We start from the raw sequence: 53,839 nt of genomic DNA on the forward strand, positions 1-53,839 counted from the left end.
AGCAGGTGCTCGACGCCTACCTTGGTAGCTGAGATGAACAACGACACTTGCATCGAGTTCGACAACGTCCTCGCCGGCTACAAGGATTTCATGATCCTTAACAACCTGTCGTTCAAGGCCAGGCGCGGCAAGATCACCTTGCTGCTGGGCCCCAACGGCGCCGGCAAGTCCACGGTGCTCAAGACACTGTTCGGCCTGCTCAAGGTGCGGCAGGGTTCGATCCGGCTCGATGGCCAGGACATCACAGGCGCCAGCGCCAAGGACCTGCTGGTGAAGCACGGCGTGGCCTTCGTGCCGCAGGGGCGCAATCTCTTCGGCCAGCTGACGGCCTACGAGAACCTCGAACTCGGCGGCATCACGCTGGGCATGAAGACCACCCACGAGCGCATTCCCGAGGTGTTGGAACTCTTCCCACGCGTGAAGGAGCGCATGCACAGCGCCGCCGCATCGCTTTCCGGCGGCGAGCAGAAGCAGCTCGAAGTGGGGCGCGCCTTGCTGTTGCGGCCCAGGGTGATCTTGATCGACGAACCGTCCATTGGCTTGTCGCCCATCCTGGTGCAGGACGTCTTCAGGCTGCTGCGCAAACTGGCTGATGGCGGTACAACGGTGCTGATGGTCGAGCAAAACGTCAAGAGCGCGCTCAAGATGGCTGACGAGGCGATTGCGCTCGAATCAGGCCGCCTCGTGCTGCACAAGCGGGCCGACGAACTGCTGGCCGACCCGAACATCGAACGATTGTTTCTTGGCGGCGCGCATGCGACGGCATCGGCGTCCGTCTGATTTCTCCAAAGGACTCCCCATGATCTCCGGCAAGACTACCCTCATCGCCCATCTCGGCTACCCCACGGAGAGCTTCAAGGCTCCCATGATCTACAACCCCTGGTTCGACCAGCAGGGTATCGACGCGGTGGTGATGCCGATGGGCGTCAAGGCCGAGGTGTATCCGGGCGTGTTCGACGCCTTGTTCAATCTCACCAACATCCGCGGCGCCCTGGTGACCATGCCGCACAAGATCACGACGATGTCATTGGTCGACGAAGTGACGCCCACCGCGAAGATCGCGGGCGCCTGCAATGCGGTGCTCAAGCGCCCCGACGGCACGCTGCTCGGCGACCAGTTCGACGGCGCCGGCTTCGTGCGCGGTGTGCAGCGCAAGGGCCGGTCGCTCGACGGCGCGCGCGTGCTGGTCTCCGGCAGCGGCGGCGTCGGCTCGGCCATCGCGGCGTCGCTGGCCGCAGCAGGCGTCGCGGAAATGGCGCTCTTCGACGCCAGCACGGATTCGGCCGAGGCGCTTGCCGGTCGGCTGCGCGCGCACTATTCGAATCTGAAGGTCACCACCGGCTCCAACGACCCGGCCGGCTTCGACCTGATCGTCAACGCCACGCCGCTGGGCATGAAGGAGGGCGATCCGCTGCCCTTCGACATCAGCCGCATCGCGCCGACGACCTTCGTCGGCGAAGTCGTGATGAAGAGCGAATACACGCCGCTGCTGCGCGCTGCGCGGGACAAGGGCTGCGCGGTGCAGGTAGGCACCGATATGCTGTTCGAGATGATTCCTGCCTATCTCGAATTCTTCGGCTACGGCACCGCCACCCCCGAAGACCTGCGCGCCGTCGCCACGCTGGCCTATTGATCACCGCAGACCACTCCAGCATTCACCATGAGCATTTTCGAGGGCTTCCTCTCCACATCCGAAACGCTGGCCGCATTCAGCGATCGCAACTTCGTCGACGCGATGCTTCGCTTCGAGTCCGCACTCGCGCGCGCGCAGGCGCAACTCGGGCTGATCCCCGAATCGGCCGCCCATTCCATCGTCGGCAGTTGCAAGGTCGAACTGTTCGATGTTGCCAAGATCGTGCGCGACAGCGGCCGGGCCGGCAGCGTCGCAATTCCGCTGGTCAAGAGCCTGAAAGAGGCGGTGGGCCTCTTCAACGCCGACGCCGTGCGTTACGTGCATTTCGGCAGCACCAGCCAGGACGTGATCGATACCGCGATGGCGTTGGTCACGCGTGAGGCGGTCACGCTGATCGAGACCGACCTCGCCAAGGCCGCGCAGGCGCTGCTGCGCCATGCCGAAACGCACGCGACCACGCCCATCCTGGCGCGCACGCTGATGCAACCCGCATCGGTGACGAGCTTCGGTTTCAAGTGCGTCGGCTGGGCGGCGCCGCTGGTGCGCAGCCGCGTACGGATTGCCGCGGCATCGCGAAACGCACTGCACGTGCAACTGGGCGGTGCCGTGGGTACTCTGGCGCAGATGAAGGGGCAGGGGCCGCAGGTGCGCCGCCTCGTCGCCGAGGGACTCGGGCTGGGCGATCCGGGCGCGACCTGGCATACCCAGCGCGACGAATGGATTGCGCTCGGGTGCGAACTGGGCCTCATGGTCGGCAGTCTCGGGAAGATCGCAAAGGACATCGCGCTGATGGGTCAGTACGAGGTTGGCGAGCTGGCGGAGCCCAGCGAGCCGGGGCGGGGCGGCTCGTCGGCGATGCCGCACAAGCGCAATCCGGTGGCATCGATGGTGGCGCTCGCCGCGGCGCAGCGGGCACCCCAGCGCGTGGCGGCGTTGCTGCAAGCCATGCCGCAGGAGCACGAACGCGCACTTGGCGCGTGGCAAGCCGAACTGGCCGAATGGCCGCAATTGCTGATGTCGGCGCACGGCAGTGTTCGTGCACTTGCGGGGGCATTGCCCGGCCTGCAGGTCGACGCGGCGCGGATGCGCTCCAATATCGACCGGCTGCGCGCCGAAGTGTCGCGCGAAGCCGCCGACAATTGGTTCGATCCAGCGCTGGCCGGGCCTGCCGGCGAAATCGCGCTGGCGCAGGTCCTGGTCCTGCAGGCCCAACTCAATACACCCGAATCCTTACCATGACCACCTCTTCCACCCCTGCCGGCGACTACGAATCCGGCCTCGTCAATCGTCGTCGCGTGCTGGGCGACGCCTGGGTCGACAAGTCGCTTGCCAACCGCAATGGCTTCAACAGCGAATTCCAGGAGCTGATCACGCGACACGCCTGGAACGACATCTGGGGCCGGCCCGCGCTGGGCGACAAGACGCGCCGCTACATGGTGCTGTCGATGATGCTCGGCATCCACGCCTACGAGGAGTTCGCAATGCATGTGCGCGCGGCGCTCGACGGGCCGCCCGAGTCGCGCCTCACGCCGGACGACATCAAGGAAGTGATCATGATGGCTGCCATCTACTGCGGCGTGCCCGTGGCCAACCATGCGTTCGGCATCGCTACCGGGATCCTGCGCGAAAAAGGCCTGCTCGCGGACGCACCGAAGTGAACGGGCATGCCGCGCGCAGCGGCATCTCGTTCGCCCTCCTGTTGCCACTGCTGCTGGCGGCCCAGCCGGTCGCGACCGACAGCTACCTGCCGGCGTTGCCGGCCATCGCACAGGATCTTGGCTCTGCAAGTTCGAGCCTGACGGTCTTCGTGCTCGGCTTCGGCCTCGGCCAATTGCCTTGCGGGCTGCTGTCCGACCGCTTCGGGCGCCGTCCCGTTTTGCTGACCGGCCTCGCGCTTTACACCATCGCGGCGCTGGGATGCGCGCTGTCGCCGGGCATCCCGATGCTGGTGACTTGCCGTGCGGTGCAGGGCTTCTCGATGGCGGCCATCCTCGTCTGCGCGCGCGCGGCGGTGCGCGATCTCTATCCGGCACACGAAGGTCCGCACGTGATGGCGCGGGGCCTGACCGGCCTCGGCGTCGTCGGGCTCCTGGCGCCGATCCTGGGCGCGTATGCCGTGCAGGGCCTTGGCTGGCGCTGGGTGCTCGGCGGCATGGCGGTCTACGCGCTGATCCTGTTCGCGATGTGCTTTCACGCTTTCGGCGAAACGCGGGTGAAGGCCGTTGACCCGACCGCGGCGAAGGGCAGTGTGCGCGAAGTCTTCGCGAGCCAGAGTTTTCGCGCTTGGGCCTCGCTCGCCGCGGCGACCTACGGCGGGTTGTTCTGCTTTCTGCTGCTGTCGCCGATGGTCTACATCAGCTACCTCGGGCTCTCGCCCGGCATGTATGGCTGGATTCCGGCGGGCGGTTCGCTCGTCTACATCTTCAGCACCACGCTGTGCCGCCGCCTGCTCACGCGCAGGGGCGCCGTCCGCACGGTGCAACTGGGATCGCGTCTCAGCCTCGCCGGGCCGCTGGTGCAGGCGCTGGGCTGCTGGCTGTTGCCGTTGTCGGCATGGCCGCTGCTGCTGGGCCATGCGATCTATTGCATCGGCCACGGCATTCATCAACCCTGCGGACAGGCCGGCGCCGTCGGCGACTTGCCACACCTGGCCGGCCGCGCCGTCTCGTGGTCGGGTTTTGCGATGATGGCGGTCGCGTTCATCGTCGGCCAGATCGCCGCAAGCTTCGTCAACCCACAATTCAGCAACGGCGCGTGGCCCATGGTGGTGCCCATGGCGCTGGCGGGCGTCGTGCTGGTGCTGATCGCCCACGTGTGGCTGCCACGCTTGCCCACCCACTCACATCGAAAGGAAACACCATGACCCGTTTGAATGTCATCCGCGAGGGCAGTGGCCCCATCGTCGTGCTGAGCCATGCGCTGGGCTGCGACCTGCACATGTGGGACGGTGTCGCCGCGCAACTCGCGCGCTCTCACACGGTGCTGCGTTACGACCATCGCAATCACGGCGCCTCCGAAGTGGTCGCCGGGCCGCACACGGTCGATGACCTGGCCGACGACGCAGCCGAACTGATCGCGCGAGAAGCGGCAGGCGAGCCGGTGCACTTCGTCGGCTTGTCGATGGGCGGCATGACGGCGCAGGCCTTCGCGCCGAAGTATCCGAAGCTGCTCAAGAGCGTGGTGATCGCGAATTCGTCATCGCACTATCCCGATTCCGCGCCGTGGCGTGCGCGTGTCGAGACCGTGCAGGCGCAGGGCGTAGAGGCGATTGCGCCGGGCGCGGTGGCACGCTGGCTCACGCCCGCATTCGTTTCGACGCCGGAAGGCGCAGACGCCGCGCGCGCCTTGACCGAGACGCTGGTCGGAACCGATGCCGCCGGCTACATCGCCAGTTGCAACGCCGTGGCCGCGATCGACTTCCGCGACAGCAACCGCCGCATCGCCGTGCCCACGATGGTGATCGCCGGCACGCGTGACGAAGCCACGCCGCCAGCGATGTCCGAAGCGATGGCTGCGGCCATTCCGGGTTCGCGTCTCACCACCATCGATGCCGCCCACCTGAGCGCCGTCGAGCGGCCCGTCGAGTTCACCCAGCTGCTGGTGGATTTCTGGCGGAGTCTGTGAGGCGCTGCCGCGGGATCAGCTCCCGCGGTAGGTCGAGCAACTCCAGGGCGTGCACAGCATCGGCACGTGGTAGTGCTGCTGCGCATCAAAGATCGCGAAGCGCACCGGCACCGTGTCGAGAAAAGGCGGATCGCTCTCGGCCCCCGGTTGGCGCCGGAAATAGTCGCCGACGTGGAAGACCAGTTCGTATTGCCCGACGCGGGCCGCATCGGGTGCCAGCACCGGCTGGTCGGTGCGGCCGTCGCTGTTGGTGGTGATGCTCTTCACGAGCTTCCAGCCGTCGCCTTCGCGCACCGAGAAATCGATGCGCATGCCGGCGCCCGGGCGCCCGGTGCCGCTGTTGAGTACGTGGGTGGATATGCCGGCCATGATCGTCTCCTTGAATTCGTGCGTGATGTGCGGTGCTGCTCAACTGCCGCGGTAGTACGAGTAGCCCCAGGGCGTGAACAGGATCGCGAGGTGGATGCGCTCCGTCGGATTGGCGATCTGAAAGCGCACCGGCACCTGCGACAGAAAGTTCGGCTTCGGCAACGATGTGCCGCGCGCCGCGAAGTAGTCGTCCAGCTGCAGCAGCAGTTCGTAGCGGCCGGGCTTGTAGCTCTGGTCCACCAGCAGCGGATCGTCGGTGCGCCCGCCACGGTTGGTTTCGAATCGGCGCAGCAAGCGGTAGTCGCTGCCGTCGTACATCGACAACTGCACCTTCATGCCGGCGCCGGGCGAGCCGTTGTGGGTGTCGATCGCATGCATCGTGAGCCGCGGGCTCAGGTTGCTCTGCGAGACGGGCGCGGTCGTGAGGCCGGCCGGCGCGTTCTGCGCGACGGCACTCGTGGCCAGGCTGCCTAGCGCGAGGCCGGCGGGCAGGAAGGCGCGGCGGGTGAGGGCGGGCGAAGTCATGGTGTCTTGTCTCCTTTGTTTCGTGGCTAGGCGACCGCCGTCGCCAGCAGCCTGCCGAGCCGCAGGCGCGTGATGATCGCGATCTGGTCCAGCGCGGCTTCGATTTCGGTGTCGGTGTCGCGCTCGGTGCGCGTGCGCAGCGCCTCGAAGATCTGCGTTCGCGTGTTGGCGAGCACGGCGATGATGAAAGGAAAGCCATGCTTCGCCGCATACGCGGCGTTGAGCGCGCGCAGCGTCTGCAACTGCTCGCGGCTGAGTGCATTCAGGCCGGCCTGCTCAGTCGTGGAGTGGCCCGTCATGGTGCCGGCCTGGGCTTCCTTGCCGGCCAGCTCGGGGTGCATGCGCAGGAAGTCGATGCGCACCTCGCGGGACGTCGCCCGCACCACGCCGATCATCGCGCGGTGCAGATGGTCGATACTCATGAACGGACGCTCGGCCCAGGCTTCGGTTGCCACCCATGGCGAGTGTTCGAACACACCGCCCAGAGCGGCGACGAAGCGCACGCGATCGAGCCTGTTGATGTCGGCCAGCGTCAAATCCGGCGCTTCGGCGGTACGCAGCACGGCACTCATAAGCTAACCTCCGTGCTGCGCATTTCGGTGCGAGCGCCTTCGGGCGGCCGGGCGGCGCTCATCGGGCCACCGCCTTTTTCACGAAGCGCGGGACGAACGCGATGATCAGGATCGCGGCGCAGATCTCGACGGCCGCGACGATGAAGAGGCCCGGCGAGAGCAGCCCGGTCGACGTCTTGATGGCGCCCAGCATGGACGGCGCGCCGAAGCCAGCGAGGTTGGCGATCGAGTTGATCAGCGCCACACCGCCCGCCGCCGCAGCGCCGGCCAGGAAGCGGCCAGGCAGTTGCCAGAACACGGGAATCGCGCTCATCGTGCCGACGATGGCGAGCGTCTGGGCGGCCAGCGCGAGTATCGGGCTCTGCTTCATGAAGAGCGCGGTGAGCGCGAGTCCCACGGCGCCGAGCGCGGCCGCGAATGCGCAATGCAATCGGCTTTCCTGATGACGGTCGGAGTGCAAGCCGTTGTAGACCATGCCGACCGCGCCGCAGAGGTACGAAAAGGCCATGATCCAGCCGACAGTCGCGGGGTTGGTGAAGCCCACTTCCTTTACCACCGACGGGCCGAAGAAGGTCAGCGACGAATTGGCCGCGATGATGCAGAAGAAGATCAGGATCAGCAGCCACATGCGGCGATCCTTCAGCGAAGCGATCAGGCTTTCCTCACGATGACCGAGCGCCTTGCTGTCGCGCGCCATGTCTTCATGCACGAGGCGGCGCTGTTCGGCCGTGAGCCACTTGGCCTGCTCGGGACGGTCGGTCAGGTAGAACCAGGTCACGAAGCCTGCGATCACCGAAGGAATGCCTTCGATCAGGAACACCCATTGCCAACCCGACCAGCCGTTGAGGCCATGCAGGTTGTTCATGATGCTGCCGGCCATCGGACCGCCGATCACGCCCGCAATGGCAGAGGCCGACATGAAGATGCCGAAGGCCTTGGCGCGTCGCTCGCTCGGATACCAGTAGGTCAGGTAGAGAATGATCCCGGGATAGAAGCCGGCCTCGAAAACGCCCATCAGGAAGCGCAGGAAATAGAACATCGCCGGCGTCTTCACGAACATGGTGGCCACGCAGACGATGCCCCAGCCGATAGTGATGCGCATGATCGTCTTCTTGGCGCCGATCTTCTGCAGCAGCAGGTTCGACGGCACCTCGAAGAAGAAGTAGCCGAGGAAGAAGATGCCGGCGCCGAGCCCGTAGATGGCCTCGCTCCAGCCGAGTTCGTCGAGCATGGTCAGCTTGACGAAGCCGACATTGACGCGATCGACCCAGGCCAGCACCCAGAGCGCGAAGATGAAGGGAATGATGCGCCAGGTGATGCGGCTGTATGCCGCATCCAGCGCGCTGGCCGGCGCACTCGGCGCGGCGTGTTGCGGGACTTCCAGGGTGGCCATGAACGAACTCCTTGGCGGATCAATGAGGGACATCGAAGGGGTGTGTGGATTGGGCCAGCCGGCACCCCCGCCTGTCGATACCGGCGCGGCATGCGAATCGCTATAGACTGCATCGGACATATCGATAGACGGGGGCTACGGGAAAACACCATGCAACGCGGCGTCGATCTGCTCGACGGTCATCTGCTGCGCGTGCTCGCCACGGTGGTGGAAGAGCGCAGCGTGTCACGTGCCGCCGCCCGCCTGCGCCAGACGCAACCGGCGGTCAGCGGTTCGCTCAAGCGGCTGCGCGAGATCTTCGGAGACGCCCTCCTGGTGCGCGACGGCACGACGATGGTGCCGACAGCACGCGCCGTGGGCCTCGCCGTCCAGGCGCGGCGCGCACTCGGCGAACTCGAAGCGCTGCTGGTCGAGCCCGAGGTGTTCGTGCCCGCGCACGCCGAGCAGCGCTTCCGGATCGCCTCGCCCGACTACATCGCGCCCTCATGGATCTCCCGGCTCGCGCAGCACCTGAGCGTCGAGGCGCCGCGCTGCCGCATCGAGCTGCGTGCGCTCGGACCGACCTTCGATTTCGAGCGCGCGCTCGGCGACGACGAACTTGACCTGGTCATCGGCAACTGGCCTTCACCGCCCGAGCATCTGCACATTTCGCTGCTGCTGGAGGACGAACTGGTCTGCCTCATGGCACGCGACCATCCGCTGGCGCAAGGCGCCACGCAGGTCAGCGAGGACGACTACCTGGCCGCCGGCCACGTCGTGCCCGTGCCCTATGCCTTGGCGCAGCGCGGCGTGGTCGAGACTTACCTGGGCGAGCGCCGCCTCGGGCGCGATGCGCGCGTGCAGGTGCCGTACTTCGGGTTGGCGCCGTCGATCGCGGCCAGCACGCAGTTGATCTTCACGACCGCGCGCCACTTCGCCGAATACCACGCGCGGCTGCTGCCGCTGGCGCTGCTGAAGGCGCCCGAGGGATTTCCGCGCATGCGCTTCTATCAGCTCTGGCACGACCGCGTTCACCATTCGGCGGCTCACCGCTGGCTGCGCGGCCTGGTGGCGCAATTCGGGCGGGAACTGGCTGCGCCGGCGATGCCGCAATGTCAGCAGGGTGATCCGCCGGCCAGCGGTTGAAAGACGCGCCGGCGGCCCCATCATCGGAGACATGCCTACCCGACTCCATATCGATTTCGTGTCCGACGTCTCGTGCCCGTGGTGCGCCGTCGGACTTGGCGCGCTCGAAGCCGCTCTCAAGAAGGTTGCCCCGGACGTGACCGCCGAACTGCGCTTCCAGCCCTTCGAACTGAACCCGCAGATGCCGCCCGAAGGCCAGGATGCCTTCGAGCACCTCCACGAGAAGTACGGCTCCACGCGCGAGCAGCAGGCGCAGGCGCGCGAAGCGATCCGGGCGCGCGGCGCGGCGGTCGGCTTCGAGTTCCGCCCCGAGGGGCGCGCCCGCGTCTACAACACCTTCGATGCGCATCGACTGCTCCACTGGGCCGAGCGCGAGGATCTGGCGAAGCAGGTGGCGCTGAAGAAGGCGCTGCTCAAGGCCTGCCATACCGATGGCGAGAATCCGTCGGATCCGGAGGTGCTGGTGCGCCTCGCGGGTGAGGCCGGCCTCGATCCGCAGCGTGCGCGCTCGATCCTGCAGGGCGATGAGTTCGCCGCCGAAACCCGCGAACGCGAGCGCCTCTATACCGAAGCCGGCATCCATTCCGTGCCCGCCATCATCATCGACAACAAGCACCTGATCTCCGGCGGCCAACCGGTGGAAGTCTTCGAGCGCGCCCTTCGGCAGATCGCCGGTGCGGCGCCGCCCAGCGTCGCCGTGGCCTGAACGCTGACTGCGGCCTGAACGCCGTGTAAAGACCGTCAACCGGCAACGGCGCCCGCCGGTTGAGTGAGGCAACCCCGCGCCGAAAGGGGCATGGAGCCTCGATGATCCTTCGATCCGCCGTTTCCGCGCTCGTGCTTGCATCCGCCCTGGCGCTGGGTTCCTGCGCCATGCCGAGCGGCCGGGGGCCCTTGCCCAAGGTCGCCGCCCCAGACGAAGCCACGCAACTGCGCTGGCTCGACCGCGTGAGCTGGGGGGCCGATGCCGCCAGCGCGAAGCAACTCGCGCACGAAGGCCTGCCCGCATGGCTGCGCGATCAACTGCACCCTGCGCCGGCCACGCTGCCGCCCGAGGCGCAGGCCCGGATCGATGCGATGACGATCTCCCGCACGCCTGTCGAATCCATCGCCGTCGCGCTCGTCGCGCAGCGACAGGCCGCGAATGCACTGTCCGACGACGACCAGAAGAAGGAGGCCCGGAGGACCTACCAGCAGGATCTCACGCGCCTCACGCGCGAGGCGCAGGAGCGCTTCCTGTTGCGCGCGCTCTATTCGCCCAATCAGCTCGAAGAGCAGATGACGTGGTTCTGGATGAATCACTTCAACGTGAACGCCCGCAAGAACAACCTCCGCGCGCTGGTCGGCGATTATGAGGAAACCGCCATCCGCCCCCATGCGCTCGGCAAGTTCCGCGACCTGCTGGGCGCGACGGTTCATCACCCGGCGATGCTGGGCTACCTGGACAACGCCCAGAACGCCGCCGACCGGATCAACGAAAACTACGCGCGAGAGCTGATGGAGTTGCACACGCTGGGCGTCGGCGGCGGCTACTCGCAGGCCGACGTGCAGGAACTGGCGCGCGTGCTGACCGGCGTCGGCATCCGCCGCCGCGCACCGGACGCGCCGCCGCCCAACATCAGGCCCGCATTGCGCGCCGACTACGTGCAGCAGGGGCTGTTCGAGTTCAACCCGAACCGCCATGACTACGGCCCGAAAGTGCTGCTGGGCCAGCCCATGACGCAGCATGGCCTGGCGGAAGTCGACGAAGCACTCGACCGGCTGGCGCGGGCGCCGGCCACTGCACGATTCATCTCCCGGAAGCTGGCGATCTACTTCGTCTCCGATGACCCATCGCTGGCGCTGGTCGACCGCATGGCCGACACCTTCCGCCGCACCGACGGCGATATTGCCGCCACGCTCCAGACGATGTTCGAGTCGCCCGAGTTCACTGCGTCGCTTGGCCAGAAGTTTCGCGACCCGGTGCACTACGTCATTGCAAGCGTGCGTCTGGCCGACGACGGCCGAATCGTGACCAACGTGAACCCCATCCTGTTTTGGCTCAACCGCATGGGCGAGCCGCTCTACGGCCACGAGACGCCGGACGGCTATCCACTCACGCAGGAAGCCTGGGCCAGCGCCGGGCAGATGTCCACACGCTTCGAGATCGCCCGTGCCATCGGCGCGAACGGTGCGGTGCTGTTCCGTGGCGAAGAGGGCGCACCGGGCGACAAACCGACGCTGGCACGCCTGGCCGATTCGCCCACGGTACAGGCAGCCTTGCCGTCGATGAGCGCCGACACGCGCGAAGCCCTGGCACAAGCGAAGTCGCCGCAGGACTGGAACACCTTCCTGCTTGCGTCACCCGAACTCATGCACCGCTGAAGGGGGCCGATATGCAGCGACGTGATCTCCTGAAACTGCTCGCCGCGGCATCGGCCTCCGGCCCGGTGGGACGGCTGATGGCGGCACCCGCGGCCGGCGGCACGAAGCTGCTGGTCGTGTTCCTGCGCGGCGCCTACGACTGCGCCAATGTGCTGGTGCCGGTGTCGAGCGATTTCTACTATGCCTCGCGCCCCAACATCGCCATCGCGCGGCCGGGCCAGCCTAACGGCGCGGTGACGGTCGATGCCGACTGGGGCCTGCATCCCGCACTCTCGGCGAGTGTGATGCCGCTGTTCCAGAAGAAGCAGGCCGCGTTCGTTGCATTCGCGGGCACCGACGACCTCACGCGCAGCCACTTCGAAACGCAGGATTCGATCGAACTCGGCCAGGCGCTGGACCGGCGCCGGGACTATCGCTCAGGCTTCCTGAATCGCCTTGCGGGTGTGCTGGGGGCGGGTCCGGTCACCGACGTGGCGCCCATCGCCTTCACCAACCAGCTGCCGATCGCCCTGCGCGGCGAGGCCAAGGCAGCCAACATGGCGCTGGCCGGGGTGGGGCGGCAGGGCATCGACGAGCGCCAGAGCAAGGTGATCCAGTCGATGTACCGCAACACGGCGCTGGCGCAGCCTGTCGCCGAGGGATTCCAGGTGCGCGACGAAGTGATGCGTGCCGTCCAGGCGGAGATGGAAGCGGCGAGCCGGGACGCGATGACCGCGAGGGGCTTCGAACTCGTCGCGCGGCGCATGGCGCGGCTGATGCGCGAGCGCTTCGACCTCGGCTTCGTCGACGTGGGCGGCTGGGACACGCATGTGGGGCAGGGCGGTGCCACGGGCTACCTCGCGAACCGCCTTGACGAACTCGGGCGCGGGCTCGCGGGCTTTGAGGCTGAGATGGGCGACAACGCATGGCGCGACACGGTCGTGGTGGTCATCAGCGAATTCGGTCGTACCTTCCGCGAGAACGGCAATCGTGGCACCGATCACGGGCACGGTACGGTGTATTGGGTGATGGGCGGCGGCCTTTCGGCGCAAGGCGGCGGGCGTGTCGTCGGCGAGCAGGTGGCGGTCGCGCAGGATCGGCTTTTCCAGAATCGCGACTACCCGGTGCTCAACGAATACAGGGCCGTGTTCGGCGGGTTGTTTCGCCGGATGTATGGGCTCTCGCCGGCACAGCTCGGGCACGTCTTCGATGGTGTGGCGCCGAAGGACCTGGCGCTTGTCTAGGGGAAGGTCGCCAGTCGAATGCCTCGCTTCGCTGCAAATTGCTTCGAAGGCCTGTTCTACCTCTGCTTCTTTGCAATTCTCGTGCTCTTCTCTGTTCGCACTCTCATATATTCCCAAGCCTGAGGGCCGCGTTCGGCCAAGAGAGAAAGGCACGCTCATGCAACATGACGACGCAAATCACGTTGAGATGTCGACCCAGAAGACAGCGCCCACAACCATCGATGAGTACGTCTCGGGATTTCCGCCGGATGTGCAAGCGATTCTTCAGAAGATTCGGCAGACAGTGCGAAATGCGGCGCCCGCTGCGGAGGAAGTCATAAGCTACCGGATGCCTGCGTTCAAACTGAACGGAATCATTGTGTACTTTGCCGCCTTCAAGAAGCACATCGGCATCTATCCTCCGGTCAAGGGTGACGCGCGCCTGGAAATGGCTGTCTCGCCCTATGCGGGGGCGAAGGGCAATCTCAGGTTTCCGCTGGACGAACCTATCCCTTTCGCGTTGATCAAGCGAATCACGCAACTTCGTCTAAAACAGAATCTAGCGCGCACCGGCGGCAAGGCCCGCCAACGACAGAGGACGCCTTCAACGTCATCCACTGCGGCTGAGTGACGCCGGCCGGCTTCGATGGACTTTAAGAACCTTTCAGCATCGGCTTTCCTTGGGTGAACGAAATGATCTCGGTCATGATGAAGCACCCGGACGTGTACGTGGACACATCGGCCTACAAGTCATCCCGCTTTCCGGCCGAGCTTGTTGCGTTCATGCGGGGACCGGGCAAGCGCAAGGTCGACTGGCGCCGCCAGCCAATCGCATCAAGTTAGTGAGCACGAGGCACAAAGGAAACGTGACCTTGCGCAAGCACCAGCGTGCGCCCGTCAAGTGCACTGACGGTGCCGTCAAGGCCGAGGACGAGCCCCCCCTTCGCCCGTGAGGCGGCCGACGTCACGACCCATTCCAGAAGCACGCTCTCGGTTGCCTTCACCGCGTGCAGAAGTTCGAAGGCGAAGTTCAAGCCGAGCATGCTTCCCCTTGAAGAGAAGTGTGTGGCAATCAACCCCATCAGAAGGGACGTGGTGTGCGTGGCGCTGGCGATCAGGCCGCCGAAGCGGGTGCCCGACGCGTAGTCGGCGTCGATGTGAAGCGGGTTCTCGTCTCCAGCGGCGAGCGAGAAAGATCTGACCTGCTCCTCATCAAATGTGTGGGCGCGCGAAAACCGGTACCCGGTGCCGACGTCAGGGCGATCGGTGTTGTACACCTCAAGCATGGCCGGCCAGACGGGTTATCGCAGCCGTGCTCCCCGCCGCTTCGCGAAGCCTGAACTTCTGAATCTTCCCTGTGGCCGTTTTCGGCAACGTGTGAAAGATGACTCGCCGCGGGCATTTGAAATGCGCGAGCCGCGCCCGGCAGAAGGCGATGACCTCGACTTCCGTTGGCGGCTCGACGCCAGCCCTCAGTTCGATGAACACGCACGGAACCTCACCCCATCGCTCGTCCGGCTGAGCTACCACAGCTGCATGCAGCACGGCCGGATGGCCATGAATGACATCTTCAACTTCGACCGAGGAAATGTTCTCCCCACCGGAAATGATCACGTCCTTGGAGCGGTCGGTGATCTGCACGTAGCAGTTGTCGTGCTGGACTGCTACATCACCCGTCCGGAACCACCCGCCGGCCAGGGCTCTGCGCGTCGCCGCCTCGTTCTTGAAGTAACCCATCATCACTGTATTGCCGCGCAGCATCAGTTCACCGGCCGTGCGGCCGTCCTGCGGAACGGGCTCCAGCGTGTCGGCGTCGCCCACCATGAGACCCTCGAACATGGCCGCACGCGCACCCTGCCGTACTCGGAGCTTTCCTTGCTCTGCCGCCGGAAGCTCGTCCCAGTCGTCCTGCCATACACAGCTCACTGGTGTTCCGGAAACCTCGGTGATGCCGAACACGTGCTCGACATCGAATCCCATGGCGCGAACCCCTTCCAATACAGCCAGCGGCGGCGGGGAGCCGGCGGTCAGGACCCGCACCGGGCGGGGCAAGGCCTTGCCTTGGGCCGAGTCCGCCAGCATGGCCATGACGATCGGCGCCGCGCAGAGGTGGTTGACACCATGCGCGTCGATCGCAGCCATGACCCCCTCCGCGGAGATTTTCCGCAGGCAGATATGGGTGCCCGCAGCGGCCGTGATGCCCCATGTGAAACACCAACCGTTGGCGTGGAACATCGGCAGTGTCCACAGGTAACGCGGCGCCTGCGGCATCGACCAGTTCGTGATCTGTAGCTGGCTCATCAGGTAAGTACCTCGATGGCTTGCCACGACGCCCTTGGGGTCCCCGGTCGTGCCCGAGGTGTAGTTCAGGGCAATGGGCTGCCACTCGTCGCTCGGCCAGACACCGGGAAATCGGGAATCGCCGGAGGCGAGGAGCGATTCGTAGTCCACCTCGCCGATGGACACGCCTTTCGGCGCCAGGTGATCGTTGATGTCGATGACGACAGGGCGGTGATCGAGCAGGGCCAAAGCCGCCGCAGCAACGTCGGCGTACTCCCGATCGACCATCAGCAGCTTGCACTCGCCATGTCGGAGGATGAACGCCACGCCTTCGGCATCCAGGCGATGGTTGATGGCGTTGAGAACCGCGCCTGAAAGAGGAACTCCGAAATGGGCCTCCAGCATGGCAGGTGTGTTCGGCGCCAAGACGGACACCGTATCGCCGGACCGGATTCCCCTGGCCACCAGCGCTGATGCCAGGCGATAGCACCGCTCCCGCGTCTGCGCCCACGTGCGGCTCAGGTCACCGTGGACGACCGCGACACGTCGGGGGTGCACGAGCGCTGCCCGGTCCAGGAAACCCAGTGGTGTTAGTGGAACGTGGTTGGCCGCGCAACGGTCCAAACCCACTGAATACGATGCGGCGCTCATAAGGAGTTCTCCTTGGGATCTACATGGAAAGTCGTGAACGAAGGCACCGGCTCCCGCTCCGTGACCAGGGTGTTTTCGATAGACGATTCGTCGGCATGGCCAAGGCTCATGCCGCACACGAGCATCTGCCCGTCCGGGATCTGCAGATGGTGCGCGATCTCGCGATGAAACTTGAGAAACGCCGCTTGCGGGCAGGTGTGCAGATGGCGAGCCCGCGCCGCCACCATCACACTCTGCAGGAACATGCCGTAATCAATCAGGCTTCCTTCCTGCAACTGACGGTCGACCGTGAAGAACAAGCCGACCGGAGCATCGAAGAAGCGGTAGTTGCGACCGTGCTGGAGGTGCATGCGCGACTTGTCGCCCTTTTCGATCCCGAGCAGGCCATACAGGTCCCACCCTACCTTGCGACGTCGTTCCAGATACGGCGTCACCCAGTGGCGTGGGTAGTAGTCGTAGGGCTCGGTCAGCTCGGACGCAAGCGCGGGATTGTCATCAATGGCTGCAATGGCTGCGCAAAGTTCCCTCTTGGCAGCGCCCATCACTACGTGCACACGCCAGGGCTGCATGTTCATCCCGGATGCACTGTGGCTGGCGGTTTCGAGAATCGCTTCGATGTCGCGGGCCGGTACCGGCGTCGGCAGGAACGCACGCACGCTGCGCCGCGTCACGATGGCCCAATCCACCGCCTCGCGGAGCGTCTTTTGGGTCAGCAGCGACGCTGTCGTTCGGTCCATTGAGGGTGTCTTTCTGAGTAGGCGGATCACAAGATCCAGTCGCGCACTCTAGGAAGACTCAACCCATACGTCGATGCCCACGCACTCCAACCGGCATGGGGTAACCCGCCACCTCCGCAAAGATCTGCTAGGGTTTGGGCCTGCCCCCCTTCCGGTAAGCGCCAGGGCTCACGCCAGTCCACTTCTTGAAAGCTCGGTGAAACGCGCTCGCTTCCTGAAAGCCGGTGCGCACAGCCACCTCGGACACGGTCATCGAAGCCGCCGCAAGCAAGTCGATGGCAATGTCGCGACGCAAGTCGTCCTTTAGCCGTTGATAGCTCAGCCCCTCCTGATGCAGTCGCCGTTGCAGCGTGGTGCCGGACACATGCAAATCCTGTGCAAGCCTATCGAGTTCGGGCCATTGGTCCGGCGACTGACTGCGCAGCCGGCGGCGCACGCTCGCGCTGGTGCTCGATTCATTGCGGTACTGCACGAGCAGGTTGCCCGGGGCCTGCCGCAGAAAGGCATCGACCGAATCGGCCGTCTCTACGATGTAGAGGTCCAGCAGCGCGCTGTCGAAAATGATGTGCGTCGAGGCACCATCGAAAACCAGGTTCTGACAGAACCTCGTGCGGTAGTGGCTGTCATCGACCGGTGCCGGACACCGGAACTGCATCTCGCGAAGCGGGATCCTGCGATGAACCAGCCAGCAGGCCAAGCCGTGAACCAGGATGAACCACGTGCCGTATCCGAACAGCCTGCGCATGACGCCGCCGTCATGCAACACGAGGCGCGCCTCGGCATCAGTGCGGATCAGCTCGCCCCGGAAGTCATCCAGTGCTACATGCAGGAACCGCAGGATTCGGCGCAACGCGTGTTCAAGATTGTGTGCACTGACCGCAGCGCGCGTCATGAGCGCGAAACCGCCGCGCCGCAGCCCGTGGCTGTCGAGACCGAAAAACTCGTCGTCCATCAGGTCGGCCAGCGCAACCCACATGCGCGAGTACGCGACCGCGGGGATTCGGGCGCGAGGTGACTGCAACAACTCGCGGTCCACAGTTGCCGCCTCAAGGACGCGGTTGAGGTCCATGTTTCTGAGATAGGCGGCATGCAGCGCCTCATGCACCAGTTCGATGGAAACAGTGCCTTTGGTTCCTGCGAGACTCATCGCTGCACTGTAGGTTGAAATCAGATGACCCGGGATGGGGAAGTTGCGGGCGTCAGCTTTCGCACTGCGAAGCAGACGTTGGTAAACGAAACTCGAACGGCAGCAACGGCGTTTCTGAGGCCCAAGGGTCAAGGATCAGTCGCGGAGTTCAACCTCGCCCTCGACTTCGACCGGAATATCGAACGGCAACTCCGCCACCCCGATCGCGCTGCGCGCATGCGCGCCCGCTTCCGGCCCATAGAGCTGGATGATCAGATCCGAAAACCCGTTGATCACCGCCGGCGTCCGGTTGAAGCCCGGCGCCACGTTGACCATGCCGAACACACGCACCCAGGCCGAGATGCGATCGAGATCGCCGATGGCCCGCTGCAGGCTGCCAAGAATCGCCAGGGCGGTGAGTTGCGCGGCCTGGTAGCCCTGCTCGGCGGTGAGTTCGCGCCCGACCTTGCCTCGCGGCTCGGCGACGCTCCCGTCGTTGGATTGCGGCCCGTGCCCGGAGATCAGCACGCGACGGCCGATGACTCGGACCCATGGGAAAGGCAGGGCCACCCCCGGCGGAAGCGACAGCGGCGGAGGGAGCGAGAGGTCCAGGGACCGGAGCTTGTTTTCGATGCGCGACATGGCCGCAGATGCTACGACCGTCTCGCCGATCCCGCAAAGAAAAACGCCGAGGAGCGCGGAGCCCCTCGGCGTGTCTTCAGGCCTTGAAGCCTTCGGGATCGATCACTTGCTGTTGAAGTCCAGCGCGGCCGTCAGGTCGCCCATCGGCTTGCCGCCGTTCTTCAGCAGCGCCACGTCGCGTTCGACCAGGCCCGGCAGCGGCGGCAGCGACCAGCGGTGCGTGATGAAGCGCAGCGTGGAAGCCGTGTCGTACGGCGTCTTGTCGACGAAGCCCTTCTTGGCGTATGGCGAGATGATCAGCGCCGGAATGCGCGTGCCGGGACCCCAGCGGTCGCCCTTCGGCACGGTGGCGTGGTCGTAGAAGCCGCCGTTTTCGTCGTACGTGACGACGACCAGCATGTGCTTCCACTGCGGGCTGGCCTGCAGCTTGGCGATCACGTCGGCGATATGCGCGTCGCCATCGGTGACGTTGGCGTAGCCGTTGTGTTGGTTGAGGTTGCCCTGCGGCTTGTAGAAGGCCACCGCAGGCAGCTTGCCGGCGGCCGCGTCCTTCAGGAAGTCGGCGTCGAAGTCCTTCAGGTGCGTGGCGCGTGCATCGGGATGCGCGACCGGATCGAACTCCGCGTAGTAGTTGAAGGGCTGGTGGTGGAACTGGAAGTTCGGCGTCACCGCGGCGGCGGGCGATGCCGCATCCGGGCCAGGGAACTTCCGGTCGCCCTCGGCGATGGCCGTGGTGCTGTTCCATGCACCGCCGTACCAGGCCCAGCTCAGGCCCTTCTTGTCGAGCAGGTCTCCGATGGTGGCTTGCGTCTGCGGCGGCAGCGTGTTCGCCTTGGTCGGGTCGGCGTAGAACTTGGTCGAGTCGCCGGCCGCCGGCGCGTTGCCGCTCGGTTGGTAGGGCGGCTGCATGGTGTTGACCGCGTAGAACTTGCCGCTCGCATCCTTCGGCGTCAGCGTGTTGTCGTTCTTGTAGGTCGCCGCACCGTTGAGCACCGAGGCGGGCGAGTTGGCCGCAGGCGTCAGCCGGACGAAGTTGCCGTTGGCGTCCACGTCGATCGCCGAGATGGTTGCCTTGGCCGGAGAGGTGTCGGCATCGGCGTTCGGGTAGGTCGGCGCGCAGGCGCACACCAGGTACTGGTGGTTCAGGAACGACCCGCCGAAGGCGCCCATGAAGAAGTGGTCCGCCAGCGTGTACTGCTTGGCGATCTCCCACATCTTCATCTTGCTGCCATCGAAGTAGCCCATGCTCAGGCCGCCTGCGTCGGAATAGGCAGTGAACTTGTCGTTCTTGCCGCCGTTGATCTGCATCTGGTTGTTGTAGAAGCGATGGACGAGGTCGCGCGTGATGGTCGTTTGATCAATCTTGATGCCCGTGTTGAAAAAGCCGGCCGGGTCGTCGATCTGGAACATCTTGTTGGGCATGCCAACGGTCTGCGCCTGCGTGATCGTGGCGGCCTGACCGGCGATGGTCACGCCGCCCCATACCGGCGGCAGCGCGGGCAGGGTGGCGCCGTCGAAGTCCTTCTGCGGTTCCGGATGGCTCGACGTCGACGTCGGGTTCACGCCCGGAATGCCGTCGGCGCCGGGGAAGAGCCCGTAGAGGTTGTCGAAGCCACGGTTCTCGGCGTAGATGACGACGACGTTCTGGATCTTCTCGAGCGCGAGGCGGTTGCGCAGTGCCTGCATCACGTCGCCGCCCGAGCTTGCCTCGGCCACGGCTTCGGCGATGCGCTCGATGGCCTCGTCGATCTCGGCCTGCAGCAATGCCTTGATGCCCTTGTCGTCCATCTTGTTGTGGTCGACCATCAATTGGGTTTCGGTCACGCCCAGGCGCTTGGCCAGGGCGGCGCGCGCGGCGGCAAGGTCGCCGCCGTTGTCGTCCATCATCGCGGTGAGTTCGGTGCTGATGGCACTGACCACAGCATTCGCTCCGGCGGGTGCGCGGAACACGAGCGGCTGCGTCACGGCGCTTTCGGTGTCGGTGGCCGGGTCGTAGCGCTTGCTCGACGTGCCGATTTCGGCCACGACGGCGCCTTGTCCATTCACCTTGAAGGCGCCGTTGTTGTCGGTCGTCGCGCTGGCTTCGTTGCTGTCGCAGCGGCCGTTGTTGTTGGCGTCGATGCAGACCTTGGCGTTGCGGTAGTAGCTGCCGGCGACGACGCCCGAGGTGGTGGCCGTGCTGGCCGTGCCAACGGGCAATGCAAAGCCCGATCCGCTGCTGCCGCCGCATGCCGCGACGACGGCAGCCGCCACGATCGAGATGGGCCAGGGCGAGAGGCGGACCATCGGGTTGCGCAGGAGCCGCGCGAATGCGGCGCGGGATGTTGCAGAGGGTTTCATCATGTGTGGAGTTATGCGGTTGTTGATGAGTCCGGTCGAACGCCCGGCGCCCGCGATGTTCGTCCTGCTCGATGACAGGCACATTTCAGAAAAATGGTTTCATCGCCGTTTCGGGGGCTCAGGCGTCATTCGGATGTCATGTTCGATGCCTACGCTGCGCGATCTGCCCCGGTTTCCTGGGGCCATGCCTGCGATGCGCATTTCAAATCTGTTCCGGTCGATCCGATTCCGGCTGGGCCTTCTTGCGTTGGCGTCCTTCGCGCTTGCCGCTTGCGAGCGGCCGACGCCTTCCGTCCCTGCGAACCCACCGGCGGCTCCGTTGGCGACAACGCCCGCGCCGGTGCCCGCGTATGTCGGCGCGACCTACGCGCCCGTGCCCGGCAAACCGCAGCCCACCGCCGCTCAGCTGACGGCACTGGGGCGCAAGATCTTCTTTGATCCGTCGTTGTCCGCCTCGGGTGCGCAGTCGTGCGCCAGTTGCCACGACCCTCACCATGCCTTCGGCCCGCCCAACGCGCTGTCGGTTCAGTTGGGCGGCGTCGACGGTCGCACACAAGGCCCTCGAGCCACTCCGTCGTTGCGCTATCTTGAAACGCTGACGGCCTTCTCGGAGCATCACCACGACAACGATGGCGACGACAGCATCGACGCCGGCCCCACCGGCGGACACATGTGGGACGGCCGGGCCGGTTCGGCGCACGAACAGGCCGGGCTGCCGCTGCTGTCGGCAGCCGAGATGGCCAATGCGTCGATCGAAGACGTGGCCCGCAAGCTGGAGCGCGCGACCTACGCGGACGAGATGCGCGCCGTGTTCGGCGCCGACGTGTTCGGCGACGCACCGGGGGTGTTCCGCGCTGCAGGCATCGCGCTCGAGGTCTTCCAGCAGTCGCCCGCTGAGTTCTATCCTTTCACGAGCAAGTACGACGCCGTGCTGCGCGGCGAGCAGAAGCTGAGCCCCGCCGAGACGCGCGGCCTGCGTCTCTTCAAGGCCGAGGACAAGGGCAACTGCGCGTCATGCCATCTCAGCGATCGCACGCCGGACGGTGCGTTTCCGCTCTTCACCGACTTCGGCATGATCGCGATCGGCGTGCCACGCCACCGTGGCTTGGTGGCCAATGCCGACCCGGCCTATCACGACCTCGGGCTGTGCGGCCCGATCCGCACCGACCTCAAGGACCATCCTGAATACTGCGGCCTGTTCCGCACGCCGACCCTGCGCAATGTCGCGGTCCGCCAAGCGTTCTTCCACAACGGTGTGTTCCATTCGCTGGAAGAGGCGGTGCGCTTCTATGCCCAGCGCGACACCGCGCCGCAGCGCTGGTACGGGCGCGATGCCAAGGGCAGGACGCAGCCCTTCGACGACCTGCCGGCGGAGTATCACGGCAACATCAACACCGACCCGCCCTTCGGCCAGAAGCGCGGAGACAAGCCCGCCTTGACGGAGCCGGAGATTCGCGACGTGGTCGCATTCCTGAAGACACTGACGGATGCCGATCAACTGCCGGCCTCGGGCCATCCAGCGAAGCCGTAGGCGCTTCGGATTTCAGGTGTCCGTATCGTGGATCAGCCGCCGGCCGAGGCTGATGGCATCGTCCTGCGCATAGCCGAGCTTGCGGTAGAACGCGATCACCTCCGCGTTGGACGAACGCACCAGCAGATTGATCTTCGGGCAACCTCGCTCCATGAGCAGCCGCTCGGCTTCGTGCATGAGCGCGCGGCCGATGGATTGCTTGCGATGCTGCAGTGACACCGCGAGGTAGTAGACCCACCCGCGATGTCCATCGAAGCCCACCATCGCGGAGCCGACGAGCGCATCGCCGATCGTCGCGACCAGGAAGAGCTCCGGCTGCTCGCTCAGCTTGCGCTGGATGTCGCGATGCGGATCATTCCACGGCCGCGTGAGCCCGCACTCGCGCCAGAGCGCGATCACACTGTTTTCGTCGGCAGGGTGGAACGAGCGGATCTTCATGATTCGCCTCTCGCCCTGACGTCCGCCACCACGCGCGCGTAGCGCTGGAAGCTCCAGTAGGCGCTCGCCCAGTCCATCAGCACGACGAGGCGGTTGCGGAAGCCGATCAGGAAATACACGTGCGCGAACAGCCAGAACAGCCACGCCATGCGACCCGAGAAACGCAACGGGCCGAAGGGCGTCCCGAGGTCCACCACGGCGGAGTTGCGGCCGATCGTGGCGAGATTGCCGTAGTCGCTGTAGCGGAAGGGCTCGGTCGGCTGGCCGGCGATGCGGCGAAGAATGTTCGTGGCGGCGGCGCGCCCCATCTGCTTCGCGCCGGGCGAGACACCGGGCACGGGCGTCGGCTCCTTGCCCGGTCGATAGCTCATCGCGGCGGCGAGATCGCCCACCACGCTGATGTCCGGGTGCCCCGGCAAGCTCAGGTCAGGCAGCACCTTGACCCGGCCCGCGCGATCCGTTTCGGCACCGGTGGCGCTTGCCAGCAAGCGGCCGAGCGGCGAGGCCGCCACGCCCGCGGCCCAGACCACGCAATTGCACGCGATGCGATGGCTGCCGACGCCGGCGCCGCCGTCGCTGAACGGCGATTCGACCTGCAGGCCGCCCGCATCGACCGACGTGACCTTCGCATTGAGGCGCACCTGCACGCCGAGCTTCTGCAACTGCTCCAGCGCGCGCTGGCTGAGCGACTCGGGCATGGCCTGCAGCACGCGCGGTCCGCCCTCGATCAGCAGGATCTCCGCGCTGCCCGGATCGAAGCGCCGGAACTCGCCCGAGAGGGTATGGCGGGCGATCTCGGCGAGGGTGCCCGCCATCTCGACCCCAGTAGGTCCGGCCCCGATCACCGCAAAAGTCAGCAGCGCGCGGCGACGTTCCGGATCGGATTCAACCTCCGCCGCTTCGAAACTCAGGAGGATCCGGCGGCGGATCTCGAAGGCATCGGCCAGCGTCTTGAGGCCCGGCGCCATCTTTTCCCACTGGTCATTGCCGAAATAGCTGTGTGTCGCGCCTGCCGCGACGATCAGGTGGTCCCACCCGATCCGGGTGCCGTCGCCCAACTGGATCTCGCGCGCGGCCGGATCGATGTGCGTGACTTCGCCGAGCAGTGTCGTGACGTTGGGCTGTTGCCGAAACAGCAGCCGCACCGGCGCCGCGATGGCGGGCGCGGCAAGGCCCGCGGTCGCCACCTGGTAGAGCAGGGGCTGGAAGAGATGATGGTTGGTCTTGTCGATGACGGTGATGTCGACATCGGCTTTCTGCAGCTTGCGCGCGGCCTCCAGTCCACCGAAACCGCAGCCGATGATCACGATGTGCGGGCGGCCGTTGTTCTTGGAAGTGCTCATTCGCCGGATGATACGCAGGCAGGGCGATGGCAAGCTCTCGCAACTTGTGCCAAAGTGGCGCGTTCCGCTGCGCCGGCGTCGCGGTTCCGTCTCTTCGGGCGAGACCTTGTCCTACGGCGTCTTCCTGTGTACGTGGGCTAAAACCCGTCAAGACGAAACTTGGAGACCCCATGAACCTGATCCGGCCGGCCGCGCCCGCGGCGGACGAACTGCGCGAGCGTTTCCAGTCGGTGCGTGCTCACAGTCTTTCACTGGCGGCGCCACTCTCCGCCGAGGACCAGTGCGTCCAGTCGATGCCCGATGCCAGTCCCACCAAATGGCATCTTGCGCACACCACCTGGTTTTTCGAGACCGTGTTGCTCCAGGCACACGCGAATGGTTACCGGGTGTTCGATCCGCGCTTTCACTACCTTTTCAATTCGTACTACGAGGCGCTGGGTCCGCGTCATCCGCGGCCACAGCGCGGCCTGCTGACGCGGCCGTCGCTCGAAGAGGTGCACGCGTATCGGCACCACGTGGACGAAGCCGTGCGGGCGCTGCTCGGCAGCGCGAGTGAGGCGGACTGGTCGGCGATCGAATCCATCGTCACGCTGGGGCTGCATCACGAGCAGCAACATCAGGAGTTGATCGTCACGGACATCCTGCATGCGTTGTCATGCAACCCCTTGCAGCCGGCGTACCGGCCGGCGCCAGGGCCTGCACTGCGCCTTGCTTCGGTGGCGCGGCCGATGCAATGGTTGTCGAGGCCCGGCGGCGTGACCGAGATCGGCCATGACAGCCGTGGCTTTGCCTTCGACAACGAGACGCCGCGCCACTCGGTGTTGTTGCAGCCCTATGCCATCGCAGACCGTCTCGTGAATTGCGGCGACTATGCGCAGTTCATCGCCGACGGCGGCTACGAGCGGCCCGAACTGTGGCTGTCCGATGGTTGGGCCACCGTCCAGGCCCAGGGATGGCGCTGTCCGGCCTACTGGCTCGCATCGGGCGATCCGAGGCTGATGCACCAGGGCGCGAGCACAGGCTGGCAGGTCTTTGGTCTGCACGGCGTTCGGCCGATGGAGCCCGAAGCGCCGGTCGCGCAACTCAGCTTCTATGAAGCCGCCGCCTACGCCGAATGGGTCGGCGCGCGGCTGCCGACCGAGTTCGAGTGGGAAGCGGCGTACAACGCACCCGGCATTTCGCAGATGACCGGCCACGTGTGGCAGTGGACGCGCTCTTCCTACGACCCGTATCCAGGGTTTCGGCCGCTCTCGGGCATCGCGGCGGAATACAACGGGAAGTTCATGGTGGGCCAACTGGTGCTGCGAGGCAGCAGTGTCGCGACGCCGCAAGGGCATGCGCGGGCCAGCTATCGCAACTTCTTCCCGCCGGCGGCACGCTGGCAGTTCTCGGGGCTGCGGCTCGCGAAAGACCTCTGATGGGCACTCCAGCATTCAACCTCCAGGCATTCCGCGCGGCACAGCGGGCTGCGCCCCTGTCCGACTTCGCCCGCGAACTGAACGCAGGGTTGAGCCTCGACGCGCGCAGCATATCGCCCAAGTTCTTCTACGACGTTGCGGGCTCGGCGCTGTTCGATCGCATCTGCGAACTGCCCGAGTACTACCCGACACGCACGGAGGTTCGCATCCTCACCGAATGCGCGCCGGAGATCGCGGCGCAGATCGGACCCCATGCCGAGATCGTCGAGTTCGGCGCGGGCTCGCTCACCAAGGTGCGGCTGCTGCTCGATGCGCTCGAATCGCCGAAGCGCTATGTGCCCATCGACATCTCGGGCGAACATCTCGAAGCCGCGGCCGAGCGCCTGCGCAAGGACTATCCGAAGCTGATCGTGCAGCCGATGGTGGCCGACTACACGATGCCGCTGGTGCTTCCGTCGCGCGAGAAGGGTGGCGGCCAGCGCGTGGGATTTTTTCCGGGGTCGACGCTGGGCAACTTCAGCCCGGAGGAGGCGCTCGCCTTCATGCAACTGGCCCAGCGGCTGCTCCGTGGTGGCGGCTTGCTTCTGGGCGTCGATCTCGTGAAGGACCCCGCACTGCTGCATGCCGCCTACAACGACGCGCAAGGCGTGACGGCGGCCTTCAACCTCAACCTGCTGCGACGCGCCAACGCCGAGCTCGAAACGGATTTCGACGTCGACGGCTTCACGCACGCCGCGTTCTACAACTCGCCGCTGCGGCGCATCGAGATGCACCTCGTGAGCCGGCGCGCGCAGACTGTGACGCTCGACGGCCAGCGTTTCAACTTCGAGGAAGGCGAGACGATCCATACCGAGAACTCGCACAAGTTCACCGTCGATGGGTTGCGCGCCCTCGCCGTGAAGGCGGGCTTTCGGCCTGCGGCGGTATGGACCGATCCGGAGCGGATGTTCAGTGTGCACTGGCTCCAGGCGAAGGATTGACCGTTACGGTATGTCCGTTACGCGCCAGCAGTGCTCACAGATTGCCGCAGAACACCTCTCGGTTCAGGTCTACAGGGCTCGTTCGGACGACAAGCGCATGGGGCGAACCCGTCAACTGAGACAGCGGTGCGGGTGCTGTATTGGTCAAACGGAAAGGCCCGCTGGCCGGAGCCAGCGAAGTGGGGTTGTTGATCTCGGTCACCAGAACGACCTTGTTCAAGGCGAACTTGGGGTTGGGTGCAAGGCTTCCACATCGGCCTTCAAACACAGCCATGTACAACTGCACAGGCGGCGTCGTCGCGACGCTCAGGCCCGAGACTTCGATCGTCACCACGGTGGCATCGGACTGTGGACGCAGGAATGCCTTGCCGACCTGACCCGCGTTCATCCCCGTCGCCGAAAGCTGTACTGTCTTCGTACTCGCCTCGGCTGCACGGTTGCTTGTGGTACACCCCCACATCCAATGAAGCCCGGCGATGGTCGCGACAATGAGAAGGGATCTCAGCGCTTGACGCTGGATACGGTTGTGCTTCTCCACCTGACGCCCTTCGATGTCTTGCTTCATGGGCCACCTCGCTTGAAACGGGTTTGAGTCAATATAGGCGAAGGACCGGCGTTTTCACAGCACAGGCCGGAATCAGCATGCGTAGTGACCCAGAAAGCCAAGACCCCAAACTGCTGCGCCGCCTGTTGCGCGCAAAGGACCGGATGGACGCCGCCTCGCATGAAGATTGGCCCGTGCAGAGACTAGCGGAAGTGAGTGGTGTCTCCGCGGCCCACTTCGCCCGATCGTTCAAGCAAGCCTTCGGTGTGCCTCCGCACCGGTATCTGCTCACCCGGCGCATCGAGCGCGCGACGGCACTGCTGCGCGACACCGACCTGCCCATCACCGAGATCGCCTTCCACACGGGGTGGGCGAGCCTTGGCACCTTCGGGCGCATCTTCCGCGACATCACCGGCGAGAGTCCCAGTGCGATCCGGGCGCAGGGGAGAGCGATGGCGAACGACCTCGGTCGCGTGCCCGCCTGCATCGTCAGCGCCGCGCATCGGCCCGACCTCACGATCGCAGTTTTGGAGAAGCGGCGCCGAATCGCGGTCGATATAAACGGGTCTCAAGAAAAGGAGATCTCATGAGTCAAGGTGTACAAGTGGCTGGTCTGTATGTGCGAGACCAGGACGAAGCGCTCACGTTCTACGTCGAGAAGCTGGGCTTTCGCGTTCACACGGACGTGAAGAACGGGGACTATCGATGGCTCACCATCCAGCACCCGGACCAGCCGTCGTTCCAGCTCGGCCTGTTCAAGCCAGGGCCGCCGATGCTCGACGCCGCGACCGCGCAGACGCTGAACGCGGTTGTGGCGAAAGGCGCGATGCCGCCGCTGGTGCTGGTCGTGGACGACTGCCAGGTTGCCTACGACCGGATGCGCGAGCGGGGCGTGGAATTCACGCAGGAGCCCGTGGAGCGCTACGGGACCGTGGATGCCGGCTTCCGCGACCCGTCAGGGAACGGGTGGAAGATGATCCAGGAGCGCCGCTGAGGCGGCTGGCTCAAGCCTTCGTATTCGCCTGATCGTCCCGGAACGCTGCTTCTCCGGCGTCCGACACCTCGACCCACTTCTTGTCGGGCGCTGCGTCCGGGACGTAGCTGTCGTGCCAGTTCCACCACTTGTAGGGCGGCGTTTGGGGATAGCCCTCGGGTGAGTCTTCCCAGATCTCCTGCCGGCCGAGCGGCGTGATGTCGAGGTAGTTCCAGGTGCCGCCCATCTGCTCGTCGCCGCGGCTGTGGATGAAGTAGGTGCGGAACACGCGATTGCCGTCGCGGTAGAACACGTTCGTGCCGTGCCACTCGCCCACGCCGAAGTCGGCGTCGAAGCTGTCGGTGATGGTGAACCACGGCATCTTCCAGTCCATCCGCGCCTTCAGCCGCGCGATGTCCGCCTGAGGTGCGCGCGAGATGAAGGCGAGGGTCGTGTCGCGGGCGTTCAGGTGGGCGAGGTGGGCGACCTGGTCGGCCACCATGGAGCAGCCCCGGCAGGCTTGGTCGGGCCAGCCGAACACGCCGGGCTCGTAGAAGGCGCGGTAGACGATCAATTGACGCCGGCCGTCGAACAGGTCGAGGAAGCTCATCTTGCCCGAAGGTCCTTCGAAGACATACGAGGTCTTCGCCTCCATCCACGGCATTCGCCGGCGCTCGGCGGCCAGGGCGTCGTGCGCGTGGGTGTGCGCCTTTTCCTTCGCGAGCAGCTTCTGGCGGGCCGCTTCCCATTCCTGCGGCGACAAGACCGGCGGTGTATGCATGGCAGAGGTGGTCATGGCTTGAATCTCCATTCGATGAACATCGGTCGTTGTGGACTGGGAGAAAGTTTGGCACCGGAAGCCCAACGCCGGGAGTAACAAGTGTGGCGACATTCCAGGCGCCGAAGCGGCGTCTGGCATCAAAATCGCTTGCCTTTCGGTAGAACAACGAAGCAAGGTGACATCCATGGCGAAGATCCCTCCCGGCGTCGGTCCTCGTTTTCCGCAAGTCGTGATGCTGGTCGGCGCGACGGGCGACCTGGCGCGGCGCAAGCTGCTGCCGGGCCTGTTTCACCTCTGCAGTTCGGGCTTCATCCCCGGCTGCCGGATCATCGGCGTCTCGCTCGACGAACTCGACGCCGAAGGCTTTCGCGCCGCCGCGCGCAGTGCGCTGGATGAATTCGGCAGTCGCAAGGTCTCTCCGGCCGCCTGGGACGCCTTCGCGGGCATCCTCGACTACGTGCCGCTCTCTGGGGGTGCGCAGGCGCTCAAGGAAGCGGTCGAACGCGCCGAGACGTCGCTCGACGCGCCCGAGTGCCGGCGTCTTCACTACCTGAGCGTGCCGCCGAGCGCGGCCCTGTCGGTGGTACGCATGCTGGGCGCGGCCGACCTGGTCGAGCGATCGCACATCGTGATGGAGAAGCCCTTCGGCACCGATCTCGCGAGCGCGGTGTTCCTGAACGGCCAACTGCACGAGGTGTTCCAGGAGGAGCAGATCTTTCGCATCGACCACTTCCTCGGCAAGGAGCCGGCGCAGAACATCCTGGCCTTCCGCTTCGCCAACGGCCTTTTCGAGCCGATCTGGAACCGCAACTTCATCGACCATGTGCAGATCGACGTGCCCGAGACCCTCGGTCTCGGCAAGCGCGCGGGCTTCTACGAGCAGACCGGCGCCTACCGGGACATGGTGGTGACGCACCTCTTCCAGATCCTGGGCTTCATGGCGATGGAGCCGCCCACGGCGCTCGAACCGGCGCCGATCAGCGAGGAGAAGAACAAGGTCTTCCGCAGCATGCTGCCGATCGTGCCCTCGGAGGTGGTGCGCGGGCAGTACAGCGGCTACAGGCAGGAAGAGGGCGTCGACCCCGATTCGGATACGGAGACCTTCGTGGCGCTCAAGTGCCATATCGACAATTGGCGCTGGGCCGGCGTGCCTTTCTTCCTGCGCACCGGCAAGCGTCTGGCCGAGGGGCAGCGCATCATCTCGATCGCCTTCCGCGAACCGCCCAAGAGCATGTTCCCGTCCGGATCGGGCGTCGGTGCACAGGGGCCGGACCACCTGACCTTCGACCTTGCCGATGCATCGAAGATGTCGCTGTCCTTCTACGGCAAGCGACCCGGGCCGGGCATGCGCCTGGACAAGCTGAGCCTGCAGTTCGCGATGCGCGATACAGGGCTGGTCGGCGAAGTGCTGGAAGCCTACGAGCGCCTGATCCTGGACGCCATGCGCGGCGACCGCACCTTGTTCACGACGGCAGAGGGTATCGAGCGGCTGTGGCAGGTTTCAACGCATCTGCTCGAGTCACCGCCGCCGGTGCGGCTCTACGAGCCGGGATCGTGGGGGCCGAAGCCGATTCACCAGCTGATCGCGCCGCATGCCTGGCGGCTGCCCTTCGAGCGCGCCTGGCGAGATCCGAACAGAGCGGGAAGCTGAGGGCGCGGGCGTTGAGCGAGACCGCGCAGGCGGCTTGTGCAATGATGCGTCGTCGGCGCAGGCGTTGTACCGAATTCAATCATTCACCAGGAGACATGCCATGGCAACAGATCCGTTCGGCGACATGAAGAATATGCTGGAGCAACTCAAGATGCCGGGCATCGACATGGGGGCCATCGTCGAGGCGCGACGCAAGGACGTCGAAGCCTTGGTCGAGGCCAACAAGTCGGCTTACGAGGCCATGCAGGCCATCGCGCGCAAGCAGACCGAAATGATGACCGAGTCGATGCAGGTCATGCAGGAAGCCGCGAAGGGCGTCGGCGACCCGTCGAAGCAGACCGAGGTGGTTCGCAATGCCTTCGAGAAGACCATTGCCGACATGAAGGAAATTGCCGAGATGGCGAAGCGGTCGCAGACGGATGCAATGGCCCACATCACGCAGCGCGCAGCCGAGCACATGGAAGAGATCAGGAAGCTGATGTCGCGCAAGTAGGTGCCGGGCGCGACAGCGTCGGCTTTGCGTTCGAGTCGTTCACTCCGGAAACCTTGCCGGCGTTGAAAACGGCTTGGTCGCATGTTGCGCCATCGCAGTCGTTGGCAGTCCGAATGCGCTCGATGCCAGGACGGCGACCATCACGATGAGAAACCGCTTCATCCGGGAACCTCCATCATTGAACACGCCTGATGTGCTACTTTCGTGAGTGTGAATGGCGCATCGCGCCTTGGAGTCACGAAATGAAAGCAACCTGGAACGGCGTCACCATCGCCGAGAGCGACGACACGGTGCTCGTCGAAGGCAATCACTATTTCCCCATGGAATCGCTCAATCGCGACCATGTGACCTTCAGCAACCACAAGACCACCTGCGCCTGGAAAGGCACGGCGAGCTACTACTCGCTGCTGGTCAACGGCGAACTCAACACCGATGCCGCCTGGTACTACGCCGATCCCAAGCCCGAAGCAGAGATGGTCAAGGACCGCGTCGCCTTCTGGAAAGGCGTGAAGGTGACTGAGTGAGCACGGCATTCAGCCCACCGTTCACGCCGCCCGATCGCCTCGTTTCCACCTTGCGCCAGGACGGCTATGCCGTGCTGAGCCCGCAAGGCGTGGCCCAGTGGCTGGGCGCATCGCTGTCGGAGCTCGAAGCGCTTCACGGCGATTGGCAGCAGCTGCCGCCTGACGACTACCTGAAGGACGGGGGGCGCTATCGCACGCGCCGCCATGCCTGTTTCACGGTCGATGGCGCGACGCTCGTGCAGGCGCCGCATCGCGCGCATTGGCAGCCGGTCGAATACAACGCGCTGCATGGCGGCATGCAGCGCTGGTTTGCGCCGATGGAAGAGGGCACTGTGGCGCAGCCCGTGTGGCAGCGCCTGATGCGCGCGCTCGGCGATGTGGCGAGCGGCTTGCGCGGGACCCAGCCCTGGTACATCGAGGCGCACCAGTTCCGCATCGACACCGCCGACGGCATCGGCCGGCCGACGCCCGAAGGTGCGCACCGGGACGGTGTCGACGTGGTCGCGGTCGCGCTCGTCGGCCGCCACAACATCAAGGGCGGCGAGACCCGCGTCTTCGAGGCGACCGGTCGTCGTGGCGAACGCTTCACGATGACCGAACCGTGGACCTTGCTCCTGCTGGACGACGCACGCGTCATCCACGAATCGACGCCGATCCAGCCGCTGATCGAGGGCGAGCCCGGATGGCGCGACACCCTGGTCGTGACGTGCCGGGCCGGCAGTTTTCAGGGCGATTGATGCTGCGCTGCGGACTGGAGAAGTCCTACATCCGCAGTGCATGTCTTGGATGTAAATTCGGGGCCCGGTTCGCCCGCGAATCCTGTTCTGTGCATGAAAGAGGTCTGCCATGTTCAATCACATCCTGGTGCCCATCGACGGCTCCGAAACGTCGATGCTGGCGGTCAGCAAGGCCAGCGGGCTGGCCCTTGCGTTCGGCAGTCGCATCACACTCATTCACGTGGTGGACAACTACCCCTTCATCGGCGTGGGCGCTGACTACGCCTTGGGCCAGAACGAATACCTCGCCGCCGCGACAAGCAGCGCCAATGCGGCGTTGGCGCGTGGCGTGGCGGCGCTGGCAGCCGAAGGCCTGCACAGCGACCAGCGCGTGATCGACGGGCACGTGGTGCACGAGGGCATCGTCGACACCGCGATCGCCATCGGCGCCGACCTGATCGTGATGGGCTCGCACGGGCGCACGGGCATCGAGAAACTGCTGCTCGGCAGCGTGACGCAGCGCGTGCTGCAGGATGCGAAAGTGCCTGTGCTCGTCGTCAAGGGCGAACACTAGAAAGGCGGCGGGCTGTCGAATCGGCACATCCGATCTTCGGCCGGATGCATGAATTCGAGCATCGTGGCATGCAGCATGAGCCTCGGCGCTCGTTGCCGGAGGTGTTCATCGGCGTAGAGCGCATCGCCGAGGATGGGGTGGCCGATCGACTGGAGATGCACTCGCAGTTGATGGCTTCGCCCGGTGAGCGGCTCCAGCCACAAGTGACTGGCATCGCGATCGGGCAATTGCTGCTTGACGCGCCATCGCGTCTGGCTCGGCTTGCCGGCGGCATCGATCTTCTGTAGGGGCCTGCGCGGCCAGTCGGCCATGAGCGGGGCGTCGATCAAGGACCATTCATCGCTGAGAGGCAACAGGCCGTCGACGATCGCTTCATAGCGCTTGCTGACCTGCCTTGCGGCGAATGCGTCGCCGAGTGCGCGCTGAATGGAGAGGCTGCGTGCCATCAGCACCAGGCCGCTCGTCGCCATGTCGAGCCGATGCACGACCAGCGCATCCGGCCAGCGGCGCGTGACACGCGCGCTCAGGCAATCCTGCTTGTCCGCGCCGCGGCCGGGCACGCACAGCAGGCCGGCAGGCTTGTCGAACACCAGCAGATGCGGGTCTTCGTGGATCAGGTACAAGTCAGCCTCGGTCATGGTCGGCCAAGTCTAGTGTCAGCTATCCTCGCTGCGATGTCCGCTCCCGCTCCCGCTCCCGCTCCAGCTGCTCCCTCGCGATCTTCCAGTTTTACCGACCTCACGCGCGAGCGGCCCTTCATGCAGTTGTGGGTTGCGCGGGTGTTCGGGACCGCCGCAAGTCAGATGCTGCTCGTTGCCATCGGCTGGCACATGTACGACATCACGCACAGTGCCTGGGATCTCGGCCTGGTGGGCCTCTACCAGTTCGTACCGGCCCTGCTTCTGGCGCTGCTCGCGGGGCACGTGGTCGACAACCATCATCGCGGGCGCATCGTTGCGACGTGCTTCGCCGTGCAGGGCGCGGTGTCGCTCGTGCTGTTGCTGGCCGTGCATGCGTCGCACGATTCGCGCGGCCTGCTGTTGGGGCTGTCGCTGGTGCTCGGCGCGGTCCGGGCCTTCCAGATGCCCGCGCAGCAGGCGCTGACGCCGTTGCTCGTGTCGCCGATCATGTTGCCGCGCGCGATGGCCTTCAGTTCGGCCGGCATGCAGGGCGCCATCATCGGAGGGCCCGCCTTGGGAGGGCTGCTGTTCGTCGCGGGCATGGGCGTGGTGTACGGCGCCGCGGTGGCGTTCTTTGCGCTGGCTTCGACGCTGGTGCTGCGTCTGAAGTACGTCTACACCCTGTCGCCGCGCGAGCCCGTGACGCTCAAGACGGTGCTGGCCGGTGTCGATTTCATCTGGAAGCGCAAGCCGGTGCTGGGCGCGGTCTCGCTCGACCTGTTCGCGGTGCTGCTGGGCGGCGCCGTCGCGCTGCTGCCCATCTACGCCAAGGACATCCTCCATACCGGCCCTTGGGGCCTGGGGCTGCTGCGCGGCGCGCCGGCGATCGGTGCGCTGTTCATGTCGATCATGCTCACGCGCCGGCCGGTCGAGCGCCATGTCGGCCGCAAGCTGCTGATGGCGGTGGCGATGTTCGGCGTGTGCATGATCGTGTTCGGCATCTCGCGCAACTTCGTCGTGTCGATGATCGCGCTGGCGGTCTCGGGTGGTGCGGACATGGTCAACGTGGTGATCCGCCAGACGCTGGTGCAGCTCGAGACGCCGGACGCGATGCGCGGGCGCGTCAGCGCGGTGAATTCGATCTTCATCGGCGCGAGCAATCAGCTCGGCGAGTTCGAGTCCGGCGCCACGGCGGCCCTGCTGGGGCCGGTGGGCTCGGTCGTGGTGGGCGGTATCGGCACCGTGCTGGTGGCCGCTGCATGGTTCCGGCTGTTTCCCTCGCTCGCGCGGAGGGATCGTCTCGTCAAGCTAGAAAGCTGAGAACGCGTAGGGCACGTCGATCGTGACGTCGCCGACCGGTTCCGCCACGCAGGGCAGGATCCAGCCCTCGGCCTTTTCGTCGGAACTCACGCCAGGCCATTCGATGCGATAGCGGATCTCGCCGGCCACGAGCTTGCAGATGCAAGTGCGGCAGGTGCCGTTGCGGCAGGAACTCGGCAGCTCGATGCCGGCGGCGTCGGCGGATTGAAGCAGCGTGCGTTCGGATTCGGTCTCGAAGATGAATCCGCCCGGTTCGACCAGGGCCTTCATCGTGGGCGAGAAGCGGAAGATCGAGGGATGGAGGATTGCTGCCGCCGCTGGTCGCGCAGCATGAAGAGGTAGAGGCTTTCGACCTTCTCGCGCGCCCAGGGCGTCTTGCGCAGGAACTTGAGGCTGGACGAGACGCTCGGGTCGCTCGTGAAGCAACGCAGCGGAATGCGCTCGCCCAGCCCCTGCCAGCCGTAGTGCGCCTCGAGCGCCGTGACGATGGCTTCCAGCGTGAGGCCGTGCAGGGGATTCCGGGCCTGCTTCTGCGCCGCCGGGGGCTGCGCGGCGTTGTCCATCACTTGTTCTTGAGCTTGCCGCGTGGGATGACCGCGGTCGTGACCGTACGCACCGGCTCGATGCCTGAACCTGGCGGCTTCGGCGGCGAGGTGTCCTTCTTGGGTTTCTTGGTTTCCTTGTTGCTGCGCTGTTGACCCTTGGCCATGGATATCTCTCCGGGATGATGCAAATGTGACGATCAGTTTATAGCCCCAGCGAAGAGCCCCCACGGCCGTCACTTCTCGGCGCGGCGACAATACGACCCTTTACCGTTCCGTTCCCCGCATTCATGTCAGATTACGAAGTCCGCCCCGCCACCCTGCGCGACGCCAAGGCCGTCGCCGAAATCCACGCCGCCGCCGCCAGGGCCGCGTACGAGGGCATCCTCCCCGAAGACCAGTTGCGTGCGCTGGCCCCCGGCACGCGCGAGGCCAAATGGCGCGAAGCCATCGAATTCAGCGAGCCGCAGGTGCATGTGGCCGAACTGGACGGCGAGATCGTCGGGTTCGTGGGCTTCGACCGCTCGCGCGATCCCAAGACACCGTCGACCACCGGCGAGATCTGGGCGATTTACGTCAAGCCCGAGCATTGGGGCAAGGGCGTCGGCGTGGCGCTGTGGGACGCCGCACGCGACGGCCTCGAGGAAGAAGGCTGCACGGTGGTCACCGTGTGGGTGCCGCTGCGCAACGACCGTGCGATGCGCTTCCATGAACTCGCCGGCTTCAAGCGCGAGATGAAGACCGCCAAGACGACCGCGATCGGCGACGTCAAGATCGAAGAAATCCGCCTGAAGCGAGCCGTCTGACGCGACCGCGCAAGGATGGCCACCAGTCTCTTGTTGCTGCTGGACGACATCGCGACGGTGCTCGACGATGTCTCGGTGCTCACCAAGGTGGCCGCCAAGAAGACTGCGGGCGTCCTGGGCGACGACCTCGCGCTGAACGCGCAGCAGGTGGCCGGCGTCAGGGCCAACCGCGAGTTGCCGGTGGTCTGGGCGGTGTGCAAAGGGTCGTTCGTCAACAAGGCGATCCTCGTGCCCGCCGCGTTGCTGATCGGCACCTGGCTGCCCTGGCTGGTGACGCCGCTGCTGATGATCGGCGGCGCGTTCCTGTGCTTCGAAGGCTTCGAGAAGCTCGCGCACAAGTTCCTGCACAAGAAGGAAGACGCGGCCGAGACCGCGCGCCATGAAAAACTCATTGCCGACGCGGCGGTCGACGTCGTCGCCGCCGAGAAAGCAAAGATCAAGGGTGCTGTTCGCACCGACTTCATCCTCTCTGCCGAAATCATCGCGATCACGCTCGGCACCGTGCAGGGCCAGCCCTTCGTCGCCCAGCTGACGGTGCTGACGGGCATCGCGATCGTCATGACCGTCGGCGTCTACGGACTCGTGGCGGGCATCGTGCGGCTCGACGACGCGGGGCTCTACCTGAGCAAGCGCGAAGAAGCGGCCTCGCGCGCCCTGGGCCGCGGTCTTCTCGCCGTCGCGCCCTGGTTGATGAAGACGCTCTCCGTCGCCGGAACGATCGCGATGTTTCTCGTGGGCGGCGGCATCCTTGTGCATGGTGTGCCGGCCCTGGCGCACGCACTGGAGGCCTGGTCCGCGAGCGCTGGTGGCGTGGCGGGCGGCGTCGTGTCGATGGGCGCCAATGCCGGCGTCGGCGTCATTGCCGGCGCCATCGTCCTCGCGGCGGTCGAAGGCGTGAAAAAGGCGCTCGGCAAGCGCTGATCCCTGCGGCTTGACGCCCCCCGCGCCTCGGCCGGCTTCAGCGTTTCTTGCCTTTTGCCCGCTGGACGAGGTCCACGACGACCAGCGCAATCCCGAGCACCACGGCAAACCAGCCGACCACATGGGCACCGCCGACGGTGTCGCGCCACGCGGGCGACTGAAGAAAGCTCGGTGCAATCAACACGGCAGCGCCGATGAGGATGCACATGACGCCGCGCTCGAGCATGCGCGGCGTTCGGGTGGGTCTGGATGCCATCGGCCGAGTTTACGGGCGTCTGGAGTGCCCCATTTCCGTGCGTTTTGTCGCGGATTGGCTGCCGTTGTCATCAGAAAAGGATGAAAAACTGTCACGTTTCCGTCGCTTTTCTGCGATCTCGCACCAGTTCTGTGATTTCCTCCCAACAGTTATGAGTACCGAAGAATTACATTCGTAAGTATTCAATTCCGCCATCAGCGGATTCAAAAACTTTTGGAAGAGGAAGAGTCAGCGACATGAATCGAGTTTTCAGGGTTGTTTGGAACTCCTCGCGGCAGATCTGGGCCGTTGCGTCTGAATTGGCGTCTGGCGCCGGTAAGTCGTCGACCTCCGTCACCTCCGCTGCGAGCGCTCCCGCCCTGAAGGCCGCCGTCGCATCAACGCTGCTTGCCTTCGCGGGGATCGCCGCGGCAGACTGCACGACCAGCGGTACCGCCCCTGTCACCATCACCTGCGCGCCCACCAATCCGCTCACCGACCCGGTGACCCCCACGCAGCAGACGACCATTGGAAACGGTTCCACCACCGCGTCAGGCACGTCGGTCAATGTGCTGCCAGGTGTGCTCATCAGCACTGGCGCACTCACCGCCATCAGCACGGGCGACAACGCCAACATCCGGATTCAAAGCGGCGCGACCGTCCAGAACAGTGCGACGAGCGACAGCGGGGGCAAGTACAGCGCCGGCGCCAACACCATCGAGTTCCGCGACGGCAACACGCTGACGATCGAGCAGGGCGCGCAGGTCCTGGCGAACGGAACGGCTGGCACCGCGGAAGCAATCAATCCCCAAGGGTCAAACAACACGATCATCAACAACGGCACCATCCAATCGCAGGGCGGCGGCTCAGCGATCTGGTACCAGTCGTCTGCCGGTTCCAACACCATCGTGAACGGCACGACCGGCGTGATCCAGTACAAGACCACCACGACGGGCAACATCATGGGTGTGGCCGGCACCATGGCGATCAATTTCACCAACAAGGGCCAAGTCCTCGGCTCGCTGACCTTCGCCGACGGCAACGACACGCTGAACCTCTACGATGGCCAGAAGATCACCGGTTCGATCAATGGCGGCGGCGGCAACAATCTGTTGACGCTGAACGGTACGGGCGCCGGCACCTTCAATCAACCGATCTCCGGCTTCCAGTCGCTGGTGAAGAACGACAGCGGCAACTGGACGATCGGCAACTCGCTGCAAACCTCGGGCATCACCAGCACACGCGTCGCCGGCGGCACGCTGATCCTGGGCGCGAGTCAGATCAACTACACAGGGAGCACGACGGTCGACGCAGCCGGCACCCTGCAGACGACCGCCGAGTTCGCGCCGCTGGCCATCGCCGACAACGGCCTGGTGCGCTTTGCGCAGCCGACCGACGCGACCTACTCGGGTCTGCTGAGCGGCACCGGCGCCGTCGAGAAGACCGACCTCGGGACACTGACGCTCAACAAGAGCAACACCTATTCCGGCGGGACGATCATTTCCGGCGGCACCTTACAGATCAGCACCGACGCCAACCTCGGTGCGTCGACCGGCGGGCTGACCTTCAACGGCGGCACGCTGAAATTCGGTCCCCCTCCCATTCCCCCTGCCACCATCACCATCAGCTCCTCGCGAGCCATCACCATGGCTGGTGCCGGCACTATCGACGTGGCCGGCACCAGCGGCAACACCTTGAGCGGGAGCCTGAGCGGCAGCGGGACTTTGTCGCTGATCAACAGTGCCGCGTTCGACTACAACTACAGCCTCACTCGGCTGACGCTGAGCAGCAACAATAACAGCGCATTCACGGGCTCGACGCAACTCGGCTTGCCCGGCCCCGCCGATGCGACGGCAGGTCGAATCAACGTCTCGGTGACCGGCACCGGCACCCTGGGCACGAGCGGCAACGCCGTCGACATCTACAACAACAGCGAACTCGACTTCGACGGCGCCAACGCCAACGCGGGCAACCTGAACATCACGACCCACGTCAGCACCAACTCGCTCGGAACGAACTCCGGAGTGACCTTCGCGAATCATGCGAGCGCAGGATCCGCCACGCTGACCAACGAGGCCGAGGGCAGCCTGATCGAGTTCCAGGCAACCACAACGGCGGCGAATTCGACGATCAACAACGGCAGCGGCGCGCGCGTCTACTTCGAAGGAGACAGTTCGGGCGGCAACGCCACGATCAACAACGCCGGCGGTCGCGTCTACCTGCAGGGTCAAGCCGACCTGAGCGGGGTCAGGCTCGCCAATGGCGCCGGCGGGTACGTGTTCATCAACGGCGCGGACGACGGCATCTCGATCGGTGAGCTTTCGGGCGACGGCAACGTGGTGCTCGGCAAGAAGACGCTGACTGTCGGCGCGCTCGGCACCAGCAGCACCATCGGCGGCGTGATCTCCGACACCGGACCCGGATTCCTCGCTTTGAACGGCCTCGCCTACAACGACCCCGTCACGGACACCCGCGGCGCGCTCGTCAAGACTGGCGCAGGCACGCTCACGCTGACCGGCAACAACACCTATACCGGCGGCACGACCATATCGGCCGGTACGCTGCAGCTGGGCAATGGCGGCACGACGGGCTCCGTCGTCGGTGACGTGGTCGACAACGGCACGTTGGCCTTCAATCGTTCCGATGCGGTCACCTTCGATGGCGTGGTCTCCGGCACGGGCGCGGTCACGCAGATCGGCACCGGCACCACGATCCTGACCAGCAACAACACCTACACGGGCGGCACGACCATCTCGGCCGGTACGCTGAAGGCTGGCGCGGCCAACGCCCTCAGCGGCGCGTCCGCGCACACGGTGGCGGCAGGCGCCACGCTGGATACGGCTGGTTTCAGCCAGAGCGTTGCATCGCTGAAGAACGCCGGTACCGTGAGCCTGCTGGGCACGGCACCCGGAAGCACGTTGACGGTGAATGGTGCCTATGTGGGCAACAACGGCGTGCTGAACCTCGGCACGGTGCTGGGTGGCAGCAGCAGCCTGAGCGATCGCCTGGTGCTGAATGGCCCGACAGCCAGCGCGAGCGGCAACACCACCATCCGCGTCACGAACCTGGGCGGCCTCGGCGCGCAGACCACCGGCAACGGCATCGAACTGGTCAGCGCGCTCAACGGCGCAACGACGACGGCGCAGACCACGCGCGATGCCTTCACGCTGGCCAACGGACACGTCGACGCGGGCGCGTTCGAATATCGCCTGTATGCGGCCGACGCGCAGCACGCCGGCGAGAACTGGTACCTGCGTTCCGAGACAACGCTGAAGCCGACGGACCCGGCGCCGCCCACTGTGACACCCGACGCCTCCAAACCCCCGGCGTCGGAAGACCAGCAGGTCCCGCCAGCGCCGCAAGCGCCGCAGGTGCCGCAAGTTCCCCCGGTGACCGTGCCGACCTACCGCGCCGAGGTGCCGCTTTTCGCCGCCTTGCCGGCACAGTTGCGTCAGTCCGACCTGGCCATGCTTGGCAACCTCCATCGCCGTGTGGGCGATGAAAACGCGCCGGCCACCGGCGACGCCAGCGGCGGCCGCCAGGCATGGGCCCGCGCCGTCTACACCGACCTCGACATTCGCCAGAACGGAATCGCCGCCGCGCAGAGCGAAGGTCATGTGAGCGGCCTGCAGGCCGGCACCGATCTGCTGGCCAGCGGCAATTGGCGCGCCGGCCTGTATGTGGGCCAACTGGATGGCGGCGCCGACGTGAGCGGCAATGCCCGTGGCACCATCGGCCGCGTCGGCAGCGACGACCTGCAATCGCGCTACCTCGGCGGCTACGCGACATGGATGGATGGCAGTGGCCTGTATGCCGACGCCGTGCTCCAGGGCGGCAGCCATCGCTACACGGTTCGTCCGGACTTGAACCTGGGCGCGTCGGGCAAGGCCGACAGCACCACGGCATCGATCGAGACCGGCAAGTCCTTCCCGCTCGCCGAAGGCTGGAGCATCGAGCCGCAGGCCCAGATCGCCTATCAGCACGGCCGATTCGACGACACCCTGATCAGCGGCGCCGTCGTCCGCCAGGACGCCGACAGCGGCTGGATCGGCCGCCTCGGCGTGCGCGTCAAGGGCGACATCGCGACCAGCGCTGGCCGTCTCCAGCCCTATGGCCGGGTGAACGTGTACCACGCAACCTCCGGCACCGATGTCGCGACCTTCGTCGGCCCGGCGGCGAGCACGTCGATCGCCAGCGCGACCGGCTATACCTCGACCGAAGTGGCAGCCGGCGCGACGCTCGCCTTGACGCCCAGCACCACGCTGTACGGTGAAGTCGGCCAGCTCTTCAGTTCCGGCGGCGATGCCAGGGTGAAGTCCTCCGTGCAGGGCTCGGCGGGTGTGCGACTGAGCTGGTAAGCCGCACCGGCATCGCGCGGGGCGGACAGGGCATCCGGACCGCCCGTGGCTTTCGGTTCAAATACGGGCCCGGCTGTCGTTTTGCGGCGGCCGGGCCCTCCAGCTTTTGCCAGACCGAGAACCATGGAATTTCTTCGCCCTCGCATCCTCTTGTCGTCCGCGCGCGTCATTGCGCCGCTGTTGCTTTTCCTCGCCGCGTCGGCCGCGGTCTCCCAGCCGGATGCAAGCCAGTTCCCGACCGCGGCGATGGGCTTCCTGAACGAAGAACTCCCCAAGATGGATACCGCCGTCGCGGAGCGCGACCGGGACTATTTCGAGAATGCCATGGGCCGCATGCTCGATTTCTCCGAAAGCTGGGGCTTCAAGACGCAGGACAACCCTGCACTCGCGCGCTACTCGATGTGCACCGAGGTCGTGTCGGATTTCCTGGCGGTGGGCATGTGCCGCATCATGACCACCGCCGACGCCTGCGAGCCTGGATTGGCGCAGCGCTTCGATGCCAATCTGAAGAAGTGCCGCGACCTGGCGGCACGGCGCTGACAGCTCGGTCGATCCTTAGGCAGCCTTGAGGCCCTGCACCGTCTGCAGGAGCACCACGCGCGTCTGTCCGAGGATCATGCCTTTCCACTCGTCGTTGTCGCAGTAGAAAGCGTCGCGCAGTTCCTGGCGGATCGTGCGCTGCTGTTCCGCCGGGGCTTCGGGATGACGGCGCAGCCAGGTATCGGCGCGCAGACGGGTCATGACTTCCTGGTCGGGGAGGGTGCCGAACTCCAGTCCCATCAGCGCGGCGCTGGCCTGCGGGCATTCGTCGTACACCGTCGACACCACCGGACCCGAGACATCCGCCGAGGCCGACTGGCCCTCGAAAGGCGCGAACACATCGGCTCCCCACCAGGCGCGGGCCTGTACGAGGTCCGCGGCGGCGTTGCGACCGGCATAGATCTTCTCGCCATGTCCGTAGGGGCCGAGGCCTGTGTGGACGTCGATCCATCCGATGTGCGTGGCCGACGCGCCGTACTTGCGCAGGATGCCGCGCATCGTGCGGTTGCTCCACGACGGCGCGGTGCCGCCGTAGAACACGCCATGGGGCGAGGTGTACTGCCCCGCCGAGACGGCCGTGCGGAAGGCCCACATGCCGTGCTTCTCGACGTAGGCCGCCATCGCCACGTTGTCGGCGGCGGTAGGCGGCCAGGTGGCCGGCAACACGAAGGGCTCGACGTCCGCATAGGCCGCATTCACCGGAAGCGGCGCGTTGAAGTCGATGTGGTTGCGGTTCAGGTCGATGTTGTCTTCATTCGTGCGGTGCAGGTGCGAGAAGCCGTGCGGATTCACCGCGTGCACCATCAGCAGGCCGATGCCGGCCTGTTCGATGCGCGTGAGCAGGTCGGCATCGTTCAGCGTCGCGACCTGGCAGCCCGAGCCGCAGAAGCCCTCCGGGCCGTGCGTGCCGGAGCTGACGATCAGCAGCTTGGTGGCGCCGGGCTTGCCGAGCCAGGCCGCGTCGGTGGCGAGCGTCTCGCCGAGCGCGCCGCGATGCTCCGGCAGTTCGAACGATTCGATGGTTGCGCCGCGCTGTGCGGCAGCATCGAGGAATTTGCGCCGCGCTTCGGCGTAGGTGCCCGAGAAGTGGCGGGTGGCAGCACTGTTGTACATCGTCGTGAGTCCTTGAGAAGAGGTCTTGTGCATCTTGTGGATCAGGCAGGTTGATGGGCACCGGCCGCATCGATGTCCTTGCCGGTGAAGTCCTTCATCCACAGCAAGCCGATCAACGACACCAGCGAAACCACCAGCAGGTACCACGCGGGCGCCAGCTTGTTGCCTGTGGCGTTCAGGAGCCACGCGCTGATGAAGGGCGAGAAGCCGCCGAAGAGCGCCACACCCACGCTGTAGACCAGCGACATGCCGCTGGCCCGCACGCGTTTCGGAAACATCTCGGGCAGCATCGTGATGCCGGGCACGGTCTGGACCGCCAGCGCGGCGCTCAGCACGCCGACCACGATGAACAGCACGGTCGGTGTCGGCGAGGCGTTGAGCCACAGGAAGCCGGGGTAGATCAGCACCGCGACTGCAACGCGGCTCCAGACGATCAGCGGCTTTCGCCCGAAACGATCGGACCAGCGACCCACCAGCGGCGCGAGCCCGAACGACAGCAACCCCGTGAGTGCGGCGCCGAAGAGCGCCACCGGTGGTGCCATTCCCAGTTCGCGAATCGCATACGTCGGCATGTAGAAGGTGATGACGTAGGCCGCCGCAGTGCCGCCGATCACGGTCAGGATCGCTGCAAGCACCGTCTTGCCGTGTTCGCCGCACACCTCCGCCAGACTGCTGCGCCGCGGCGGCGCATTGGCAGGCTCTTCGGCGATGTCCAGCGATTCTTCGAGATGCTGGCGGATGTACATCCCGACCGGCGCGATCAGCATGCCCATGAAGAAAGGCACGCGCCAGCCCCAGCTTTCCATGGCCTGCGGCGACAGCGTTGCCGAAAGCACGCCGACCACCACCGCGCCGAGCAGGATGCCCAGGCCTTGGCTCGCGAACTGCCAGCTCGCCATGTAGCCGCGATTGGCCGGTGTCGCGTGTTCCACCAGCAGCGTGGTGGACGCGCCGACCTCGCCGCCGGCCGAGAAGCCCTGGATGAGCCGCGCCAGCACGATCAGCAGCGGCGCCGCCACGCCGATCTGCACGTAGGTGGGAGCGAAGGCGATCATGGCGCAGCCCAGCGCCATCATGAAGATCGTCAGCGTCATCGCCTTCTTGCGCCCGGCGCGGTCGGCGTAGGCGCCGATCACGATGCCGCCCAGCGGCCGCATGATGAAGCCGACCCCGAAACTCGCCACCGTCAGCAGCAGTTGGCCGTAGGAATTGAAGGTGGGAAAGAAGAGTTTGCCGATCACGAGGGCCAGGAAGCCATACACGGTGAAATCGAAGAACTCCAGTGCATTGCCGATGGTGGTGGCAACGATGGTCCGGCGCCGGCTCATTGGGGTACCTTCGCGCAGCGGCGCTTCGGTATTCGCCTTCGGAGCGGCCGGGCGGCTCATGGGTGCGCGGCTTGAAGCGGTGGTCATGGGTGTTGAGGTGTGATGTGGTGATGTGGTTATCGCGCCGGCGATGCTAGGGGATCAGTGATGATCGTGAAAAGACAATAATTGGGCTTCAACGATAACTTTTGGTTTTCATATGAAGCCGAACCAGCTTCTGGCCTTCGTGGCGGTGGCCGAGCAGATGAGCATTCGCGGCGCCGCCCGGATCCTGGGGATCTCGCAGCCTGCCGTGACAAAGATCGTGCGCGAGTTGGAGCGTGCGGTTGGCGCGCCGCTGGTCGCGCGCAGCGTCAAGGGCGTGGAGCTCACCACCTACGGCGAGGCCTTCGCGCCGCGCGCGCGCCTGCTGCTGGCGGACATGCGTCGCGCGCGCGACGAAATCGCCCAGATCCGCGACGGCGCGACCGGCAAGATCTCGGTGGCGGTGAGCACGTCGGCCGCGATCACCGTGCTCCCGTCGGCGTTCAAGGAATTCCACACGCGCTTGCCGGCGGTCGATGTGCACTTCAGCGAAGCCGTGCTGACCTGGATGCTTTCGCGCATGCGCAACGGCAGCCTCGATTTCGCCGTGGCGCACGTGACGCCGGAGACGCTCGATGCCGAGTTCGAGGCCATCGAGTTGTTTCAGGTGCAACTGACCGTCGGAATGCGCACCGGCCATCCCATGCGCCACTGCCGCTCGCTGCGCGAACTGCACGCCGCCGAGTGGGTGCTGCCCGGCGAAAGCGAACTGGGCCGCGAGTCCGTGGCACCGCTGTTTTCTCCGATGGGGCTGACGCCGCCGGCCCGCGTGATCTTTGGCGAATCGGTCACCGTTGCGCTGGGATTGGTGGGGGAAATGGACTTGGTGGGACTCTTCGTCGAGCCGCTGGTCGACCTGTCGTTCAAGCGCTACGGCATACGGCGCGTCGACGTGAAAGAGCACGTGCCGGCACTCAGCATGTGCGTGATCAAGCGCCGCGATCAGCGCCTGGGGCCCGCGGCGCAGCAGTTCGTGGAATGCATCCAGCGCGCCGCCGCGCAGCGACGAACCTGGCCGGCATTTCTGCGGTAACTTCGGGGCCATGTCACTTCCTCCCATCGAAATCGAAACCGGCCCGAATCCGACGGCCACCGTCCTCCTCATGCACGGCCTTGGCGCCGACGGCAATGATTTCGTGCCGATCTGCAACGAGATGGACCTCTCGGCGGTCGGTCCGGTGCGCTTCGTGTTCCCGAATGCACCGGTCATGCCGGTCACCATCAACGGCGGCTACCGCATGCCCGCCTGGTACGACATCCTCGGCCCCGGGCAGCCCGAAGACGAAGCCGGCCTGCGCCGCTCGCAGGCCGCGATCGAAGCGCTGATCGCCAACGAAAAGACGCGCGGCGTTCCTTTCCAACGCATCGTGGTTGCCGGCTTCTCGCAGGGCTGCGCGATGACCTTCATGACCGCTTTGCGATATCCGGAGCGTCTGGCCGGCATCGTCGGCCTCTCGGGCTATCTCCCGCTGGCCGGCACCGTCGCCGCCGAGCGCAATCCGGCCAACCAGAAAACGCCGATCTTCCAGGCCCACGGCCTGCGCGACGGGGTGATCCCCATCGCCCGCGCAGCTGCCAGCCGCGACGCGCTTTCGGCGCTGGGCTACGACGTGGAATGGCACGAATACCCCATGGAACATTCCGTCTGCATGGAGGAAATCGCCGACCTCAACCGCTACCTGCTGCGCGTCCTGGCCTGAAGTCGAAAGGCCGCTTTTCAGGCCCCCTGCGCGTCTTTCAAGGTTCTGCTACCTTCCAGCCCCACGAAGAACGACGAGCCATATCGATATGAGCAATTTGAAGGAGCGCCTCGACGCGCTCTCGGCTGCACGGCTGAGGGGCGTGCGGCGGGGGATCGAAAAGGAAAGCCTGCGCGCGCAGCCCGACGGCAAGCTCGCGCTGACGCCGCATCCGGCGGCATTGGGCTCCGCGCTCACGCATCCGCACATCACGACCGATTTCAGCGAATCCCAACTCGAACTCATCACCGGCGCGCACAAGGACGTCGAAGCCGCGCTCGAAGAACTCGTACAGGTGCACCAGTTCACCTACCGCGTGCTGGCCGAAGCCGGCGACGAGCGTCTCTGGGTCTCCAGCATGCCCTGCGGCCTGCCGACGGACGAGACCATCCCGATCGGGCGCTATGGCGCCTCGAACGTCGGTCGCGCCAAGAGCGTCTACCGGATGGGCCTGAGCCACCGCTATGGCCGGCGCATGCAGACCATTTCGGGCATTCACTACAACTGGTCGCTGCCCKACGTGTCGAGCGAGCAGTACTTCGCGCTGATTCGCAACTTCCGGCGTCATGCGTTCCTGCTGCTCTACCTGTTCGGTGCGTCGCCGGCGCTGTGCTCGAGCTTCGTCGACGGCCGGCCGCACGAACTGCAGCCGCTGGGCGAGGGCAGCGTGCACATGCCTTACGGCACCTCGCTGCGGATGGGGCGCCTGGGCTACCAGAGCGAGGCTCAAGCGTCACTCGCGGTGAGCTACAACAGCCTCGATGGCTACGGCGCGTCGCTGCAGGATGCGCTGACGCGCCCGTGGCCCGCCTACGAGGCCATCGGCATTCGCAACCTCGGCGGCGACTACAACCAGCTCGCCACGAGCCTGCTGCAGATCGAGAACGAGTTCTACGGCACCATCCGCCCCAAGCGCGTGATCTACCCCGGCGAACGGCCGCTACACGCGCTGCGCGAGCGCGGCGTCGAATACGTCGAAGTGCGCCTGATGGATCTCGACCCGTTCGAGCCGGTCGGCATCAATGCGCAAACCATGCGCTTTCTCGATGTGTTCCTGTTGCACTGCCTGCTGACCGACAGCCCGCCCGACACGAAGCAGGAAATCGGCGATCTCGCGCACAACCAGCATCTGACGGCCGCTCGCGGACGCGAACCCGGCCTGCAACTGCAGCGTGGCAACACGCAGATCGCGCTCACCGAATGGGGCGCCGAGCTGCTGCGGGAATTCGAGCCGATCGCCGACGCACTGGACGCTGCGCATGGCGGCTCGAAGCATGCCGAAGCCGTGCGCGCGGCCGGGGCTGCCCTGAGCGACCCGGCGATCCTGCCGTCGGCGCGCGTGCTGGCGGCAATGAAATCGCACAACGATTCCTTCGTCGCCTTCGTGCGCGCGCAGTCCGAGACAACCCGCGAGACCTTGCTGGCACTGCCGTTCTCGGCCGAACAGCGCGCGGAATTCGAGCACATGACACAGACATCGATCGACGCGCAGAAACGCATCGAAGCCGCAGACACCATGCCGTTCGAGATCTACCGCGAGCAGTACGTCTCGCCGGCCCGCCTGGGCTTCAAGAATCATTGGGCGGAGACTCCGGCAGGGCCGGTGAGCCAGCGCGCGGCACTCTGAGGCGCCGGCCGGGTAGGTTCCAGCCTACCCGGATTGGCCCCCCGGACTCACGAGGGCGTCACGATTGTTGGAGATGATGGCATCAAGGGCGCACGCCCTGCATTCAGCCTGACTGCCATCGTTCCATGACCTTCAAGACCTACCTGGTTGAAGACAATCCCATCATCCGTGACAACCTCGCTGGATTCCTGGAGGACATCACCGATGCGGTCGTGGTCGCGCACGCCACCGGCGAGGACGAAGCCGTCGCGTGGCTGCGAGGGCATCACGATGACTGGGACGTCGCCATCGTCGACCTCTTCCTCGCACAGGGCAACGGTCTCGGCGTGGTCGATGCGTGCCGCAAGCGCTCGGCGCATCAGAAGATCGTCGTCCTCAGCAACTACGCGACGCCGGACATGCGAGCGCGCTCCAGAGCCATGGGCGCCGACGCTTTCTTCGACAAGTCCGCCGAGATCGATCAACTGCTGGACTACTGCGAGCGCCTGAGCAAGAAGTAGCCCTCGTGCCGAAAGGTGGGCACGCTGCTATCGTCCAGCCTTCATGACCCATTCCTACCGCCGGATCGTTCCGGTGATCGTCGCCTCGCCGCTTTTCCTCCAGAACCTCGATACCTCCGTGATGGCGACCGCGCTGCCCAGCATCGCGCGTGCGCTCGATGTCAGCGTCCTGCACCTCAATCTCGCGATTACCTCGTATCTGCTGAGCATCGCGGTGTTTCTTCCGGTGAGCGGCTGGCTTTCGGAGCGGATCGGTCCCAGGCGCGTCTTCATAGCCGCGGTGGCCATGTTTTCCCTCGGCTCGACGCTCTGCGGCGCCGCGTACTCGCTGCCGCAACTGGTGGCGTTTCGCGTGCTGCAGGGTCTCGGCGGCGCGATGATGCTGCCGGTGGGCCGGTTGATCCTGTTGCGCAGCGTTCCGCCGGAGCAGATGGTTTCGGCGATGGTCTGGTTCACCGTGCCGCCGGCCGTCGGTCGGCTGGCCGGTCCCTTGTTCGGCGGGTTGATCGTCACGCTGGTCTCGTGGCGCTGGATCTTCCTCATCAACATTCCCTTCGGCCTGCTGGCCATCGCCGGCGCGCTGCGGTGGATCGACGATCTGCCGGAGGACAGCACGCCCACGCCGTTCGATGCGGACGGCTTTGTCATGCTGGCGCTCGGCCTCACCGCCTTGCTCGGCAGCCTGGAAATGGGCGGCAAAGCGCTGCTGCCCGCCACCGCGATCTGGGCGATGGCAGCCGTTGGCGTGTTCGCCGTGCTGGCCTATCACTGGCGCAGCCGACGCAAGTCCCACCCGCTGATCGACCTCGGGATCCTCCGGCATCCGACCTATCGCGCCTCGGTGATCGGCGGCACGCCGCTGCGCATTGCGATCGGCGCATCGCCATTCCTGCTGCCGCTCATGCTTCAACTGGGCTTCGGTCTTTCGCCGCTGACATCGGGCAGTCTGACGATGGCGACCGCCATCGGCTCGCTGGCCACGCGCACGGTGATGGCGCGTGCCATCCGCGCCCTTGGTTTTCGCACGCTGCTGATCGGCGCCACCTGCCTGACGAGCCTTTTCTATTTCAGCTGCGGCTTCTTCCGCCCGAGCACGCCGCATGCCGCCATCTTCGTCACGCTGCTGTTCGGCGGCCTGGTCAATTCCATGGCGATGGTCTCACTGCAGACGCTCGGCTTCTCGGAGATCCCCAAGCCCCGCATGAGCCATGCCGCGACGCTCAACAGCATGGCGCAACAGTTGTCGCTGACCCTGGGCGTGACGCTGGCCGCCACGCTGGTTTCGCTCGCCGCGCGGTTCCACGGCAACCCTGCGGATCGCCTCACGACCGATGACTTCCTGCCCGCCTTCGGCGTGATCGGCGCGATGACGCTGCTGTCGCTGTTGTCGTTTCGCAAGCTTTCGAAGGATGAGGGGGCGGGCCTGCGCCTGGCCCCGGGCGAGCGCAAAGGGTAGGGCACTGGCACGCCGGGGACGGGAGCGAGCCTGCTTTTCGGGTAAAAAGCGTCGCGTCAACGACTCCTACGAAAGCATTCCGGAATGAGCAATCTCGATTTCAAGGGCCGCGTGGCCATCGTCACCGGCGCGGGCAACGGCCTGGGCCGCCAGCATGCGCTGGGCCTTGCCGCGCGCGGCGCCAAGGTTCTGGTCAACGACCTGGGCGGCGCGCGCGACGGCTCCGGCGGCTCGGTGAGCGCGGCGCAGGCGGTGGTCGACGAGATCAAGGCCGCGGGCGGCGAGGCGATCGCCAATGGCGCCTCCGTCACTGACTTCGAGGCCGTGCAGGCCATGGTGCGGCAGGCCGTCGATGCCTGGGGCCGCGTCGACATCCTGGTGAACAACGCCGGCATCCTGCGCGACAAGAGCTTCGCCAAGATGGAACTGGCCGACTTTCGCCTCGTCATGGACGTTCACCTGATGGGCGCCGTCCACTGCACCAAGGCCGTCTGGGCGCTCATGAACGAGCAGAAATACGGCCGCATCGTGATGACCACCTCGTCCTCCGGCCTCTACGGCAATTTTGGCCAGAGCAACTACGGCGCCGCCAAGCTCGCGCTGGTCGGCCTCATGCAGACGCTGAGCATCGAAGGCGCCAAGAACGACATCCGCGTGAACTGCCTGGCACCGACGGCGGCCACGCGCATGACCGAAGACCTGATGTCCGAGGAAGTCCTCAACGCGCTCAAGCCCGAAGCCGTGGTGCCGGCGATGCTGGTGCTGGCCTCGCAGGACGCGCCGAACCGTGCCATCCTTTGCGCGGGTGCCGGTGTCTTCGAAGCTGCGCACATCACCCTGACGCAGGGCACCTGGATCGGGCTCGACGCCGATGCGCCGGAGCAGCTTGCCGCACGTCTCGCCGAAGTGACCGACCGCAATGGCGAGATCGTGCCTCAAAGCGGCGCGGCGCAGGGCTCCAACGAGGTGGGCAAGGCCATGGCGAACGCGCGCCGGCACTGACAATCAAGCTTCCGCCCCGGGAGCGGCTTGCAAGGAGAAAGGCATGATCGACGAATCGACACTTGACCCTTTGCCGTTGCCCGCGGGCATCCGTTCGCGCTTCGTCGACAACAGCAACGGCCTCTCGATGCACGTGCTGGAGGCCGGCTTCGAGTCGCCCGACCGGCCGTGCGTGTTGTTGCTCCACGGTTTCCCCGAGCTGGCCTACAGCTGGCGCAAGGTGATGCTGCCGCTTGCCGAGGCCGGCTTTCACGTGGTGGCGCCCGACCAGCGCGGCTACGGGCGCACCACTGGCTGGCAGCAGGGCTTCGAGGCCGATCTCGATGAGTTCCGGATGCTCAATCTCGTGCGCGACGCATGGGGCCTGGTCGCCGCCGTGGGCCATCGCACCGTCGCCGCGGTGGTCGGCCATGACTTCGGTTCACCGGTGGCCGCGTGGTGCGCGCTGGTACGGCCCGACGTGTTCCGTTCGGTCGTCCTGATGAGCGCGCCCTTCGGCGGCGCGCCTGCGATTCCCTTCGATTCGGCCGCCTCCGCGGCGCCGCCTTCCGGCCTCGCGGGCATCGCCACGCTCCACGACGGACTTGCCGCGCTTTCGCCGCCGCGCAAGCACTACCAGTGGTACTACTCGACGCCCGAAGCCGACGGCGATATGGGGCGTGCACCGCAGGGCCTGAACGCATTCCTGCGGGCCTACTACCACGTCAAGAGCGCGGACTGGCCTGCCAACAAGCCGTTTCGCCTGGAGTCGCTCACCGCCGACGAATTGGGGAAGCTGCCCACTTACTACGTGATGGAAGCGGACAAGAGCATGGCGGAAACGGTGGCCGCCGAGATGCCGACGGCCGAGCAGATCGCGGCCTGTCGCTGGCTTCCCGACGACGAACTCGCGGTATACGCCGGCGAATACGCCCGCACCGGGTTCCAGGGCGGATTGCAGTGGTATCGCTGCGCCACCGGCGGGCGATACACGGCGGAACTCCAGATCTGGTCGGGCCGCACGATCGACGTGCCCTCGTGCTTCATTGCGGGCCGGCGCGACTGGGGCATCTACCAGAAGCCTGGCGACTTCGAGGCGATGGAGGCCAGCGTCTGCACGCACTTGACCGGCGTCCACATCGTCGGCGGCGCGGGCCACTGGGTCCAGCAGGAACAACCCGAGGAAGTGACTCGACTTCTTCTTGCGTTCCTGCGACGCTAGCCGCGCGGGCCTTCAGCCTTCAGGGCGCGGGCGCCCTCATCCCATGGACACTGAAGCAGTCAATGGGCCGCTGGAACCCCTTCAGGCTGAGCGCCTGGGGCGGCTCCACTTCCAGCAGCGATTCCAGCTGCGCGAAGACCTTCCGCGAAATCAGGATCTGGTTGGCCTCCGCCTCGCCGCACAGCCTCGCAGCAAGATTGGTGACGGTGCCGATCGCACCGTAGTCCCAGCGACCTTCGAAGCCGATGGCGCCGATCGTGGCAAATCCTTGGGCGATGCCGATGCCCAGGCCGAGCGAATAGCCGCGACGCACCCACGCTTCGGCGATCGAGCCCACCCGTTCGCGGATGGCCAGCGACATCCGTACCGCGCGCTCCGCCGCATCGGGAATCGGCACCGGGTCGTTGAAGAACACCATCATCCCGTCGCCCGTGAAGCGCTCGAGCGTGCCTTCATGCGCGAGGATCAGTTCGCCGGTCGCCGCGTGGTACTGGCGCAGCACGCCCATGACGTCTTCAGGCTCCGCGCTCTCCGCGAAGGCCGTGAAGCCACGCAGATCCAGGAACACCACGGTGATCTCGCGCCGATGGCTTTGCAAAGGGTCTTCGGCGTCGCCGCTGACGATGAGGTCTGCCAGTTGCGGCGAGAAGAAGCGTCGCAGCCGGCCGACGCGTTCGAGTTCGCTGACCTGGGTCGCGACGCGGCGCTCGAGTGAAGCGTTCCAGTCTTTCACCTCTGCCACCAGCGATTCGACCTGGTCGTGCAGCCGCTTGATTCGCAGCATCGAGCGCACCCGCGCGGCCAGCGCGGCGTGGTCCACCGGCTTCGTGAGGTACTCGTCGCCGCCGGCCTCCAGCCCCGCGATGACGTCCTTCAGGTCGGCCATGGCCGTCACCATGATGATCGGCGTGAAGGGAAAGTCCGGGTCCGCGCGCAGGCGGCGGCAAACCTCCAGGCCGTCCAGCTTGGGCATCATCACGTCGAGCAGGATGAGGTCGGGGGCGAGTTCGCGTGCCGCCTGCAGGCCCTCCAGTCCGTCGGCGGCCGAGACCACTTCATAGCCTTCGCTGGCCAGGCGGGTCTGCAGAATCTTGACGTTGGTCGCGTTGTCGTCGACGATGAGGATGCGTGGGGGGGTTCTCACCGTCAATTCTCCCGAGGCAAAAAATGTAGCGGCTTCGTGGTGGATCCACAAGGCAAGGCTGCGGGGCCCGGCGAGGAGGGTCGCCATCAAACTCGAACAGCTTGTAACGCGGGTGTTGAAACAATCACCTTTTGCCGGGCTGGTGCAAGGGGTCGCGCGCGTTCGTGCCTCCGTGCACACCAAGCTGCTGCTGGCGTTCCTGATCATCACGCTCCTGTTCATCGCGATGGCGGTGGCCAGCCTGCTCATCCTCGTGAACACCACCGAGCAGAGTCGTCTGCTCGACCAGGCGCATGAACGGGTGAGCTGGGCGCAGGAGAGCCAGCATGCGCTGGACCGTCAGATGCACTTCACGGCGCTGGCGCTGCTGTCGAAGGACGAGGCCGCCATCGAGCGTGTCCTGCGCGAGAACAACCGCTTCAACGAAACGCTGGCCAAGCTGGATACGGCCGCCGCCGGGCAGAAGGACCTGATCGACCAGATCCGCGCTTCGCAGGACGACGCCATGGGCGTGGTGGCCGACATTGCCAACGCGATCCGCGACGGCAAGCTCGGGGACGTCACCGCCGATCTGCTGCGGCGCGAGGAAGTGCTCGACAACCAGATCGCGTCGCGCATGGGGCAGCTCGTCCAGGTCGAGCAAAGCCGGATGGCCCAGCTTCGCGACAGCGTCGGCGCGGCCAACCGCCGATCGCTGATCCTCACGTCCGTCTTCGCGGTGACCGCAGTGCTGCTCGCGTGGCTGTGCGGGTTC

59 protein-coding genes (2 of these 59 only partly in view) are annotated in these 53,839 nt (G+C 65.7%); 36 read left to right on the plus strand and 23 right to left on the minus strand.

Features of this window, described 5'->3' with window-relative positions; genetic code table 11:
- The 7 genes in view from AC1DN9_RS13645 to AC1DN9_RS13675 are tightly spaced (at most 27 nt apart) and all read left to right on the plus strand, a layout consistent with a single transcriptional unit that may run on beyond the window.
- On the plus strand, window positions 1–32 hold the 3' portion of the coding sequence (locus AC1DN9_RS13645) for an ABC transporter ATP-binding protein (protein ID WP_478101123.1). It extends 715 nt beyond the left edge of the window; the window shows 32 of its 747 coding nt (coding positions 716–747); its start codon lies off the left edge, out of view; its stop codon occupies window positions 30–32.
- A 1-nt stretch (window position 33) separates the two neighbouring features.
- On the plus strand, window positions 34–780 hold the full coding sequence (locus AC1DN9_RS13650) for an ABC transporter ATP-binding protein (protein ID WP_478100947.1): 747 nt from the start codon (window positions 34–36) through the stop codon (window positions 778–780).
- Window positions 781–799: 19 nt separating this feature from the next.
- Complete coding sequence (locus tag AC1DN9_RS13655) at window positions 800–1,633, plus strand: shikimate dehydrogenase family protein (RefSeq protein WP_478100949.1); 834 nt, start codon at window positions 800–802, stop codon at window positions 1,631–1,633.
- A gap of 27 nt (window positions 1,634–1,660) precedes the next feature.
- Window positions 1,661–2,872: a 3-carboxy-cis,cis-muconate cycloisomerase gene (gene pcaB, locus AC1DN9_RS13660; RefSeq protein WP_478100951.1), complete on the plus strand. Its 1,212-nt coding sequence runs from the start codon at window positions 1,661–1,663 to the stop codon at window positions 2,870–2,872.
- The gene (locus AC1DN9_RS13665) at window positions 2,869–3,291 is read left to right on the plus strand and encodes a carboxymuconolactone decarboxylase family protein (protein ID WP_478100953.1); all 423 of its coding nucleotides are present in this window, start codon (window positions 2,869–2,871) and stop codon (window positions 3,289–3,291) included. The genes pcaB and AC1DN9_RS13665 overlap by 4 nt, the downstream gene beginning before the upstream one ends.
- Window positions 3,288–4,496: a multidrug effflux MFS transporter gene (locus tag AC1DN9_RS13670; protein WP_478100955.1), complete on the plus strand. Its 1,209-nt coding sequence runs from the start codon at window positions 3,288–3,290 to the stop codon at window positions 4,494–4,496. The genes AC1DN9_RS13665 and AC1DN9_RS13670 overlap by 4 nt, the downstream gene beginning before the upstream one ends.
- Window positions 4,493–5,257, plus strand: coding sequence for an alpha/beta fold hydrolase (locus tag AC1DN9_RS13675; protein WP_478100957.1), 765 nt, complete (start codon window positions 4,493–4,495; stop codon window positions 5,255–5,257). The genes AC1DN9_RS13670 and AC1DN9_RS13675 overlap by 4 nt, the downstream gene beginning before the upstream one ends.
- 15 nt (window positions 5,258–5,272) lie before the next feature.
- Here AC1DN9_RS13675 and uraH (AC1DN9_RS13680) read toward each other — a convergent pair whose 3' ends face one another.
- From uraH (AC1DN9_RS13680) to AC1DN9_RS13695, 4 genes are read right to left on the minus strand one after another with little or no spacing between them, the layout of a single operon-like run.
- Window positions 5,273–5,626 carry a hydroxyisourate hydrolase gene (gene uraH / locus AC1DN9_RS13680; RefSeq protein WP_478100959.1) on the minus strand — a complete coding sequence of 118 codons (354 nt, stop codon included), beginning with the start codon at window positions 5,624–5,626 and terminating at the stop codon, window positions 5,273–5,275.
- 39 nt (window positions 5,627–5,665) lie between these two features.
- Window positions 5,666–6,151, minus strand: a complete 486-nt coding sequence (gene uraH / locus AC1DN9_RS13685; RefSeq protein WP_478100961.1) for a hydroxyisourate hydrolase — start codon at window positions 6,149–6,151, stop codon at window positions 5,666–5,668.
- Window positions 6,152–6,177: 26 nt separating this feature from the next.
- Complete coding sequence (uraD, locus tag AC1DN9_RS13690; RefSeq protein ID WP_478100964.1) at window positions 6,178–6,723, minus strand: 2-oxo-4-hydroxy-4-carboxy-5-ureidoimidazoline decarboxylase; 546 nt, start codon at window positions 6,721–6,723, stop codon at window positions 6,178–6,180.
- A gap of 58 nt (window positions 6,724–6,781) precedes the next feature.
- Window positions 6,782–8,116, minus strand: a complete 1,335-nt coding sequence (locus tag AC1DN9_RS13695) for an MFS transporter (protein ID WP_478100966.1) — start codon at window positions 8,114–8,116, stop codon at window positions 6,782–6,784.
- A 150-nt stretch (window positions 8,117–8,266) separates the two neighbouring features.
- Here AC1DN9_RS13695 and AC1DN9_RS13700 point away from each other — a divergent pair, with 150 nt between their 5' ends.
- From AC1DN9_RS13700 to AC1DN9_RS13725, 6 genes are all read left to right on the plus strand, one after another.
- Window positions 8,267–9,241, plus strand: coding sequence for a LysR family transcriptional regulator (locus AC1DN9_RS13700; protein ID WP_478100968.1), 975 nt, complete (start codon window positions 8,267–8,269; stop codon window positions 9,239–9,241).
- A 31-nt stretch (window positions 9,242–9,272) separates the two neighbouring features.
- The gene (locus AC1DN9_RS13705; RefSeq protein ID WP_478100970.1) at window positions 9,273–9,947 is read left to right on the plus strand and encodes a DsbA family oxidoreductase; all 675 of its coding nucleotides are present in this window, start codon (window positions 9,273–9,275) and stop codon (window positions 9,945–9,947) included.
- Between the two features lie 101 nt (window positions 9,948–10,048).
- A complete protein-coding gene (locus AC1DN9_RS13710) occupies window positions 10,049–11,605 on the plus strand; it encodes a DUF1800 domain-containing protein (protein ID WP_478100972.1) in 1,557 nt (518 codons plus the stop codon).
- Between the two features lie 11 nt (window positions 11,606–11,616).
- Window positions 11,617–12,828: a DUF1501 domain-containing protein gene (locus AC1DN9_RS13715; protein WP_478100974.1), complete on the plus strand. Its 1,212-nt coding sequence runs from the start codon at window positions 11,617–11,619 to the stop codon at window positions 12,826–12,828.
- Window positions 12,829–12,985: 157 nt separating this feature from the next.
- On the plus strand, window positions 12,986–13,438 hold the full coding sequence (locus tag AC1DN9_RS13720) for an iron chaperone (RefSeq protein WP_478100976.1): 453 nt from the start codon (window positions 12,986–12,988) through the stop codon (window positions 13,436–13,438).
- Window positions 13,439–13,512: 74 nt separating this feature from the next.
- The gene (locus AC1DN9_RS13725) at window positions 13,513–13,650 is read left to right on the plus strand and encodes a hypothetical protein (RefSeq protein ID WP_478100977.1); all 138 of its coding nucleotides are present in this window, start codon (window positions 13,513–13,515) and stop codon (window positions 13,648–13,650) included.
- Here AC1DN9_RS13725 and AC1DN9_RS13730 read toward each other — a convergent pair.
- The 6 genes from AC1DN9_RS13730 to acpA form a co-directional block, all read right to left on the minus strand.
- A complete protein-coding gene (locus AC1DN9_RS13730) occupies window positions 13,647–14,093 on the minus strand; it encodes a MaoC family dehydratase (RefSeq protein WP_478100979.1) in 447 nt (148 codons plus the stop codon). The genes AC1DN9_RS13725 and AC1DN9_RS13730 overlap by 4 nt on opposite strands.
- Window positions 14,086–15,738, minus strand: coding sequence for an AMP-binding protein (locus AC1DN9_RS13735; protein ID WP_478100980.1), 1,653 nt, complete (start codon window positions 15,736–15,738; stop codon window positions 14,086–14,088). Before AC1DN9_RS13735 ends, AC1DN9_RS13730 begins: the two co-directional genes overlap by 8 nt.
- On the minus strand, window positions 15,735–16,475 hold the full coding sequence (locus AC1DN9_RS13740) for a nitroreductase (protein WP_478101125.1): 741 nt from the start codon (window positions 16,473–16,475) through the stop codon (window positions 15,735–15,737). Before AC1DN9_RS13740 ends, AC1DN9_RS13735 begins: the two co-directional genes overlap by 4 nt.
- Before the next feature lie 127 nt (window positions 16,476–16,602).
- Window positions 16,603–17,622, minus strand: coding sequence for an AraC family transcriptional regulator (locus AC1DN9_RS13745; protein ID WP_478101127.1), 1,020 nt, complete (start codon window positions 17,620–17,622; stop codon window positions 16,603–16,605).
- 135 nt (window positions 17,623–17,757) lie between these two features.
- Window positions 17,758–18,243, minus strand: a complete 486-nt coding sequence (locus tag AC1DN9_RS13750; protein WP_478100982.1) for a RidA family protein — start codon at window positions 18,241–18,243, stop codon at window positions 17,758–17,760.
- Between the two features lie 102 nt (window positions 18,244–18,345).
- Entirely contained in the window at window positions 18,346–20,529 is a 2,184-nt protein-coding gene (acpA, locus tag AC1DN9_RS13755) for an acid phosphatase (protein ID WP_478101129.1), read from the minus strand.
- A 247-nt stretch (window positions 20,530–20,776) separates the two neighbouring features.
- Between acpA and AC1DN9_RS13760 the strand changes: the two genes are divergently transcribed.
- The gene (locus AC1DN9_RS13760) at window positions 20,777–22,114 is read left to right on the plus strand and encodes a cytochrome-c peroxidase (protein ID WP_478100984.1); all 1,338 of its coding nucleotides are present in this window, start codon (window positions 20,777–20,779) and stop codon (window positions 22,112–22,114) included.
- Between the two features lie 12 nt (window positions 22,115–22,126).
- Here the strand turns inward: AC1DN9_RS13760 and AC1DN9_RS13765 are convergent, their stop codons facing one another.
- Window positions 22,127–22,552, minus strand: coding sequence for a GNAT family acetyltransferase (locus AC1DN9_RS13765; RefSeq protein WP_478100986.1), 426 nt, complete (start codon window positions 22,550–22,552; stop codon window positions 22,127–22,129).
- Complete coding sequence (locus AC1DN9_RS13770; protein WP_478100988.1) at window positions 22,549–23,895, minus strand: NAD(P)/FAD-dependent oxidoreductase; 1,347 nt, start codon at window positions 23,893–23,895, stop codon at window positions 22,549–22,551. The genes AC1DN9_RS13765 and AC1DN9_RS13770 overlap by 4 nt, the downstream gene beginning before the upstream one ends.
- Window positions 23,896–24,065: 170 nt before the next feature.
- Here AC1DN9_RS13770 and egtB point away from each other — a divergent pair, with 170 nt between their 5' ends.
- The gene (gene egtB, locus AC1DN9_RS13775; protein WP_478100990.1) at window positions 24,066–25,313 is read left to right on the plus strand and encodes an ergothioneine biosynthesis protein EgtB; all 1,248 of its coding nucleotides are present in this window, start codon (window positions 24,066–24,068) and stop codon (window positions 25,311–25,313) included.
- A complete protein-coding gene (egtD, locus tag AC1DN9_RS13780; RefSeq protein WP_478100992.1) occupies window positions 25,313–26,293 on the plus strand; it encodes an L-histidine N(alpha)-methyltransferase in 981 nt (326 codons plus the stop codon). Before egtB ends, egtD begins: the two co-directional genes overlap by 1 nt.
- A gap of 34 nt (window positions 26,294–26,327) precedes the next feature.
- Here egtD and AC1DN9_RS13785 read toward each other — a convergent pair whose 3' ends face one another.
- Complete coding sequence (locus AC1DN9_RS13785; RefSeq protein ID WP_478100994.1) at window positions 26,328–26,858, minus strand: hypothetical protein; 531 nt, start codon at window positions 26,856–26,858, stop codon at window positions 26,328–26,330.
- Between the two features lie 77 nt (window positions 26,859–26,935).
- Between AC1DN9_RS13785 and AC1DN9_RS13790 the strand changes: the two genes are divergently transcribed.
- Together AC1DN9_RS13790 and AC1DN9_RS13795 are read left to right on the plus strand one after the other, a co-directional pair.
- The gene (locus tag AC1DN9_RS13790) at window positions 26,936–27,427 is read left to right on the plus strand and encodes a helix-turn-helix domain-containing protein (protein ID WP_478101130.1); all 492 of its coding nucleotides are present in this window, start codon (window positions 26,936–26,938) and stop codon (window positions 27,425–27,427) included.
- Window positions 27,424–27,831: a VOC family protein gene (locus tag AC1DN9_RS13795; protein WP_478100996.1), complete on the plus strand. Its 408-nt coding sequence runs from the start codon at window positions 27,424–27,426 to the stop codon at window positions 27,829–27,831. The genes AC1DN9_RS13790 and AC1DN9_RS13795 overlap by 4 nt, the downstream gene beginning before the upstream one ends.
- A 10-nt stretch (window positions 27,832–27,841) precedes the next feature.
- Here the strand turns inward: AC1DN9_RS13795 and AC1DN9_RS13800 are convergent, their stop codons facing one another.
- Window positions 27,842–28,606 carry a DUF899 domain-containing protein gene (locus AC1DN9_RS13800; protein ID WP_478100998.1) on the minus strand — a complete coding sequence of 255 codons (765 nt, stop codon included), beginning with the start codon at window positions 28,604–28,606 and terminating at the stop codon, window positions 27,842–27,844.
- A 169-nt stretch (window positions 28,607–28,775) separates the two neighbouring features.
- On the opposite strand from AC1DN9_RS13800, the gene zwf reads away from it, so the two are divergent.
- Complete coding sequence (zwf, locus tag AC1DN9_RS13805; protein ID WP_478101000.1) at window positions 28,776–30,242, plus strand: glucose-6-phosphate dehydrogenase; 1,467 nt, start codon at window positions 28,776–28,778, stop codon at window positions 30,240–30,242.
- Between the two features lie 100 nt (window positions 30,243–30,342).
- Window positions 30,343–30,735 (plus strand): phasin family protein, encoded by a 393-nt coding sequence (locus AC1DN9_RS13810; RefSeq protein WP_478101002.1) that lies wholly within the window; start codon window positions 30,343–30,345, stop codon window positions 30,733–30,735.
- A gap of 39 nt (window positions 30,736–30,774) precedes the next feature.
- Here AC1DN9_RS13810 and AC1DN9_RS13815 read toward each other — a convergent pair whose 3' ends face one another.
- Window positions 30,775–30,897 (minus strand): hypothetical protein, encoded by a 123-nt coding sequence (locus AC1DN9_RS13815; protein WP_478101004.1) that lies wholly within the window; start codon window positions 30,895–30,897, stop codon window positions 30,775–30,777.
- Window positions 30,898–30,977: 80 nt separating this feature from the next.
- Between AC1DN9_RS13815 and AC1DN9_RS13820 the strand changes: the two genes are divergently transcribed.
- The 3 genes from AC1DN9_RS13820 (at window position 30,978) to AC1DN9_RS13830 (ending at window position 32,549) form a co-directional block, all read left to right on the plus strand.
- A complete protein-coding gene (locus AC1DN9_RS13820) occupies window positions 30,978–31,259 on the plus strand; it encodes a DUF427 domain-containing protein (RefSeq protein WP_478101006.1) in 282 nt (93 codons plus the stop codon).
- Complete coding sequence (locus AC1DN9_RS13825) at window positions 31,256–31,996, plus strand: 2OG-Fe dioxygenase family protein (RefSeq protein WP_478101008.1); 741 nt, start codon at window positions 31,256–31,258, stop codon at window positions 31,994–31,996. The genes AC1DN9_RS13820 and AC1DN9_RS13825 overlap by 4 nt, the downstream gene beginning before the upstream one ends.
- Before the next feature lie 109 nt (window positions 31,997–32,105).
- Window positions 32,106–32,549 (plus strand): universal stress protein, encoded by a 444-nt coding sequence (locus AC1DN9_RS13830; protein ID WP_478101010.1) that lies wholly within the window; start codon window positions 32,106–32,108, stop codon window positions 32,547–32,549.
- On the opposite strand, the gene AC1DN9_RS13835 is transcribed toward AC1DN9_RS13830, so the two are convergent.
- Window positions 32,546–33,187: an RluA family pseudouridine synthase gene (locus AC1DN9_RS13835; RefSeq protein ID WP_478101011.1), complete on the minus strand. Its 642-nt coding sequence runs from the start codon at window positions 33,185–33,187 to the stop codon at window positions 32,546–32,548. The two genes, AC1DN9_RS13830 and AC1DN9_RS13835, sit on opposite strands and share 4 nt — an antisense overlap.
- A 120-nt stretch (window positions 33,188–33,307) precedes the next feature.
- Here AC1DN9_RS13835 and AC1DN9_RS13840 point away from each other — a divergent pair, with 120 nt between their 5' ends.
- Window positions 33,308–34,489 (plus strand): MFS transporter, encoded by a 1,182-nt coding sequence (locus AC1DN9_RS13840; protein WP_478101013.1) that lies wholly within the window; start codon window positions 33,308–33,310, stop codon window positions 34,487–34,489.
- Here the strand turns inward: AC1DN9_RS13840 and AC1DN9_RS13845 are convergent.
- From AC1DN9_RS13845 to AC1DN9_RS13855, 3 genes are read right to left on the minus strand one after another with little or no spacing between them, the layout of a single operon-like run.
- Window positions 34,478–34,759 (minus strand): 2Fe-2S iron-sulfur cluster-binding protein, encoded by a 282-nt coding sequence (locus AC1DN9_RS13845; protein WP_478101015.1) that lies wholly within the window; start codon window positions 34,757–34,759, stop codon window positions 34,478–34,480. The two genes, AC1DN9_RS13840 and AC1DN9_RS13845, sit on opposite strands and share 12 nt — an antisense overlap.
- Window positions 34,756–35,052 carry a VF530 family protein gene (locus tag AC1DN9_RS13850; RefSeq protein ID WP_478101017.1) on the minus strand — a complete coding sequence of 99 codons (297 nt, stop codon included), beginning with the start codon at window positions 35,050–35,052 and terminating at the stop codon, window positions 34,756–34,758. Before AC1DN9_RS13850 ends, AC1DN9_RS13845 begins: the two co-directional genes overlap by 4 nt.
- Window positions 35,052–35,198: a hypothetical protein gene (locus AC1DN9_RS13855; protein ID WP_478101019.1), complete on the minus strand. Its 147-nt coding sequence runs from the start codon at window positions 35,196–35,198 to the stop codon at window positions 35,052–35,054. The genes AC1DN9_RS13850 and AC1DN9_RS13855 overlap by 1 nt, the downstream gene beginning before the upstream one ends.
- A gap of 123 nt (window positions 35,199–35,321) precedes the next feature.
- Between AC1DN9_RS13855 and AC1DN9_RS13860 the strand changes: the two genes are divergently transcribed.
- Window positions 35,322–35,837, plus strand: coding sequence for an N-acetyltransferase family protein (locus tag AC1DN9_RS13860; protein WP_478101021.1), 516 nt, complete (start codon window positions 35,322–35,324; stop codon window positions 35,835–35,837).
- Between the two features lie 15 nt (window positions 35,838–35,852).
- Window positions 35,853–36,758, plus strand: coding sequence for a DUF808 domain-containing protein (locus AC1DN9_RS13865; RefSeq protein WP_478101023.1), 906 nt, complete (start codon window positions 35,853–35,855; stop codon window positions 36,756–36,758).
- Between the two features lie 37 nt (window positions 36,759–36,795).
- Here the strand turns inward: AC1DN9_RS13865 and AC1DN9_RS13870 are convergent, their stop codons facing one another.
- On the minus strand, window positions 36,796–37,014 hold the full coding sequence (locus AC1DN9_RS13870) for a hypothetical protein (RefSeq protein ID WP_478101025.1): 219 nt from the start codon (window positions 37,012–37,014) through the stop codon (window positions 36,796–36,798).
- Window positions 37,015–37,250: 236 nt separating this feature from the next.
- Here AC1DN9_RS13870 and AC1DN9_RS13875 point away from each other — a divergent pair, with 236 nt between their 5' ends.
- Together AC1DN9_RS13875 and AC1DN9_RS13880 are read left to right on the plus strand one after the other, a co-directional pair.
- On the plus strand, window positions 37,251–41,351 hold the full coding sequence (locus tag AC1DN9_RS13875; RefSeq protein ID WP_478101026.1) for an autotransporter outer membrane beta-barrel domain-containing protein: 4,101 nt from the start codon (window positions 37,251–37,253) through the stop codon (window positions 41,349–41,351).
- A gap of 123 nt (window positions 41,352–41,474) precedes the next feature.
- Window positions 41,475–41,891 carry a hypothetical protein gene (locus AC1DN9_RS13880; RefSeq protein ID WP_478101027.1) on the plus strand — a complete coding sequence of 139 codons (417 nt, stop codon included), beginning with the start codon at window positions 41,475–41,477 and terminating at the stop codon, window positions 41,889–41,891.
- 15 nt (window positions 41,892–41,906) lie between these two features.
- On the opposite strand, the gene AC1DN9_RS13885 is transcribed toward AC1DN9_RS13880, so the two are convergent.
- Complete coding sequence (locus AC1DN9_RS13885) at window positions 41,907–43,004, minus strand: M14 family metallopeptidase (protein WP_478101029.1); 1,098 nt, start codon at window positions 43,002–43,004, stop codon at window positions 41,907–41,909.
- Between the two features lie 41 nt (window positions 43,005–43,045).
- Window positions 43,046–44,332 carry an MFS transporter gene (locus AC1DN9_RS13890; protein WP_478101132.1) on the minus strand — a complete coding sequence of 429 codons (1,287 nt, stop codon included), beginning with the start codon at window positions 44,330–44,332 and terminating at the stop codon, window positions 43,046–43,048.
- Window positions 44,333–44,531: 199 nt separating this feature from the next.
- On the opposite strand from AC1DN9_RS13890, the gene AC1DN9_RS13895 reads away from it, so the two are divergent.
- From AC1DN9_RS13895 to AC1DN9_RS13925, 7 genes are all read left to right on the plus strand, one after another.
- A complete protein-coding gene (locus AC1DN9_RS13895) occupies window positions 44,532–45,449 on the plus strand; it encodes a LysR substrate-binding domain-containing protein (protein ID WP_478101030.1) in 918 nt (305 codons plus the stop codon).
- A gap of 10 nt (window positions 45,450–45,459) precedes the next feature.
- Window positions 45,460–46,116 carry an alpha/beta hydrolase gene (locus tag AC1DN9_RS13900; protein ID WP_478101031.1) on the plus strand — a complete coding sequence of 219 codons (657 nt, stop codon included), beginning with the start codon at window positions 45,460–45,462 and terminating at the stop codon, window positions 46,114–46,116.
- An 88-nt stretch (window positions 46,117–46,204) separates the two neighbouring features.
- Window positions 46,205–47,782 carry a glutamate--cysteine ligase gene (gene gshA / locus AC1DN9_RS13905; RefSeq protein ID WP_478101033.1) on the plus strand — a complete coding sequence of 526 codons (1,578 nt, stop codon included), beginning with the start codon at window positions 46,205–46,207 and terminating at the stop codon, window positions 47,780–47,782.
- 125 nt (window positions 47,783–47,907) lie between these two features.
- A complete protein-coding gene (locus AC1DN9_RS13910; RefSeq protein WP_478101035.1) occupies window positions 47,908–48,282 on the plus strand; it encodes a response regulator in 375 nt (124 codons plus the stop codon).
- Window positions 48,283–48,325: 43 nt separating this feature from the next.
- Window positions 48,326–49,738 (plus strand): MFS transporter, encoded by a 1,413-nt coding sequence (locus AC1DN9_RS13915; protein WP_478101037.1) that lies wholly within the window; start codon window positions 48,326–48,328, stop codon window positions 49,736–49,738.
- A gap of 84 nt (window positions 49,739–49,822) precedes the next feature.
- Window positions 49,823–50,740 (plus strand): SDR family NAD(P)-dependent oxidoreductase, encoded by a 918-nt coding sequence (locus tag AC1DN9_RS13920; protein ID WP_478101043.1) that lies wholly within the window; start codon window positions 49,823–49,825, stop codon window positions 50,738–50,740.
- 43 nt (window positions 50,741–50,783) lie between these two features.
- Entirely contained in the window at window positions 50,784–51,941 is a 1,158-nt protein-coding gene (locus tag AC1DN9_RS13925; RefSeq protein WP_478101045.1) for an alpha/beta fold hydrolase, read from the plus strand.
- Between the two features lie 19 nt (window positions 51,942–51,960).
- On the opposite strand, the gene AC1DN9_RS13930 is transcribed toward AC1DN9_RS13925, so the two are convergent.
- The gene (locus tag AC1DN9_RS13930) at window positions 51,961–53,085 is read right to left on the minus strand and encodes an adenylate/guanylate cyclase domain-containing protein (protein WP_478101047.1); all 1,125 of its coding nucleotides are present in this window, start codon (window positions 53,083–53,085) and stop codon (window positions 51,961–51,963) included.
- Window positions 53,086–53,200: 115 nt separating this feature from the next.
- On the opposite strand from AC1DN9_RS13930, the gene AC1DN9_RS13935 reads away from it, so the two are divergent.
- Window positions 53,201–53,839 carry the 5' end (the start) of a sensor histidine kinase gene (locus tag AC1DN9_RS13935; protein ID WP_478101049.1) on the plus strand. The gene runs 927 nt beyond the window's last position, so only the first 639 of its 1,566 coding nucleotides appear in the window; it begins with the start codon at window positions 53,201–53,203; its stop codon lies beyond the right edge, outside the window.

Source organism: Variovorax sp. 05L425 (genome assembly GCF_056397705.1).

What these genes read in the sequence shown, in the direction of transcription:
- AC1DN9_RS13790 (WP_478101130.1), top strand. Translation starts at nt 26,936, where the DNA reads ATGCGTAGTGACCCAGAAAGCCAAGACCCCAAACTGCTGCGCCGCCTG.
- egtD (WP_478100992.1), top strand. Translation starts at nt 25,313, where the DNA reads ATGGGCACTCCAGCATTCAACCTCCAGGCATTCCGCGCGGCACAGCGG.
- AC1DN9_RS13770 (WP_478100988.1), bottom strand. Translation starts at nt 23,895, where the DNA reads ATGAGCACTTCCAAGAACAACGGCCGCCCGCACATCGTGATCATCGGC.
- AC1DN9_RS13925 (WP_478101045.1), top strand. Translation starts at nt 50,784, where the DNA reads ATGATCGACGAATCGACACTTGACCCTTTGCCGTTGCCCGCGGGCATC.
- AC1DN9_RS13650 (WP_478100947.1), top strand. Translation starts at nt 34, where the DNA reads ATGAACAACGACACTTGCATCGAGTTCGACAACGTCCTCGCCGGCTAC.
- AC1DN9_RS13835 (WP_478101011.1), bottom strand. Translation starts at nt 33,187, where the DNA reads ATGACCGAGGCTGACTTGTACCTGATCCACGAAGACCCGCATCTGCTG.
- uraH (WP_478100959.1), bottom strand. Translation starts at nt 5,626, where the DNA reads ATGGCCGGCATATCCACCCACGTACTCAACAGCGGCACCGGGCGCCCG.
- AC1DN9_RS13725 (WP_478100977.1), top strand. Translation starts at nt 13,513, where the DNA reads ATGATGAAGCACCCGGACGTGTACGTGGACACATCGGCCTACAAGTCA.
- AC1DN9_RS13750 (WP_478100982.1), bottom strand. Translation starts at nt 18,243, where the DNA reads ATGTCGCGCATCGAAAACAAGCTCCGGTCCCTGGACCTCTCGCTCCCT.
- AC1DN9_RS13920 (WP_478101043.1), top strand. Translation starts at nt 49,823, where the DNA reads ATGAGCAATCTCGATTTCAAGGGCCGCGTGGCCATCGTCACCGGCGCG.
- AC1DN9_RS13910 (WP_478101035.1), top strand. Translation starts at nt 47,908, where the DNA reads ATGACCTTCAAGACCTACCTGGTTGAAGACAATCCCATCATCCGTGAC.
- AC1DN9_RS13875 (WP_478101026.1), top strand. Translation starts at nt 37,251, where the DNA reads ATGAATCGAGTTTTCAGGGTTGTTTGGAACTCCTCGCGGCAGATCTGG.
- AC1DN9_RS13815 (WP_478101004.1), bottom strand. Translation starts at nt 30,897, where the DNA reads ATGAAGCGGTTTCTCATCGTGATGGTCGCCGTCCTGGCATCGAGCGCA.
- AC1DN9_RS13740 (WP_478101125.1), bottom strand. Translation starts at nt 16,475, where the DNA reads ATGGACCGAACGACAGCGTCGCTGCTGACCCAAAAGACGCTCCGCGAG.
- uraD (WP_478100964.1), bottom strand. Translation starts at nt 6,723, where the DNA reads ATGAGTGCCGTGCTGCGTACCGCCGAAGCGCCGGATTTGACGCTGGCC.
- AC1DN9_RS13705 (WP_478100970.1), top strand. Translation starts at nt 9,273, where the DNA reads ATGCCTACCCGACTCCATATCGATTTCGTGTCCGACGTCTCGTGCCCG.
- AC1DN9_RS13870 (WP_478101025.1), bottom strand. Translation starts at nt 37,014, where the DNA reads ATGGCATCCAGACCCACCCGAACGCCGCGCATGCTCGAGCGCGGCGTC.
- AC1DN9_RS13845 (WP_478101015.1), bottom strand. Translation starts at nt 34,759, where the DNA reads ATGAAGGCCCTGGTCGAACCGGGCGGATTCATCTTCGAGACCGAATCC.
- zwf (WP_478101000.1), top strand. Translation starts at nt 28,776, where the DNA reads ATGGCGAAGATCCCTCCCGGCGTCGGTCCTCGTTTTCCGCAAGTCGTG.
- AC1DN9_RS13865 (WP_478101023.1), top strand. Translation starts at nt 35,853, where the DNA reads ATGGCCACCAGTCTCTTGTTGCTGCTGGACGACATCGCGACGGTGCTC.
- AC1DN9_RS13840 (WP_478101013.1), top strand. Translation starts at nt 33,308, where the DNA reads ATGCAGTTGTGGGTTGCGCGGGTGTTCGGGACCGCCGCAAGTCAGATG.
- AC1DN9_RS13760 (WP_478100984.1), top strand. Translation starts at nt 20,777, where the DNA reads ATGCGCATTTCAAATCTGTTCCGGTCGATCCGATTCCGGCTGGGCCTT.
- AC1DN9_RS13810 (WP_478101002.1), top strand. Translation starts at nt 30,343, where the DNA reads ATGGCAACAGATCCGTTCGGCGACATGAAGAATATGCTGGAGCAACTC.
- AC1DN9_RS13700 (WP_478100968.1), top strand. Translation starts at nt 8,267, where the DNA reads ATGCAACGCGGCGTCGATCTGCTCGACGGTCATCTGCTGCGCGTGCTC.
- AC1DN9_RS13730 (WP_478100979.1), bottom strand. Translation starts at nt 14,093, where the DNA reads ATGCTTGAGGTGTACAACACCGATCGCCCTGACGTCGGCACCGGGTAC.
- AC1DN9_RS13900 (WP_478101031.1), top strand. Translation starts at nt 45,460, where the DNA reads ATGTCACTTCCTCCCATCGAAATCGAAACCGGCCCGAATCCGACGGCC.
- AC1DN9_RS13915 (WP_478101037.1), top strand. Translation starts at nt 48,326, where the DNA reads ATGACCCATTCCTACCGCCGGATCGTTCCGGTGATCGTCGCCTCGCCG.
- acpA (WP_478101129.1), bottom strand. Translation starts at nt 20,529, where the DNA reads ATGGTCCGCCTCTCGCCCTGGCCCATCTCGATCGTGGCGGCTGCCGTC.
- AC1DN9_RS13715 (WP_478100974.1), top strand. Translation starts at nt 11,617, where the DNA reads ATGCAGCGACGTGATCTCCTGAAACTGCTCGCCGCGGCATCGGCCTCC.
- AC1DN9_RS13830 (WP_478101010.1), top strand. Translation starts at nt 32,106, where the DNA reads ATGTTCAATCACATCCTGGTGCCCATCGACGGCTCCGAAACGTCGATG.
- AC1DN9_RS13795 (WP_478100996.1), top strand. Translation starts at nt 27,424, where the DNA reads ATGAGTCAAGGTGTACAAGTGGCTGGTCTGTATGTGCGAGACCAGGAC.
- AC1DN9_RS13675 (WP_478100957.1), top strand. Translation starts at nt 4,493, where the DNA reads ATGACCCGTTTGAATGTCATCCGCGAGGGCAGTGGCCCCATCGTCGTG.
- AC1DN9_RS13710 (WP_478100972.1), top strand. Translation starts at nt 10,049, where the DNA reads ATGATCCTTCGATCCGCCGTTTCCGCGCTCGTGCTTGCATCCGCCCTG.
- AC1DN9_RS13745 (WP_478101127.1), bottom strand. Translation starts at nt 17,622, where the DNA reads ATGAGTCTCGCAGGAACCAAAGGCACTGTTTCCATCGAACTGGTGCAT.
- AC1DN9_RS13785 (WP_478100994.1), bottom strand. Translation starts at nt 26,858, where the DNA reads ATGAAGCAAGACATCGAAGGGCGTCAGGTGGAGAAGCACAACCGTATC.
- egtB (WP_478100990.1), top strand. Translation starts at nt 24,066, where the DNA reads ATGAACCTGATCCGGCCGGCCGCGCCCGCGGCGGACGAACTGCGCGAG.
- AC1DN9_RS13890 (WP_478101132.1), bottom strand. Translation starts at nt 44,332, where the DNA reads ATGAGCCGGCGCCGGACCATCGTTGCCACCACCATCGGCAATGCACTG.
- AC1DN9_RS13735 (WP_478100980.1), bottom strand. Translation starts at nt 15,738, where the DNA reads ATGAGCGCCGCATCGTATTCAGTGGGTTTGGACCGTTGCGCGGCCAAC.
- AC1DN9_RS13695 (WP_478100966.1), bottom strand. Translation starts at nt 8,116, where the DNA reads ATGGCCACCCTGGAAGTCCCGCAACACGCCGCGCCGAGTGCGCCGGCC.
- AC1DN9_RS13765 (WP_478100986.1), bottom strand. Translation starts at nt 22,552, where the DNA reads ATGAAGATCCGCTCGTTCCACCCTGCCGACGAAAACAGTGTGATCGCG.
- AC1DN9_RS13800 (WP_478100998.1), bottom strand. Translation starts at nt 28,606, where the DNA reads ATGACCACCTCTGCCATGCATACACCGCCGGTCTTGTCGCCGCAGGAA.
- AC1DN9_RS13850 (WP_478101017.1), bottom strand. Translation starts at nt 35,052, where the DNA reads ATGGACAACGCCGCGCAGCCCCCGGCGGCGCAGAAGCAGGCCCGGAAT.
- AC1DN9_RS13820 (WP_478101006.1), top strand. Translation starts at nt 30,978, where the DNA reads ATGAAAGCAACCTGGAACGGCGTCACCATCGCCGAGAGCGACGACACG.
- pcaB (WP_478100951.1), top strand. Translation starts at nt 1,661, where the DNA reads ATGAGCATTTTCGAGGGCTTCCTCTCCACATCCGAAACGCTGGCCGCA.
- AC1DN9_RS13855 (WP_478101019.1), bottom strand. Translation starts at nt 35,198, where the DNA reads ATGGCCAAGGGTCAACAGCGCAGCAACAAGGAAACCAAGAAACCCAAG.
- AC1DN9_RS13860 (WP_478101021.1), top strand. Translation starts at nt 35,322, where the DNA reads ATGTCAGATTACGAAGTCCGCCCCGCCACCCTGCGCGACGCCAAGGCC.
- AC1DN9_RS13665 (WP_478100953.1), top strand. Translation starts at nt 2,869, where the DNA reads ATGACCACCTCTTCCACCCCTGCCGGCGACTACGAATCCGGCCTCGTC.
- uraH (WP_478100961.1), bottom strand. Translation starts at nt 6,151, where the DNA reads ATGACTTCGCCCGCCCTCACCCGCCGCGCCTTCCTGCCCGCCGGCCTC.
- AC1DN9_RS13720 (WP_478100976.1), top strand. Translation starts at nt 12,986, where the DNA reads ATGCAACATGACGACGCAAATCACGTTGAGATGTCGACCCAGAAGACA.
- AC1DN9_RS13880 (WP_478101027.1), top strand. Translation starts at nt 41,475, where the DNA reads ATGGAATTTCTTCGCCCTCGCATCCTCTTGTCGTCCGCGCGCGTCATT.
- AC1DN9_RS13655 (WP_478100949.1), top strand. Translation starts at nt 800, where the DNA reads ATGATCTCCGGCAAGACTACCCTCATCGCCCATCTCGGCTACCCCACG.
- AC1DN9_RS13885 (WP_478101029.1), bottom strand. Translation starts at nt 43,004, where the DNA reads ATGTACAACAGTGCTGCCACCCGCCACTTCTCGGGCACCTACGCCGAA.
- AC1DN9_RS13895 (WP_478101030.1), top strand. Translation starts at nt 44,532, where the DNA reads ATGAAGCCGAACCAGCTTCTGGCCTTCGTGGCGGTGGCCGAGCAGATG.